This window comes from Paenibacillus sp. O199 (assembly GCF_001636635.1).
Taxonomy (GTDB): Bacteria; Bacillota; Bacilli; order Paenibacillales; family Paenibacillaceae; genus Paenibacillus; species Paenibacillus marchantiae.
Window position 1 is genome coordinate 117,781 of sequence record NZ_LGRP01000005.1, and the last position, 46,104, is coordinate 163,884.

The window sequence follows — 46,104 nt, forward strand, 5'->3', positions numbered from 1 at the left end:
ATCTTGAATAACCTAAATTTATCATGATTAATATTCCAAGTCAACATGCCTTCGGTGACTTTCTTTATAAGCTTCAGATACTCCCATAAATGCTCATCAGGGAGCATATTGCATATAGTCTTGTGGTCTTGTGGTCTTGTGGTAAGAAGTGTTGTTTCCAAAAAACGTTCACCTCAGATGGTATGAATCCCCAACTTGCCGGCACATCGACCACAGCGGTACCGCTTCGGATCAACTTTGCGTTTACGCAAATATTCCGTGCCACAGCTCTTGCACACCAGCTTATAGCGATACGGTAATGGCTTTCTGCCCTTTCCATCCGGAAGGGACTGGCAGAATCGCGAACCGCCCACCTTCTGCAACAAGGCTTTGAATTCAGGGTCCCGGTGTTGGTAGCCGCGTCCACGAATGTGCAGATGGTAATGACAAAGCTCATGCTTGATGATTTTTTCAACCTCTTCCCGCCCATAGGCTTCGAGCTGATGAGGATTAATCTCTATTCGGTGACTCTTGAGCATATAACGCCCACCTGTAGTCGTCAGACGACGGTTAAACAGCGCCTCGTGAGTGAACGGAACCCCGAAATGATCGAGTGACACCTGCTCAATCCATTGCTGCAATTCCTCATTTTCCATCGGTTTGTCCTCCTTTCACACCTCTTGGGCCATTTGTTTTTCCGCCATAATACTTGAATTTTAACCGTTTCGTAGGCTACACTGTCAAGTAGAATGTATGAGGGGAGATTATTACTCGTTATGCCTACAATGCGCTACGTCATCCTGCAGCAGGAACAGCAATTGCAGTTTGTGGAAATGCCTGCCGATTACGCTTATCAACTCAGTGCGCTCAACCTGCGCCTGCACAAAGAAATTGACAAACTTACCGCAGCAGATGTACCTGTTCTGCCTTGGGCAATCGCCGAATGTGACAGTCTTGATCTTCTGGACGAGCAACTCTCCATCATCGGAGGCCTTGATTATATCAATGCGCTTGAACAAAGCTTTGCAGCACTAAGAGAGAGTGAATATCCTTTGATTTCCCTGCTCACTGAGATCCGGGCGCTTCAGGCTCAATTAGAGCAATGGTATGAAGAAGAGATGGAATCACTCTAATCCACCTATGGACTTATTATTAATGCAGGATGGAACTAAAAGCGCATCTCCTAAAAACAGGGGCTGCGCTTTTTTTCATTTTCTTTCAACCCTACATTCATACGCCCCGCTCTTCAGTACATATCCGTATAGATATTGAATTTTCCGAGTTCATCAAGGGTTAATTCGCACAGTCCAGGCTATTGCCACATATGCTAACGTACAGATGAATTATGCAAGAGGAGGAGATACCCTTGCCTCAATGGCTTTGCAATCAACTGATGCGTGCATTTCACAAAAAAGACAGCAGACAGATCAAGCTGCTGAACGAATGCTGGTTCTTTTACCGAAATAAACCGACAAGTGGCACCCCGCGCAGCGCGGACAGCGAACTCTAAAAATCTGACGCCACTCTCTCCGTCCACTTCAAGCTCTCACTTCATTCATAAAATTCCTTCGAACAATACAGTACGGGCAACAGTACTATTATAACTGACAACAAACAGCCTTCCCATTACAGGGAAGGCTGTTCTCCAATCATTGTGTTGGATCAGGAAGACTGCTTAGAAGAAGCAGGCTTCTTCATCGTGAGGCCGACACGGCCTTTTTTGGTATCCACGTTCATCACCCAAACCGTTACATTATCCCCGACAGATACAACATCCATCGGATGTTTGACGTAACCGTTGCTCAGCTGTGAGATGTGGACAAGCCCGTCACTCTTGATGCCGATATCAACAAAGGCACCAAAGTCGATCACGTTACGAACCGTACCTTGCAGCTCCATGCCTTCCACCAAATCTTCAATTTTGAGCACATCCGTGCGGAAGATCGGTAGCGGCATTTCCTCACGCGGGTCACGACCCGGACGCTGCAAGCTGTCCAGAATGTCACGCAGTGTAGGTACACCCACATCCAGCTTCACAGCCAGCTGTTCCGGTTGTTGCTCAGACAGGAGAACAGACAGTTCCTTGCTGCCCAGCTTGTCCAGCGCAACCTGAAGCTCCTTAAAGAGCTGGTCTACGACTTTATACGATTCAGGGTGAATCGGTGTGCGATCCAGCGGGTTCTCGCCTTCACCAATCCGCATAAAGCCTACGCATTGCTCATAGGTTTTGGCACCCAGACGCGGCACTTTTTGCAACTGGCGACGATTCGTGAACCGGCCGTTCTCTTCGCGGTATTTCACGATATTTTTGGCAATCGTGGCATTTACACCCGCAACATAGGACAGCAGTGAAGGCGAAGCCGTGTTCACATCCACGCCCACATGGTTAACTGCGGATTCCACAACAGCCTTCAGGCTTTCTTCCAATATTTTTTGAGATACGTCATGTTGGTATTGGCCTACACCAATGGCTTTTGGATCAATCTTAACCAGCTCAGCCAGCGGGTCTTGCACCCGACGGGCAATCGAAGCAGCACTCCGCTCAGCAACGTCAAGATCCGGGAATTCTTCTTGCGCCAGCTTGGATGCAGAATATACACTCGCTCCAGCTTCATTGACGATCAGATACACGAGACTTTCGTCCCCGTTCTCCTGAATAATCTCGGCAACAAACTGTTCAGTTTCACGGGATCCGGTACCATTACCGATAACAATCAACCCGATATCATATTGCTTGATCATCCGATGGAAAACCTCGGCAGCTTCACGCTTCTTGTTGTGTGGTGGCGTTGGGTACGTAACAGCCACTTCCAACAGCTTGCCCGTATCGTCGACCACAGCCAGTTTACAACCGGTTCGATAGGCAGGATCGACACCAAGCACACGTTTGCCATGAATTGGCGGCTGAAGCAACAGATTACGAAGATTAGCCGAGAATACGGATATCGCTTGGTTTTCACCTTTTTCCGTCAGTTCTGCACGAACCTCACGCTCAATCGAAGGGGCAATCAATCGTTTGTAAGCATCTTCAATCACAGCACGCAAAACGTCTTGGACCGCAGATGCACCCTTGATGATTTGTCCTTCCATATGACGGTGAGCCGGTTCAGGCTGCACGTCCAGACCCACTTTCAAAATGTTTTCACGTTCACCGCGGTTAATGGCGAGAATACGGTGAGGAGGCATTTTTTTGGCTAATTCACGATAATCATAGTAGTTCTCATATACAGACTCCTGCTCAGCATCCTTCGCTTCCGAAGTCAGCATGCCATGATCGAGCGTATAACGACGAATCCATGCACGAATAGCAGCATCATCTGCAATATTCTCAGCCAAAATGTCTTTGGCTCCCTGAATTGCAACCTCTGCATCTTCTACCCCAAGTTCAGCATTGATATAACGCGCAGCTTCCTCCAGAGGGTTCCCTTGCTTTGGTTGACCCCAGATCCAGACAGCGAGTGGTTCGAGACCTTTTTCCTTCGCTACACTGGCACGGGTTTTCCGCTTCTGACGAAACGGACGGTACAAGTCCTCCACTTCCTGCAGCTTAACTGCCTGAGTGATAGACTGTTTCAGTTCTCCGGTCAGCTTGCCTTGTTCCTCTATAATACGGATGACTTCCACTTTGCGGTCTTCCAGATTACGCAAGTATACGATGCGTTCTTCAATGAGCCGCAGCTGGTTCTCATCCAGCTCTCCAGTCATTTCTTTACGGTAGCGGGCGATAAATGGAATCGTATTGCCTTCGTCCAGAAGCTCCGACGTTGTGCGGACCTGCTTCAAGGACAGTGACAGTTCCTTGGCTACCTGTTTGATGATTCGTTCATGGCGTTCTGCCTTTATTGTTTCTTCATTGGGTTCCAGAACCGTTTCCTGTTCAGACAAATAAATCCCTCTTTCCTTCCTGAATCGTTCAGTTGAAGCTTGTTCAGGGCAGCTTTGCTGCTGTAATCACAGTATCGAACCTGCATTCATGCAGATTCCTCTCCCCTATATTATCACAAAATCCCGTTCAGATTTCCAGCATTCGTCCTGGTTACAAGTTCTTACAATTGAGATTACGTATCAAACCTTCATCTCAACCATAAGAAAAGACCGAAAAACGTCTCCCCGACGTCTTCCGGTCTCCCCTGACAAACACTGCATTCACGCCAGTTTATTATACCCGTTCGAAGCGGAACATTTCACTCCAATAGTCTCCCGATGCACGGCCTACAGAGATCCCACCATACATCAGCGCATCCCCGGTAAACGTCTCGGAACCACCTTTCAGGCGGTAATCCGCATCAGGGTCGAGGCCCTTCAGCTTCAGACGTTGGAGCGGTGCATTTGGTTCAGACAGCACACGGAAGTAGAATACAACGGCTTCGCTGCCATCTGGGGCAATAAACATCCATGCCGTTTCATTTCCCTCAAACGGACTTAGCAGGCGCCGGAACGTTCCGTATTGGATGGTTCCCCGAATTTCTTTGTACAGTTCAACCTGCGCCTTTACAATAGTATTCTCTTCCTCTGTGAAACGAGTCAAATCCAACTCGTATCCAAAGTTACCCGACATCGCGACATGTCCACGAATCTCTAAAGAAGTAATTCGGTTGACCTGGTGATTTGGAACCGCTGAGATATGTGACCCCATTGAACTTACCGGATATACCAGGCTTGTACCATACTGAATACGCAGGCGGGATATCGCGTCCGTATTATCGCTGGTCCACGTTTGCGGCATGTAATACAGCATACCTGGATCAAAACGGCCGCCACCACCTGAACAGCTCTCGAACAGGATATTCGGGAACGCCGAAGTAATACGTTCCATGACTTCGTACAATCCAAGCATATAACGATGCGCAGTCTCACGCTGTCTATCTGCTGGAAGCAATGCAGAACCCACTTCCGTCATATTCCGGTTCATGTCCCATTTCACATAAGTGATCGGCGCAGATCCAAGCACATCGCTTAGCATGCGTACAATCTCATCACGCACATCCTGACGGGAGAAATCGAGTACCAATTGTTGACGCCCTTCCGTACGACGACGATCCGGCACATGCAAACACCAGTCCGGATGAGCACGGTACAATTCGCTGTCTGGCGAAATCATTTCAGGCTCGAACCATAGTCCGAACTGCATGTCCAAACTGGTTACCCGGTTGGCCAAATCATCCAGGCCTTGTGGCAATTTGTTCTTGTCCACAATCCAGTCACCAAGTGAGGAGTTATCGCTGTCCCGATGTCCGAACCATCCATCATCCAGTACGAACAGTTCAATGCCAAGCTTCTTCCCTGCCTGGGCGATCTGTTCAATCTTATCTGCGTTGAAGCCGAAATAGGTCGCTTCCCAGTTGTTGACCAGAACCGGACGCTCTGCATTACGGAACTTGCCACGTGCAAGGCGTTCGCGATACAGATTATGATACGACTGAGACATACCATCGAGACCTGCGTCCGAATAGACCATGACCGTCTCAGGCGTCTGGAATGACTCCTGCGAATCCAGCTTCCAGCTGAACTCAAATGGATTGATTCCAAGCGATACACGAGTGGTGTGGAACTGATCCACTTCTGCCTGTGCTGTAAAGCTGCCGCTATATACAAGACTGAACCCGTAGACTTCACCCTGATCTTCGTCTGTACCCGGTGTCATCAGTGCAATGAACGGGTTCTGCTGGTGACTGCTTGAGCCTCGACGACTCTCGATGCCTTGCAGGCCGGAAGCAAGCGGTCTGCGAACGATGTCCCGTTCACGCGTCCATGCTCCTGACAATTGCAGCAATTCGTAATCGGCATGCGGGAAATCAACGGAAGAGCTGAGCGCACGTGCAATATTCACCGAGGTAGCGCTCTCATTAATGATCCGCATGGAACGCGTAATCGCATTAAAGGCCGTAAAGGCCGTGTAGCTAAGTTCAATCTTGATCCCTGCAACACGGTCCTCCAGTTCAACGATGAGTGTCTCGGCTTCATCGTCGGACTCAACATAAGTTGCAGGCAGTCCGGTAAGCGCTGTCTTTCCTTTGATCAGTCGATGGCCTGTATACGTAAACTCCGAAACGGTTGAACCATTCTCAAGCTCCAATTGGATTGCCGGATTACGGAAATCACTTGTACCATACACCGGCAGTTCTACTGCCAACGTGTCGAAAGAGATCGTCCGATCTTCCGGCACCGGATTTGGGCTGAACGAAGCACGCTCTGTACGCACATGAAGCCAGCTCAGATCGGTATCACGCAGTTTTTTGCCATAATATAAATGTACCAAATATCCCGAAGGCAGGACCTGAAATACATAGCTTGCCTTTTGAGTCTGTAGATGAAATTGAAGCTTCTCCTGATCAATATAAATGCTCATATGTCTCCTCCACCTCTATATATGTCGATTAACGTAAACGGTTTCTCAGGTATCATTATAACGAAAAGCTTCACAATGTTCTACGCTTTCATGAAGCTTTAATCAAAAGAGCGTACCCCAGCCATTAGGCTGTTGTACGCTCTTTTGATTGCTGTCTGAAATTGTGTGTTCCTGCAAGGAACATCCATTGTCTACGGATGGCACGGCAGAACAAAGAAACAACTGCCTGGTGCCTTAAAAATCGATTAAACCCAGGCTGATCTGTAAGGCTTCGTTGACCAGTTTCATGGTCTCCTCGTCCAGATGGGTAATCTTGTCGGTCAGCCTCTGCTTATCAATCGTCCGTATTTGTTCGAGCAAAATAACCGAGTCCCGGTCAAAGCCGTGTGCCGCCGCATCAATCTCTACATGCGTCGGCAGCTTTGCCTTTTGGATTTGGGCGGTGATCGCCGCCACAATACAAGTAGGACTAAACCGGTTGCCGATGTCATTCTGGATGACCAGAACCGGCCTGACTCCACCTTGCTCGGAACCAACAACGGGAGAAAGATCCGCAAAAAAAACGTCACCGCGTTTTACGATCAATGTCTACACCCCGCTAACTAAGCGGTCCAGAGTGCTGTCCGCATCTTCCTCCGCGTGAAAGGCCTCGGATGCCATGGTGAGGTTAATCTTCGCCATCTCCATGTACCCTCGCTGCATCGATTCACGGATGTAACGTTTCTTACGCTCCGTCAAATACAGCTTCATGGCCTGCCTAATCAATTCGCTGCGGTTGGAATTCTCCAGCGCTACGATGCCATCCACTTCTTGCAAAAGATAATCAGGCAAACTGATCATGATCCGCTTGGTGTTCTGCAAGTTGGCCACCTTTCTTCCACCCCCACAAACCTTTCGCCATTGTGAACCAGTATTACGTTTTTCCAGAACTTTTATACAAAGGAATATATATGCCCCGAGTATATCAAGTATGCTGTACTCCATTATAAACACGGGGAACAATATTCGTACAGACCAAACATCTCTTTTCAGGATTTTTCATCCCAGTCATCATTCATAATTCGAGATGCTCCGACAGTTTTCCTTCTGTTCTGAAAAAAAGTTTATTGGTAATAGCGTCCAGTCGAGCTATCAGGATGTCAAAAGAGGGTTGATTCTGGCGACTACTGCTCCATTACGGGTATAAACCCGCGGGATTCGATGCGCCATCATGCAGATCACTTCGTAGGGAATCGTACCGAGCTGAGATGCCACTTCGTCTGCAGTTATGACTGCACCCGATTGGTGACCGATGAGAACAACCTCTTCGCCGACTTGAATTTCTTCTGCTTCTGCTGCAAAAGATTGTAGCGACACCATACACTGATCCATGCAGATCGTACCGACGACAGGAACGCGGCGGCCGCGCACAAGTACTTGTGCTTTACCTGACAGCATTCTTGAAAATCCGTCTGCATAGCCTATAGGCAGGGTCGCTATTCGTTCGTTCCCTTGTGTTACATAACGGGTTCCGTAGCTGACACCCCAATGAGGTGGCAGCGTTTTGACCAGAACCGCCTTCGTCTTCAGTGTCAATACCGGGGACAGCTTCACTACCTGATGATTCACCTCTCCCGAAGGATACAATCCGTACAGACTAATTCCCACACGTACCATATCGTAGGACAACTCCGGTGTATCAATGGTAGCGGCGCTGTTCGCCGTATGTATAATCGGGATGACACATCCCTGATCCCGCAGCGCATCAACCACGCCTCGGAACCGTCGATACTGCTCCAGTGTATAGGTCTTGTCTTTTTCATCCGCCTTGGCAAAATGAGTAAACATGCCTTCAAGCATCACCTGCTTCAGCTTGGCTGCTTCCTGAATAAAAGCAACTGCCTCTTCGCCAGGCAACAGGCCAAGTCTGCCCATGCCGCTGTCGATTTTGATGTGAACCTTGAGCTTACGAGAGGATGTGCCCGTCTCCAGATGTTGAATGGCTTCGAGTACTTCCTTACTGAACAGCGTAATGGTTACATCATGTTTCCATGCTTCAGCGATGCCTTCTGGCGGCGTGTAGCCCAATACCAGAATCGGAAGGGTAATTCCGTGTTGTCGCAATTCAAGCGCTTCGTCAAGAAAAGCTACACTTAAGTAATCCACGCCAACTCGTTCCAGTTCTCTGGCCATCTCCACTGCCCCATGTCCATAGGCATTAGCCTTCACACAAGCGAGCAGTTTCTTGCCTTGCGGCAATGTTTCACGGAAAGCGTCTACGTTGTTGCACAAATGATCCAAATTGATTTCCGCTTGGGTCGGCCGATATTGTTCTTGCACGTTAAGTCACCTTCTCTAATCATCTTAATCCGGCTCACGTCAGACTCCATCGTAATGCTCAAGCATGTGACTGTCAAATGAACGGAAGATCTGTAGTCCAAAACACATACAGGAGCGCTATCCTGAAGTCGGGAGCAAACGCGGAATAAGACCTATAAGCCAGACCATGAATGAGATATTTATCTCTCCATAACGTAACTCATCTGCTTATATCGTATTATTTACCCGGTTCCTCCCGCGTAGAAGCGTGTTTTGCATTATTGAGTACACTGGACCTAATTCTTGCTTATCTTACGCAGGATCATTGGCTGTTGATACACATAGCTTCAACTGAAAATCAAATCCTGCGAATCACTGATATAAAACAGGAACGAAGACCTGTATATGCAGCAAAGCACCGGAGAATTCATCTCCGATGCTTCTTAGCATTCCTTATGTTAGGACGACTATACTTTGCAAATCATTTCCCTGACTCTTCCTGCATCGATGTCGCAATCTGTACCATCTCATTCTGTGGAAGATCTGCACTTGTGATCCGGTACTCCACTCCATCTGTCATCCATGTAAGTGTCTGTAAGGCATCTCCACTCAACATACCCAGCGTGAATCCAAGATCCACGACACTGGATGGCGCAAGTGATACCGCTCTGTCCTGCGGCCGCGCTTCAAAAATCGTGTAATTATATGTTCCTTCGTAGCGAAGCATAACCGAATAGTCTCCTGATCCTTCCACGATCTGATCGTCTTTCAGCTTGACGCCTTCCGGTGCATAGGTCGGCTGAATAACCCCGAAGCTGCCTGTACCTTCCGGCTCGGCCGATGTCGGTTCTTCGCTTCCTTTCCCACTGGCTGGATCTTCTGAACCTTGCTGCTCGGCGTTATCACTCACACCCGTCTGTCCATCACTAACGGTTCCGCTTGGATTGGATGCAGAACCTTCCTCTGTTGCAGCTTGAGGATTGGTAGTCTCTTTACCCTCCCCAGCAGGAGCCGCGCCTGAGTCAGTACCAACCTTGCCACCATTTTCAGTAGCAGCAGTCATATTACGCTGCATATCAAAAGCGTCTTTCTCAAATTCGGTACCAAATTTGAAGCTATCGAACTTCACATCGACCACCACATTGGCATTCGAGTCGGATACTTCTACCTGTTTTGGAGCGTAATCGCTTTTGTTTAACCATATTTTCTGTCTGACCAATGCATGTGTATTGTAGTTGGCAGCTACATCGAATACATAGCTTTCCTTCTCATCGGCAAACTGGCGGGTCGAATCACCTGTTATGCTGCGGATCAGCGTCTCGTAGAGGTAAACCTGGCCTTGGTTATCCGGCCAGTTACTCTGGAAACGGAAGCTTTTGTTCTGACTCGGTGTCAGGACAAATACGCCCTCATCATTGCGCAGTACAATTTGTGTTACATCCTTTTTGGCATTCGTTAACGCGATACGATAATATGAAGGCTTTTGATGCCATACCTCGACCTTGTACTGCTGCGGCGTATCTCCGGTATGCAGCGTCATAACGCCTGCCCCCTGATAACTTTCCATTTCTCCTACGACTTCGTTCAGATCTTTGACCACGGCTGCCGCATCCTTCTTCCCGCAGGCGGCAAGTAAGGTCGATAAGACCAATACCATGGCAAGCATCCATGATATTCGGCGCATGACATCATCCCCTTTAGCACATGTTTTCACTTCAGGATTGTGCGTACAGCAGAACCCCTACTTGATTAGTACATGTTATGAGGGACTTGTTCGATATATGCGGACTAGTTTGACAAGCATTCCATCAATCAGTGCCGCAATACCCTATCTGGTAACAAAATCAGTCTCGGGTAGGATGTAAAATCCAACCAGATTCTTCATAGTAAATACAGATAACAACCCAACCCATGTAATTACATACCACGATTATGTAGCTTAATTGATGTACAACTCTATTTTAAATTGGAGGAAAATAATGAACACAACCTATCTTCACTCATTGCTGAATGGATTGGATGATTTTGTGGAAGAGCAGCTTCAACGTTGGAAAGGAGTAGGTGTGGCGGTAGCGGTTATTCACAAGGATGAAGTCATTTTGCAAAAAGGATACGGTTATCGCGATCTGGAGTCCCAGCTTGAAGTTACACCCCATACCCTATTCGCGATCGGTTCAAGTACCAAAGCCTTCACAGCATCAACCGCTGCCCTGCTGGTGGATCAGGACATTCTGAAGTGGGACACACCTGTTAGAACGTATTTGAAAGACTTCAAAATGTTCGATCCGGTAGCTACAGAACGCCTGACCATCCGCGATATGCTCTGTCACCGCTCCGGACTTCCAAGGCACGATATGGCATGGTATAACTCATCACGGAGCAGAGAAGAACTCGTAAACGCGCTTCAGTATCTGGAGCCTAATGAGGACTTTCGGAACAAATGGCAATACCAGAACCTGATGTATATGGCCGCTGGTTATCTGGTGGGTCAACTCAAAGGAACTTCATGGGAGAATGTTGTCCAGGAGTCCCTGTTTAACCCACTTGGTATGAATTCAAGTGTCTTCTCTGTCGATGAGATGCAGAATCAACCTGACTTCGCCTTCCCTTATATGGATCAAAATGGTGAGATTACGCGGATACCTTTTCGGAAAATTGATGCCGTAGGCCCTGCTGGCTCCATTAACAGCAATCTGGTCGATATGATCGCCTGGGTGCAATTTCAGTTGAATCAAGGGCAACAGGGTGGGAATCAACTGATTTCCAAAGAACAGTTGGCTGTTACACACAGCCCGCAAATGGCTTGTGATTCACCATTCCACAGCAAAGAGCTGCCTGTTAGCACGTACGGTCTGGGCTGGATGATCGATTCTTATCGCGGGAACGCCATGATTCATCACGGCGGGGCAATCGATGGATTCGCTTCACAGGTCGCCTTTTTACCAGAGGAACAGATCGGTGTTGTAGTCCTTTGCAATACGAATGGAAGCATTCTTCCCTACACGATTTCTTTTAACGTTATTGATCGTTTGCTTGAATTGGAACCTGTAGATTGGAGTGGGAGATTAGCCAAATTAGTGACTGGAGATTCAACTGATTCCGAAGCAGCAACAGACACCATAGAAACACCAACTACGCCAGAAACCTCGGTTGAGGAAAAACCAGTGGAAGCTCAGGTTCATCCCCATGATCGTCCTATCCATGCGTATGCGGGAAGTTATAATCATCCGGGTTACGGCGAGATCGTTATTCAACAGACGAACGATGGGTTACAGGCCACATTGAATGCCATTGAAATGCCTATGGAATACACTGGAAAAGATACGTTTTCCGTAGAGCTTGTCCTGTTTGGCTTGAAAATCACTTTTACGTTTAAGACGGATGAAGAGGACACCATAAGCTCTCTCTCCATTCCGCTACTGCTGGAACCAGGTACGAATCCAATTGAATTTATAAAGACACCTTCAGTATAAAAGTATCCCCCACCGGCCTATCCCATTGTAGTAATTACACTCTTTACCACAATGGGATATACGCCGGATAACTCGCAGTATCTTCTTCTGTATTTGGACTTCTCTTCACCCACAATCGACGCAGATCAGGCATACCGTATGCTACGACACGGTAATCCTGAAGCGAAACGTGGTGTGCATGTTCTTCCCTGAAGCTGTATGTAGGCAAGAGTAAGGCCTCTTGAATGAGTCGCCCCTCCAACGTCATTAGCGTACGCAACCGCTCAGCACTATCCTGAATCATAACGACGTGTCTGCATTCACGTTCTAGCTCGCTTTTTCGCTCGTCATCCAATGCCATAAGGAACAGCGTATTTTGGAAAGTATACATCGTTAATAGACTCAGCGTCACATGCTCATCGAACACTTCACCCGTGTAAATCAAATCATAAGAGGCGAATTCATCATGGTATACGGCATCTACCGGATTACCTGGCGTAACACTCACTTTCAGTCCAATAAGTGCACAACGCTGTGCGAACCAGGCCATGTCTGTCTCCATTTTCTCGCCTTCCTCTACCCACACATTCATGATCTGGCCTGCGTAGCAGCTGCGTTGTAACAGCTCTGAAGCTCTTACGAGAGATAAGTCAGCAGAAAGGGCTGTTGGCTTCGATTCTATTCGTTCAAGTATCTGCTTTTCCTTGGACTTGTCCCGAATCAGGCTATATGCAGCATGTACACCTGTGTGTGCCAACGCCCCCATCATCTCCTGTGGATCCATCAGTTGCTGAACAGCCTGACGAAAGTATAAATCCTGCTGTGGGCCTTCTTTTCGCATATTAAAAGTCATAAACACACCGCCCTGAACCTCATGTTGAATCAAGCGAGCCTGTCCGTCTGGAAACAAGTCCTGTTTGATCGCCGACTCCACTCGGCCCGTCTGGGGAAGCTGCCATATTTCAACCCGATCAATAAACGCCCGCCCCCTGAAATAGGAAGGGAACACCTCCAGCACAAGCAGCTTGGGATGATTGCGTGTCAATCGGTAAGGCCCCGTACCCATCGGATGCATCCGGTCAAGCTCCACATCACGGGGTAAGATGGATGCATTCATGCTGCTCATCAGATCCGGGAACATAAAGTTGGGAAACCGCAACACAAAGCGCACCGTTAGCTCGTCGAACGTTTCTATGTGATGAATGGAGCCAAACAGTGACTTGCAAGGGTTCTCTTGATCCGAAATAATCCGTTCAAACGTATATCTTACGTCCTCTGCATCAAGCATCCTGCCATGGTGAAAGAGTATGCCTTTGTGCAAATAAAAGGTCCACTCCGTTCCTTCAGGGTTGCTCTCCCATGCAACGGCAAGACTCGGTTCACAGACTTGGCGTTCAGCGTTGTACTGCACCAAGCGATCAAATACCTCCGCAACAATTCCAACTTCTCCCCACATGTAAGCCCGGGTCGGGTCCAATGTCTCAAAGGCAGTCTCCTGTGGAATTCGCAGCGTATCAACTCTACCTCGAGCGCCGTGATTGGAACGCAGACCGAACTGGCCTTGTAATCCTTGCATCAATATTTCTCGCATCGAAAACGGCATTGTTGAAGCCAGCATATAGGCCTCCTCCAACTTGTTTCCCTGCAACAGTCGATCAAATCGTTCCTGAACAGCCTGTAACAGAGGATGGCAAAAAACGAGCACCGATGTCTTACCTCTGCCGCGTTGTGGGCTCCATCTGATCCAGCCATGATCCATAAATTTGTTCATAATCAGATTCATATTGCGCATCGTACAACATAAATGATTCGCCAGCTCACCAATCGTTGTGTGTATTTCTTCCTCCTCGTCCACGTTCGAAAAGGCCACGCGAAGCTGAATATAATGATCCATAACCTCCACAACTATCCCTGCCTTTCCTTCCCCTGCGTAAAATACGAAATTGACTCGTACGCTTCTACAGTTTTTCTTCAGGTTTTCCTCCATTATACTCAGGTACATCGACAACACCAGCGGGAAGGAAGAGAACTGCACATGAAATATACTGATTTGCATCCCAACATCAAGATTCGTATCATTACTGATTTTTTTACGGATCTAACTCAGAAATCCATTATTCCTTTTATGGCGATTTATCTGAGTGTCCAGATTGGTGCAGGCTGGGCAGGTATACTGTTAACCGTTAATATTGTGGCCTCCATGATCGTTGGCTTGGGCGCAGGATACTGGTCTGACCGAGTCGGGCGCAAGAAACTGATGGTCATCGCCCAAATGTTGCAGGTATTCGCCCTGTTCTTGCTGGCTGCCGCCAACTCCCCATGGATGGACTCCGTTCCTTTAACTTGTGTCATGTTTCTGCTTAGTAGCATCAGTTCGGGTATCACCGGACCCATTGCCAATGCCATGATTGTAGACGTGAGCAGTGAACATGAACGTCAGTATGTCTATGGGCTGCAATATTGGACCACCAACGTTGCCGTTACGATTGGGGCGCTGATGGGCGGGTTATTATTCGAGTCCTTCCGCTTCATTTTGTTCAGTCTGGTATGCATGGAGAGCCTGGTTACACTATTTATTCTCTTGTTCTATATTCACGAAACAATGGATATTAAACACTCGAATCAGCTTGATACCCCGATTAATAGAAATATACTGAAAACGTATGGCGGTGTATTTAGGGACAAACGTTTTATGGTGTTTTTCACCGCAACAGTGCTGGCTGTCTCTCTGGAATTCCAAATGGATAAATACATCGCCGTTCGTCTGAAAAGTGAATTCAACGCCCAACTGTTCCGTTGGGACATCTCAGGTCTGCAGATGTTCAGTCTGATCATGGCGATTAACACTGTGCTCGTCGTAATCATGGCCATTCCTTTCTCCAAATGGCTGGGGCGTTTCCAGTCCAGATTTATTATGACTGTCGGCATGTGTCTGTACACTACTGGTTTTGCCGTGCTCGCTTTCAGCAATTGGGCCTGGCTGCTTATTACATCCGCTGTACTGCTAACCATCGGTGAGCTCATGTATGCGCCCGTCCGTCAGGTCATGCTTGCTGGCATGATTCCTGAATCCGACCGTGCTGCCTATATGGCTGCAGACGGCATGAGTTATAACGCGGCCGCTCTCCTTGGTAGTCTTGGCCTAACGATGGGGGCCTTTCTGCCTTCCTATGCAATGGCTGGCCTGTATGTATTGATGGGGATCGGTGCTCTCGTATTTTTCCGTCAGTCGCTCCGGCCGTCAACGGTTCAAAGTGAACCACGCCCCTGTGCAGATGCCTCATAAATTCCAAGCTCCTCTATGCTGGATTTTCTCCTGGTAGTTTTGAGTTCTATTGAAATGTATATCACAATCTACTATCTTGAAACCTATCGGGCCAGTAATCAGTAATAACAGGAGAGTCCTATTTACAAAATTTTCTTTTGAAGGAGTGTTTACATGCATTTATCCAATCGAAGCACCCGCTTCAGGCTCACCTCCATAACGGGGGCGTTCATGGCGTTTGTCCTGTCCCTCAGTCTATGGGCACCCGCCGTGCAGGCGGAGACCACACCTGCTGCGGTCAATGAAAAAGGAAAAGTGACAGCGCTGACAACAGAGTCTGCGACAGCCTTTATGGATACATTTTTTGATTCCGCCGAAGCGAAAGCCCAATATGTTGGTGCTTCCGTAGTCGTTGTCAAAGATGGAAAAGTCGTGGCAGAGAAAGGGTATGGATATTCCGATCTGGAGAGCAAAGAGCCCGTTGATCCGAAAAATACCACTTTTCGTATCGCTTCGGTCTCCAAAACATTCACATCAGCCGCTGTCATGCAGCTCGTAGAGCAAGGTAAGGTGGATTTAAAGGCTGATTTCCAGACCTATGTGAAAGGACTGGAATTCGATAATCCTTTTGACAAACCTGTAACGGTAGAGAATCTGCTCACACACACCACCGGATTCGAGATTCGCGACCCGCAGCAGGAAGACATCCATGATGACTTTGACAAAAGTGTATCGATGGAGGATTATGCCAAGTTACATATGCCACCTGTCGTTAGAGAACCTGGTAGCGCCTACATGTACGACAACTTCTCCTTCCTGCTGCTTGGCATGATTGTGGAGAATGTGAGCGGCGAGCCGTTTGAATCGTATATGCAGCAGCATATCTTCAAACCTCTCGGTATGGATAACAGCAGTTTCTTGCTGAACGGCAAGTTCAAAAACCAACTTGCAACAGCCTATGATGCGGCCCATAATCCACTCGACCTGTACACCCTTTCCCCAACACCTATGCCTCAAGGCGGCATGCTCTCAACGGCAGAGGATATTGGGAATTTCATGATTGCTTTCCTGAATGATGGCGTGAAGGATAACGAACGTATTTGGAAAGAATCTACGGTAAAAAGCATGGAACAATACCGTTCTTCCATTCATCCGCTGCTCCCCAATACCACTTATGGATTTGAAGCTGCTTTTCAGCTTCCGGGTGCAGGCAGCAGTTCCAAAATTATCACCAAGGCTGGTGACCTAATCGGATTCAGCTCTTATCTCTTCCTTATTCCCGAGCAAAACACAGGTGTCTTCCTTACTTACAACCAAACAGGAGCACTTCGTAATCTCTTCTATCCTGCCTTTATCCAAACGTTCTTCCCGCAATATGCGGAGCCCATCAAGTTCAAGGACTATACACCTCAAACTGCGGATGAGCTGCAACGCTTCGCTGGGCTATACGCGGATCTGCGACTGAGCACCATTGTTAGTTCCCTGAAAGATGACGGCAAAGAACCTGGACAATTGAGCATTTCCGACGTCTTCCTTGGCCCACGTACCCTGATTCAGGTTGAAGATCATCTCTTCAAGGACGAATTAACAGGCCAGTTCACGGCGTTCAAGGAAAATGCTGATGGAACCATCTATATGAAAGAACCTTATCTCAACCCAATGGGTTATGAGAAAAAAGGGCAGAAACCCCAAGGCTTCCGGGATGTCCAGGCGAATAGTCCTTATGCTGAAGCCATCTATGGTTTGCAATCCCTTGGATACTATACCAATGATGCAAGTGAAGCTTTTCAACCCAAAAATGCCGTTACACGGGCTGAATTCATTGAGGATGTCCTTAAAATGAGCGGGCTGAAAGCCAGCAAAACGACGCCACCTGCGGATACCGACTGGGCAACTCACCCTGCTGCCGGTTACATTCAGCTAGGTTATGAATCCGGCATGATCGCCGGTGCGGATGAGAAACAGTTCAAACCGGATCAGGTCATCACACGTCAGGAAGCTATGGTGATGATTTGGAGAACTCTCCAGCTGCAATATCCAAATGAACTGTTCGAGGATGTGAAGCTGGCCGGGCAGACAGATGCCTGGGCTGTGCCTGCGATCCAGATGATGGTTAAGCTAGGCATCCACGGTCCTGAAGTGAAGGTGCTGGAGGATGGATCAGTCGATTTCCTTGCGCGCAAACCACTGATTCGCCAGGAAGAAGCAGCAATTATGTACCAGCTGTTTACACAGCCAACCGACAAGATCGTAGCTGACCTGATGACAAAGCAGCCGCAATCGGAAACTTCCTCAGATGAGGAACCTGCGGAAGATACAACCGCGCCTGCAACCGTAACTCCTGAATAACCGGAGCACCAACCTTATATTCACGGTATAAAAAACGATAAACAGGCTTGTTCAAAGGAGGATAACCCTCCTTCTGAACAAGCCTGTTTTGGCTAGCGTGGTGACCTTCTGGTGTACCATTTAATGGTGCGATGATACTTAAGAGGTCTTCTCAAGTTATAAATTAAATACCTCGCTCAACATGGAAGAGACATGTTGATTGCCATTCCGCTGGTCATATTTGTCTGCGGCCGCTTTGGCATATGCCGCAAAATAGTCGACCAGTTTACGCAAATCTCCTGGATCTCCTTCATAAGGGAATGAAGCGGGAAGCCGCAATCGGTATCCTGGAGATTCATCAGCCCAGCGGCGCAACAGTTGTGCTGCTCTGGCATAAAACATCATTTTGGCAAACGGATCTTCATGGTCCATCGCAAGCACTATATTTTCTTCCAGAACATCGATGCCCTTCGCCGGGTTCGTGCGTGCAAGATAATCCATCTGCTCAGCAAAGCTCTGCACAAAATCATTATGTCCTTTGATCATGCGATAGCCTTTCGCCTGATGTTTGTCAGCTTCATCAATCTTGCCAAGTCGGTATAGTGGCATCAAAATCTCCGATAAGGTCAGGTGCGGAATTTCGGCACAACTCATTCTCCCTTTCAAAATGGGCTTCGCTGCTTCCAATACCTTCTCATCATCACCTGCCAATAACCAGTAGCGCATGATCTCGTCCTGCTCACAGGCTTCACAATCACTCATAAAGTCACGATCCATACTTCTGAACTTCGTATAACTGGTACCCGCCTCCTCCAGATCGCCAAGATCCATGGATATGCGGAATCGATAATACCAATACGAACGTTCACTGTACCCAAATGATTTGAAGCGACGTCCAAAGTCCTCCAGCAGTTCCATCATTTTATCGCGAGACACTTCCGGGAAGCTGGATAGTTCTCCCAAAATCCATTTATACGACCACATTAACGTTTCTTCGTCATAGCGTTCTGGCTCTTGATCAAACTTGCCCAGCTGCCAGGAAAAAGCAATCAGTGCTTTCATCGGATAACCGCAGAATGTCGCGGTCTCCACGATCTCTGAACGCGCTTCGTACGCTTCCTCCTCCATGCCATTCACATCGGCGACTCTTGCCGCTTCCTCTAGCATGCCAAGCTTCGCTGTTCCATTAGGCAGGCCATAGGCCTCATCCATCAAATCCTCAAAATCCATTTCGGTCTTCATCAGGCATCCCCCTTACGATCTGTATTCGCACGCAAACCCCAATCAATAAAACGAACGATGCCCTGATTCAGCACCTCAAGCTCCTGTCGATTCATCGCATAATGCCCCATCATTAATGCATTGACATACAACATCTCAATGGCAATCGGAGTCATTTGGGCATCCGGTGAAGTCAGGACCCGCTGAATAATTGGATTGCTGATGTTCAGGTACAGGGTCGAATAACCTGCGGAACTAATGCCGGATGACAATGATCCAAGGACGGAGGAGAATAATTCTGTACTCTCCTCACTTGCTTTTTCCAATGCACGCAGCGTGGAAGACTCCTGCGAGAGCGTGAACAGCACCGGCAAATCAGCTGGCTTGAAGCCCTTGACCTCTGCACGGCAGCGGAAACGTTGCAAAGCAGAGTCAGCAAGGCGCAAGGCATCATAATACTGATTCCGTTCAGCTGGTGGCACATCGGTAAAACTCATGGATACCTCATCCGGCTGCAACCGCTGCGTCTGTACATGCTGCACCACTAGTGGCAGCATTGCCATCAAATCGCTGTCGTAGATGTATCCACCGTTAATGACCAGCATCGATTGGGCTGACGCGACATGATGAATCTGGCGATACTCATCCACTGTGGTAGTGAAGTACAACGTCTCTCCCTCACTCATCAACTCGCCCAGTTCCCGATGACCACGGGTACTTTCAAACGGAAGCCAGCGGTGAATCATGGCATAGAACTCCTGATCCTGCACAGCCAGTGCCTTCATCGACAGCGCATGCAGGCGAATCAGCTTTTGCAGCCGTTCCGTCTGGCGCTCAGCCATGTCGGCCAATCCTTTACGAAGGGCATCGCCAAGTTCGGAGCGAACCTCTTCCAGCTTTTCATTTTCATAAAAATGTTCCCGTGAAGCTGTCGGTTGAAGCTCGTCTGTCCAGATAAGGCATTTCACGAAAAAGGCCCATTCCGGCAAAATATTCTCCGCCTTCTCCGAGATTAGCATTCGCTTCAGATACACCCGGTGAGAACGCTTGGCATTCAAATTAACTGCATGCGGAAGAACAAATGCGATGCCTCCTGTACGGCCTGAAACCGTCGTCAGTGGGATGAAATCCTGAAACTTCTCTCCCAGCAATCGTTCACCAAAAGCCAGCACTTCCGCTCTGCGTCCACGTGCAAGCTCAGGCTCCATCAACCAGATCGGTGACTCGCTATTGACGATATGTTGAACACCGTCACTATGCAGGATGACTGGATAAGGCAGCAGCGCTCCATAATAGAACAAGGCTTCTTTCACATATTCTGTTTCAAAATAATGGGCTGCGTCCGGCGTACAACGCAGATATACTTTCGTTCCAGGAGACAACTGTGTCTCCAATTGCCGAATCGTATACGTTCCATCGGGCTTACCCCGCCACTCCATCGAAGGTCCACCCTTAGTGGATTGCGTCAGCATGACGATTTCATGACTCACCATGAAACAGGACAATAATCCGATTCCGAATCGCCCGATAAACGAAGTCTCTCCATCCAGCAAGGCCTGCTGCCCGCGCTTCGAGGATTGACCTATCATCGCAAGAAACTCATGGATATCGGCTTCCGTCAAGCCAATGCCGTTGTCCTCCACCATCATGGTCAACTGCTCGCCTGTTCCGGTCAGTTCTACACGTACTTCACCCTGATATCCTGATTCCGCTTCTGTTCGAGCTGTAATGGCATCAGTCGCATTTTGCATTAATTCACGTAAAAATACTTTAGGGCTGCTGTATAGATGGTTCGATAGAATCTGGATCATACCGCTTAGATTTACCTGAAAGCGATACTCATTGGATGCTGTCATTTCGCTCACCTTCCTCTGGTCCAACCACATCTGATGTTTCCTACTTGGAAGTGTTCATATGATGTGTTAGATGAAATAGTTATGTAATCACAAGAAATGAGGCGTCCATTGGATGGATACGCCAAGTAACGACGTCAAACCGGCCTTGGCTAACCAAGACCGGCGTTAGATGAATATTCAGGCATTCATGATATGTAAGAGGCCTTAAGTCTAATTACCACGTTATGGATGGCAATGAAAAGAGATATTGCATCCTTTTAACTAGAATACATGGTATAGACCACAGTGAAAACAAACCTGAGACCCGATTTCGCCGGACTTTAGGGTGAAGTTGATGTTTGCGTTTGGGACTAAAGACGTATAATTTTTATTTTTCGGCCCTCCATTTGAACGATATATCTCATCTGGACGTATAATCTCCAAACTCAGATCGGACGGTGAATGTGCATGATTGAAGTTCGCAACATTTCTAAGCAATTTAAAGTGCATCAGGCACTGAACGATGTCAGCTTCACGGTTGAACAAGGCAGCGTTACCGGGTTGATCGGTCCTAACGGTTCGGGCAAAACCACCCTGATCCGCATCATGAACGGCGTTCTCGGCGCTTCGGGTGGGCAAGTGAGCATTAACGGCCTCGATCCCTTCCGTGAGACGGAGAACGTACTCGCCCTATGCGGCACATTAACCGAGCAGAGTGGATTGTATGAAAATATGAGTGGGCGTGACAACCTGATCTTTTTCGCTGAAGCTTTCGGTGTACAACATGCCAAAGCACGGATTGATGAGCTTGTGGATCTGTTCGAATTGCAGGAATATCAACATCGAAAAGTAGGTACCTACAGCACAGGCATGAAAAAACGCGTAGGTCTAGCACGGGTGCTGCTGCACCGTCCCTCCATTCTCTTTCTGGATGAGCCAACCAATGGGCTTGACCCGGATGGGATTCAGATGGTCCTCCGAATCATCCGTCGGCTAAATCAAGAGGAACATATGACGATTCTCGTATCGTCTCATGTGTTATCCCAACTATCGGCCGTGTGTGATCGGTATATTTTTATGGAAAAGGGGCGCAAGGTTGAGGAAGGTACGGAGCAGGAGATCGTCAACCGATACCTGACCTCACCCCGGATTGAGGTTGAAGCGACCATGCCGAATGGCTGGCAAACGGTAACAGGGTATACACCGGAGATGGTTTCCGCGAACAAAGCCGTTTTTCAGCTTCAAACCCGTGAAGATATTCCGTTGTTACTGCGACAATTGAGTGAGCGTGGACAAGTCTATCAGGCCCGGATTACGGGCAGCGATCTGGAGAGTATTTATTTTGCCATTAGGGAGGCACATCATCATGAATAACCGACAAGCCATACGTGCACTTGTTCGTAAAGATATTCGAGCTATCACAGCCAGCGTGCAGCTTTGGTTGCCCATGTTGATCGTTCCGCTAGTTATCGGGATCATCATGCCTGGGATACTCATTTGGGCAGCCTCAAGGATGGAACTTGCTTCCCTCGGCAATATGAGCTTCCTGCTTGATACACTGGATAACCTAACCCATGCCGGGCGAATTCCGCAGCTTGCTTCGATGCCTACGGATAACCATCGTATTGTCTATTACCTGGCCTTGTACATGTTCGCACCCCTGTTTCTCATCATTCCGGTGATGGCATCCAGCATTCTGACGGCCAACAGTTTTGCAGGCGAGAAGGAGCGCAAGACTCTGGAAAGTCTTCTGTTCACTCCGATGAGTATGGATACGTTGTTTAAAGGCAAGGTGTTAGCTGCCCTTATTCCTTCCCTGCTGTTATCCTGGATTACCTTCATTATCTACGGAATCATTGCCAATATCCTGTTGTATCCCATGTTCGGGGCATGGATGTTTCCCAATCTGAACTGGATCATTCTGGTTCTATGGGTTGTTCCAACGTGCAGTCTTGTGGTCATTCTGTTAAATGTACTGATCTCGGCGAAGGTACGTGGATTTCAGGAGGCCTATCAACTCGGAGGACTGGTCGTTCTTCCATTGCTTGCGCTGATTGCTGGTCAGGCGAGCGGCATGCTGCTTATCAGTCCTCTCATGTTAATCCTGGTCGGAGCAGTACTTCTGCTCATCAGTTTCATTTTGCTTCGTCTGGTTACTTTGTGGAACAGTCGTCAACAGCTGGCTGAAAGTCAGATTTAGGCTGAATATGGTTGAATATAACGGCAGAAGATCTGATCTTCTGTCGTTTTTATCTGACTGAGATGTGTAACATATTTTCCATAGTTTACCGATATAACGTAAGGTGATAATGTGTTACTTACATACATAAAAAGAAGGGTGACGATTGATTTATGAACAAATGGTCTACACGTATGCATCGCACGGTTTGCACCTTGCTGCTGTTCACACTGATCACGGCAGCAGTGCTTGGAGGCGGAGCCAATGCTCATGCAGCTTCCCTCAGCCAAACTACGGTATATTATGAGTCCGATGGTGTATTGTACAAAGTATCCGGTGACGGAAGCGGAACTACAGAGGTATTGCTTGATTTTGAAGGAGATGGTCTGTCTGCGGCTGGAACCTATCTCTATTACACTCGTTCCGAGTCTTCCACAACGCTGCTTCGCGTTCCCAATGACGGTTCTAGTGATTCCGCTGAAACGTATGCGACAGATGTATTGAGCTACTTTACGGATAACGGGTTCATCTATTATATGGATTCCAAAGGAACGATCTATCGTGGAAATGGCAATAGCGAAGCTTCCGCTGCCACCAAAATTGCAGACAAAGCAGATACAGATTTCCCGCTGCTCGCCGTAACGAAAGGCCGTGTATATTATAACGGGCTCGTTAATGGAAACCCATGGATCGTTTCTAAGGCATCCAATGGAAGCGGAGCAGTGCAACGAATTGCTGCTGGTGCAGTAGAGAGTCGTTATTTTATGAACGTGGCCAAAAACGAACTGCAATTGATGGTGAACACTGACCCATACGAGCAGTACTACTCTACCAACGCCATTATCATGTACAAGGTAAACTACAATACAGGCAAAGGTACAGCAGTTAATCCCAAAGCAAAGCTGGATGTGAACGCTGTTTACGCTGGCGGCTGGGGCAACAATCTGTATGTGTACAACAAAGGCATCAAGCTGGATAGCAACAAGGATTATGATTATTCAACAGGCAAAGCCTTTGCATTAACCACTTCTGGCAAAACACTTCAGATTCATAGTAAGAGCATCCGGGAGGTCAATCCACTGGGTACGGATAAGGTTGTCGTTGTGGATGCAGACAAAAAGGCGTATGCCAAAACCATCGCCGGGAACAAGGTATCCAAATCTGCCAACCTGAATTTGAACAGTGTCACTTTCGTAACTGCTCAGTTGACCAACGGAACACCAACTATTGCATATCTATCCGGTACAAATGGTCTTTATTCCGTGAGCACAGCTCTCAAAGTAACCAAGCTTGCTGGAGAGGAATGGTCAACGTTCCAGCTTCATGACGATGTTCCGGGCATGTTCTACATCAACGCAAATGATCTCTATCGGCTGTATCATGTGCAAGCCAATGGCACAGGCAAAAAGGTGCTAAGCGACGTTTTCCTGGATGATATCCTGTTGGTCGTGCCAAACTAACCCACGCATGTGGGTATAGACTTATAGAGACTTATAGCTATCTCAACATTCTAGTTTCAAATATAGAGGATAACTCTAAAGCCATCACGGCTCTGGGTATCCTCTTTTTTTCATGTCCAAAACTATTTTTCAAAAACATCTTCCATATGAGAATGATAATTGTTATCATTAAGAAAATAAGACAAAAGGATGGTCCGTATGACTGAACAGCTTTCCTTCATTTCTGAAACCTCATCTCTACCGCTCCTCTCTTCCATGTGCCGTGTACGGCGCGGGGAGCATTTCCGTGTGCAGGGCAAGACGGTGTCCCGGCCCATGCTCTGTCTTATTTTACAAGGAGACGGTGTTCTGGTCTTGAACGATACAGTCTATACCGCCGAAGCCAATCAACTGTATGTTCTTAAGCCAGGAACAACGATTGAGGCGGCTGCACGCTCGGCTGTTACGGAGTTTATAATACTTAGCATGGATACGGTATGTTTGCAGCAAGTGCGTGGCCAATGGAAAATGTCCTCCTCTTCTGGTTTCCCGCTGGATTGGGAGACAGGCAGACTGATGGTTCGTCATGACCAACAAGCCAGAGCGCGAGTTAAACAATTGTATGAAGCCTACCGCGGCGTTCACCCCGATCACTTTATCAGTATACATAGCCAGCTGCACGAGCTTTTGCAGTATCTCTCGGAGAACCGGCTTGAAGAAAATTATGAGAAGGTCGATCCGGCGCTTGAACGCAGCATTATGTATATGAAAAGGTTCATGAGTGAAGGTATCAGCATGGATCAACTGGCCAAAATTGCCGGATTGACGCCAAGCTCCTATTCTCGCAGTTTCAAGAAAGCCAAGGGCATGTCACCTACCGATTATCTGAATCGCTTACGGATTGACGAGGCCAAAAAACAGCTCAAGCAGGAAACATGTGTAATCAAAGACGTCGCCGTATCTGTTGGCTATGGCAATGAATATTATTTTAGCCGCAAATTCAAACAAACCTTGGGGATCGCACCCAGCCTATATATGAAAAAAGACCAAATTCGCGTGGCTACCGCGTCCAGAATGGGACTTCATGAGAACCTCTCTTCGCTCGGATTGTCTCCCGTAGCTGCAATGGACGGATTCCATGATCGGGAGCTTGATGAAGTCGAGCAACAGCAGCGGCTATCCACACAATTGGAGAAATTACGTCAGGCCAAGCCGGACCTGATTATCGGTGACTTTTATCATCAACCCTTTTACGATAAGCTCAAAAGTATTGCACCTACGGTTATCATGGATCAGGCCCATGAATGGAAAGAAAATCATGTACGCTTGGCTGAACTGGTCGGACGGGAGCAGCAGGCCTTACAGAATTTCAAACAGCTTGAGCTTCGCAACCTTGATATCGGACTCCGTTTGAAGCATCATTTCGGGCAAGAACGTATTATGCTTATGCAGGTTACGAATCAGTCTATCCGGCTCCAGGAAAATATCGAGCATCCATTAAATCGCCTTATCTACGGTGAACTTGGACTGAACCCTGCACAGATCATATGTACAGACTTAATGACAGATGAGTATGCGGCAGATAGCATCCCCATGCTGGATACGGATCATCTGTTCATGAACCGCGTCTCCAATACTCCTGCCAGTGAGAAACTGCTTCGGCGTATGAAACAAACTACAGCCTGGAATCGATCTCCAGCCGTGTTGAAAGGTAACGTACACGATATATCCGATTGGTCTGTACGATCCTGGACCCCCAGCGGACGCCATCAGATCATGGACGAACTGGAACAGATCGTTCAGCAGCTTGTGACCTTATCACGTGTGGGATTAATCGGCCAATTGTAAAGCATGTGTTTTTCTTCATTATAAATGTACAAGTGCGTAACCCCCAAGACAAAAGAGCCCTCTCCAATTCGGAAAGGGCTCTTTGCTTTTGCTGTTATTAATGTTCCTTAATCTCTTCCTTCGGAACCAGTTTGTATATTTCTTCATCTTCCATGGTATCAATCAAGCGATCCAGCCATTTGTAGTAGGCCTCTGCTTGAAGCACCTTATGCTTGTCTTCCTTAAGAATGTGAAGAAGTTCAGCATCTGCTTGTTCATCCAGATCAGCAATCAAACGATTCAGTTCATCAACGGATTTGCGCAGTACCTGAAGGTTACTCTCCACGGCTTTTCTCCATTTAATCACAAAATAATCCGTAAACGTCTGATGCCAGTCATACTCCACTTCATATAGGTCTTTCCGGGAGCCTTTGCTCCATACTTTATTCACCATTTTTAGATCCAGCAGTGTACGTACGCCGGTACTCATGCTCGTTTTGCTCATTTCCATTTCCCGGCCCATATCGTCAAGGGTCATAGGTTTGTCTGCAAAAAAAAGCAATCCATATAAGTGTCCCGTGGACAGCGTAACGCCGTAGAGATCCATATTACGCCCAATGGCTTCAATGACGCGTTTACGGATCCTAAGAACGGTTGCCTGCTGTTCCTCTTGTAAATGGTCCAAGCTCATGCTTGCAACCTCCATTCTCAACATTCCCAGTCTCGGCAAAATAATTGCAACTGTTTAAGATCCGGCTTACATGGGAAAGTATCCGGCAGGACATCCTATATGCCAACAGGCTTTAGGTTACCCCATGTATTTCATGGGAGCTTGACCAAGTTGCAAACGCCTACGACTATCTTTTAACCAAAAAAAACTGCTTAGATTCAGCACATTTTCTATATAAGAAAAAGCGATATCAAATGTAAAGGTGTCTTATTAGCCAGAATAAGGAGAATGACGGAGCATATGGACGGAAAACTTTGTACAGTTTTTACTGTACAAACATTATGTACTGTTTATTCGGTTGCTATACGGGTTAAGTATTGTTAGAATACAAAACGTTACCCAGAAAGACGGGAAGCGAAGCAACGATTACCGGATTTCGTGGCTGGGCGCACAAGTGTATGGGCTTGTGGATGCTGAAAGCCGTTCGAAGTGCACAACACATCAGAAGGGGTGAAAACATGACCATACTTGAAGTAAAAAATGTAAGTAAACTGTTTGGACCCCAAACCGAGCAAGGTCTACAATTACTGGAGCAAGGTTGGGGCAAAGAAAAGTTGGCCAAAGAAAAACAGATAACGGTTGGTGTCAACCGGGTCAACATGGAAATTCAGGAAGGTGAAATTTTCGTCATCATGGGACTGTCCGGAAGTGGTAAGTCTACACTTGTTCGAATGTTCAATCGTCTGATTGAACCGACATCGGGAGAGATTCTTGTCCATGGTAAAGATCTACGTAAGATGAACAAAGAACAATTGCGCGAAGTGCGTCGGAAAACGATCAGCATGGTATTCCAGAAGTTTGCGTTATTCCCGCACCGTACCGTTCTCGATAATGTGGAGTATGGTCTCGAAGTTCAAAAAGTAGATAAAGATGAACGTCGGGAAAAAGCAAAAACGTCGCTTGAACTGGTTGGCCTTAAAGGCTGGGAAGACAAAATGCCGGATGAGCTAAGTGGCGGGATGCAGCAACGTGTAGGTTTGGCCCGTGCGCTGGCGAATGACCCGGAAGTCCTGTTAATGGATGAAGCATTCAGTGCACTTGATCCACTGATCCGTCGGGATATGCAGGATGAGCTGATTGAGCTTCAGGATAAAATGAAAAAGACCATTATTTTCATTACCCATGACTTGGACGAAGCGCTGCGCATCGGCGATCGTATTGCCCTCATGAAAGACGGCGCAGTCGTGCAGATCGGTACTCCGGAAGAAATCATGATTCAACCGGCCAACTCATATGTGGCCCGCTTCGTCGAAGACGTGGACTTGTCCAAGGTCCTTACCGCATCTCATGTTATGCGACGTCCTGAAACGATTACGCTTGACCGTGGTCCTCGTGTTGCCCTCGAATTAATGCGCGAACGTGGTATTTCCAACCTGTTTGTCATTGACCGTTCGAAGAAGCTGCTTGGTGTTATTACAGCAGAGGATGCAACCCGCGCAATGCGCGAAAACAAAGTGTTGAACGATATTCTGATCACGGATGGGCCGACTGTAGCGCCCGAAACCCTGATTCATGAATTGTTCGAAATTGTAAGTTCAGCCCATGTGCCGCTCGCTGTTGTTGGCGAAACCGGCCGTCTGCAAGGTGTTATCGTCCGCGGTGCCCTGCTTGGAGCACTAAGCGGTGAAGTTGCAGTAAAGGAGGAACTTGTGAATGATTCCCAAAATACCACTAGCATCGTGGATTGAAGCGATTGTTGACTGGATGAGCACCTCGCTCTCCGGATTATTTAAAGTCATTTCTGTTGTTATTCAGGAGGTTGTCGGATTTTTCTCCGGGCTGTTCATGCTCCCCCATCCGCTCCTGTTTATTGTAATACTCGGTGTATTGGCATATCTTGTTGGCCGAATACCACTGACCCTGTTTACAGTTATCGGTTTCTTGCTCGTAGATAACCTCGGATATTGGTCCCAATCGATGGATACTTTGGGCCTCGTTATTACGTCAGGATTAGTCTCCATTCTGCTTGGTGTTCCCATCGGTATCTGGCTCGCATACAGCAAAACTGCAGCCCGGATTATTACACCATTGCTTGACTTTATGCAGACCATGCCTGCATTTGTCTACTTGCTGCCAGCGGTAACCTTCTTCAGCCTTGGTGTGGTTCCCGGTGTTATCGCGTCCGTTATATTCGCGATTCCACCTACGATTCGCCTGACTCACCTCGGAATTAAGCAGGTATCTGGCGAACTGGTCGAAGCAGCGGATGCTTTTGGTTCTACGTCCATGCAAAAGTTGTTCAAAGTACAGCTTCCACTCGCATTGCCTACCGTAATGTCAGGGATTAACCAAACCATCATGCTGTCGCTGTCCATGGTTGTTATTGCTTCCATGATCGGTGCACAGGGTATTGGTGCGGAAGTCTATCGTGCGGTAACACAGTTGCAGATTGGTAAAGGTTTTGAAGCAGGTCTGGCTGTCGTGGTTCTCGCGATCGTACTTGACCGTTTCACTCAAAATCTGTTTATGCCAGGCCGTAAGAAAAGCTCACGCTTCTCAGCGAAACAAAAAGCCTGGATTACTGCTGCAGCCACATTTGTTGTGCTCGTAGCTGGTTTCTCACAATACTTTGTTGGCGGCAACAGTACTTCTTCCGGCGGTAACAACACTCCAGCGAATGCTGTAGGTGAAGAAGTCAAATATCAGATCATTGGTATTGATCCGGGTGCAGGCATTATGAAATCCGCTGCCAAAGCCATTGAAGATTATCATCTGACGGACTGGACCCTGATTGAAGGATCTGGTGCAGCGATGACTGCCACACTGGACAAAGCCATTAAAGCGGAAGAACCGATCATTATTACAGGCTGGACTCCACACTGGATGTTCAACAAATATGATCTAAAATATCTGGATGATCCCGAAAAATCTTTCGGTGATGCTGAAGAAATTCACACCATCGCACGTAAAGGCTTGAAAGGAGATCACCCGGTTGCTTATGAATTCCTGTCCCGTTTCCAATGGACATCAGATGAAATGGGCGAAATGATGAGTGCCATCCAAAATGGTACATCTCCAGAAGAAGCCGCAAAAGACTACGCTGAGAAACATGCAGACCAGATTGACGAATGGACCAAAGGTCTGACGCCAGTTAACGGTGATGCATTTAAACTTAGCTATGTAGCCTGGGATTCCGAGATCGCTAGTACTAACCTGTTGAAATATGTCATGGAAAGCAAACTTGGCTATAAAGTTAACGCCCTGCAAGTTGAAGCTGGACCTATGTGGACGGGTGTCGCCTCAGGCGACGTAGATGCCTCTCCAGCAGCTTGGCTGCCATTGACTCACGCTGACTACTGGGAACGTTACAAAGACCAGGTGGATGATCTGGGAGCCAACATGACCGGTGTACGCACAGGGCTCGTTGTTCCTGCATACATGACAGACGTTAATTCGATTGCAGATTTGGAAACAGGTGCTTCTTCCTCCACTCCATCGGCGAATGCCAATGTGGGAAATGAAGTGAATCACCAAATTATCGGTATCGATCCAGGTGCCGGAATTATGAAATCCACAGCGAGTGCCATTGAGAAATACGGTTTGTCTGACTGGAAACTGGTTGAAGGTTCAGGAGCCGCAATGACAGCTACGCTGGATAAAGCGGTTAAGAATAAGGAACCGGTTATCGTTACCGGTTGGACACCGCATTGGATGTTCAATGCATATGACCTGAAATACCTGGACGATCCGGAAGGCGTCTACGGTGAAGCAGAACAAATTCATACCATTGCCCGTAAAGGGTTAAAGGAAGACACACCTGTCGCTTATGAATTCCTGGATCGCTTCTCCTGGACACCTGAGGATATGGGTGAAATCATGGTTGCCATTCAAAACGGAGAAGATCCCCAAAAAGCCGCAGCAGCTTTTGCAGAGAAGCATAGCGACAAAGTGGCTGAATGGACCAAAGGTCTGACTCCGGTGAATGGAGATTCCATTAAACTAAGTTACGTAGCTTGGGACTCCGAGATTGCAAGTACGAACTTGCTGGAGTACATCCTTAAAGAAAAACTGGGTTACAAAGTAACCTCTCTTCAAGTGGAGATCGGTCCAATGTGGACCGGCATTGCCAATGGTGATGTAGATGCAACTCCAGCTGCATGGTTGCCGCTCACCTCTGCAGATTATTTCAACAAATACAAGGATCAGATCGATGATCTCGGTCCAAATATGGACGGTGCCAAAACAGGTCTGGTTGTACCAACCTATATGGACATCAATTCCATTGAAGATTTAAAAGATAATTAAACCAGATTGAGATGGATAAACCTGAATTTGGCAAAAAGACCACCGGAATTTTTTCGGTGGTCTTTTTTAGTGTAACTTTTAATTGATTAGGTAAGCTAATGGGTTAAAGCTATCAGGTGTTTAAAGCTGTGAAACTGAATTATGTACTCAGACTCTACAAATTTCTTTTCTTTTTCTATGCTTACCCAATCAGCAACAATAATACGCCAATGGTAATCAGCACAATACCAAAAATCCCATACACCACTCTTGCACCCTGACGTCCAATGGGTTTCACAAAGAGACCTGCTCTAAAACTCTTCATAAACCAATCCCAATTATTGATTCCACCCAACAAACTGAAAATCCCTGCGGCAATAGCCAATAGTGCGATTAAAACCGGTTGATCTTGCATTTCAACACTCCTTCAATATAATCCTGTCTACTATACCTTCCTCTGGTAAAAATGAACAGTCATTAATTAGTAAAAAAACAGCTTGCAGATGAAGGTCTGCAAGCTGTTCTCATTAGAGTATTGGCTCCCTTTTCATAGGAAGATTGATTAGTCTTATTACTTCGCCTGAAACTCACTCGCTGACATCAACAGGGTTACAACTTCAGCACGAGTTGCTTCAGCGAGCGGGTTAAACATATTCTTGCCTGTACCTTTCACCAGTCCTGCATCATATGCAGCTGCGATATAAGGTACGGCCCATGCAGGTACTTTATTTGCATCTGCAAAGGTTAGTGTGGCATTCGATTTAACTGGAAGTCCGAGCGCTCTTACGAGCATAACCGTCATCTCTACACGGGATACTTTGCCGGATGCACGGAACGTCTCATCCGTATAGCCACTAATGATCCCTTGTTCTACAGCTTGAGCAATAAAGGATTGTGCCCATGCTGGAATTTTGGAAGCATCCTTAAACGTCAACGCCTTGCTGCTGGCTGGGAGTTCAAATGCTCTTGCCAGCATTACAATGAACTCGGCGCGTGTTGCCGGTCCATTTGGACGGAAATTACCGTCCTGATATCCATTCACAATTCCCCGGGAAATGGCCTGCTCAATGGCAACTGCTGCCCAGTGATTGCCGATATCTTTCAAAATCATACCCGGATTGGTTGGTGTAGTACCTCCTCCATTCCCATTCCCCGGAACGGAAGGTGTTGTAGGCGTGGTCGGAGTTGTTGGATCTGTTGGTGTTACAAGTGTGGTTGGTGTCGTTGTACCTCCACCACTATTACCACTGCCCGGATTGCTTCCGTTGCCATCCCCCGGAAGTGGAGCTCCCTTCAGATCGGTACTGCGTCCTTCCGTTGTCTGATTTACCGTACCTACACGGTCCAGATGTTCATGGAAGACTTCATAATCGACCAAGTTCAGTTCATAGTACCGGTTGTCATCCTTCGCCGCTCTCATGGACCGATAGAAGTCTCCACCGTTAGCCATAAACGAGTTCGTCGCTACGATGTAGTATGCGTTTGGATCGATGTCTGTGTACGTGCCATTGGCATTCTTAATCTGTACTTTGAGCACGCGTTGACCGACTTGGGTCACCGTATTGGTTATAGCGTCAACTTTCTCGCCCGGCTTCGTGGAATCATAGTAGAAACGCATGCCTGAAACTTGCGGGAAGCGCCCTTCGCCTGTTTCTACACCACTCACGCCATTTTCCAGCGCAGCCGTAATTTCCTTACCTGTCATTTTTAGCGCAGACAGGTTGTTTCCATTTGGCATCATTTTCAGCAATTGTTCCAGGGTGATGTCTCCCTCCTTGAACGATTCCCGAATGCCTCCACCATTTTGAATGGCTACATATCCTTTAACATTGTTTTCCTTTACAATAGATTTCACTTTCTCTAGCATGCCGTCTGCTACCAGGTTACCGAGATTGGTTTCCTGCTTACGCACACTGCCGCGTTCTCCATCAAGGAATACGTTCGTTTTACCGATTACTTCTTTTTTGAACTCAGCCAGAGGTTTCGCATAGCTTTCTAATTTCTTGGCTGCTTCCGGATCATTGGCGTAGACGTATGCACCAGAGGCATCCTTTGCATCCAGGTTCAGCAATTTGCCGTTCCATGTTGTCAGTACGCCTGCTTCGTTGAACGTTACATCCAGTTGACCCAGGGAAACGTCATATTCTCCCGTCTGTACGACCAGCGTCGGATCGGTGTGCGTATCTACAACCACCGGTTTGTTCAGAATGGTGTGTGAATGACCACCCACTACGATGTCGATGCCTTCTACCGCTTCTGCTAGTTTCAGGTCTTCCGAGTAACCCAGATGCGTCAGCGCGATGATTTTGTTAATACCTTCATCTTGCAGCATGTTCACTGTTGCCTGCGCACTTGCTTTGTAATCCTTAAACTTCAGATCATCTCCCGGTGATGACAGGGATACGGTATCCGGTGTCGTCAAACCAAAGATTCCGACTTTCTCGCCGTTTACTTCCGTGATAATGGCCGGATAGATTTGGGAATTCTCACCTGGATTTCCGATGGTACTGTTGTACAAGCCACCCAAACTCGCATCCTTCGTATAGTCAATATTGGCACTCACAAATGGGAATTCCGCTTTTTCAATAAATTTCTTGAGTACGCTTGGGCCTTTATCAAACTCATGGTTTCCGAAGGTCATCGCATCGTATCCGATCATGTTCATGAATTCGAGATCCGCCAGACCGTTAAAGAGGTTAAAGTACAATGTACCCGAGAATACGTCCCCTGCATCCAGCACCAGGGTGTTATCATTGCGTGTTTCTTTAATAGCTGTTACGCGGCGCGGGATGTTATCCAAATGCACGTGCGTATCATTGGTGTGCAACACACGCAGGTTGAAGTCACCCTCTTCTGCTGTGCTTCCAATGCTTAGCTGTGCAAGCAACGGATCATGGTCACTGACACGCCCATGTGAATCTTCGAAGTCAGCATTCACATGAACCGCTTCAATAGCTGCTGTTTCAGACAGATTTTTGCTCACCAGAATATGATCCAGTGTCTGAGAGTTTCCATCATAGATGTAGGAATAACGCTTGTTCTCTGGCAGTTTGTTTACCAAATTATCCAGTTCATTACCTTCGATAATATTCAATGTTTTGGAGAACTGGAAGTCATTGAAGTCGCCAAGAACAGCAACATTTACCTCTGGGTCTTTGTTTAGCAGTTCTTTAACAAAACGGTTTACAGCAGTTGCCTGTCGTGCACGTTGAATTTCACTACTTCTTGTCGCAGGCTGTATACTTCCGTAAGGCTTCAGATCGCCGCCTTTGGAATTCAGATGATTTGCAATCACAACAACACGTTCTCCGTTGAACTCGAATTCAGCAGCGAGCGGCTTGCGCGAGCTTGCAAAAGCATCGTTTGTTGGATCAATCCGTCCAGGATTCAGGGACAAGCTTCCGTCCGTTTCCACTTGGATACTCGTTACTGCGTCCCCTTTATTTCCTTGTTTCAGGGTTACACGTGACTCATTGTATAAGAATCCTACACGAATGTTCCCCCCCGGAGCTCCACCATCCTTATTGTTTTCTGGAGCAATATCCGTGTATTTATAGGTAGGACCACCTTTAGATGCAATAGCATCAATCAGAGTTTGGAAACTTGCATCAGCAGCAGTTGTTCCACTGTCTGTAGCTCCATCATTATCTTGTACTTCCATTATGCCAATAATATCTGGATTCTTTAGATTATTGACTACAATTCCACCGATTTTGATAGCTCTCGCTGCATCCTTCTTGCTGAAATTTTCCACATTAAAAGTTGCAATCGTCAACTTACCATCGGCCTGCTGAATCGTCGTTGTTGCTTGCTCAAGCCCGCCGGAAGTGATGACTGGAAGATTCCCCTCCGGATTAACCTTGAAATTGCCGTTGGAATACGTCATAACACCTTTGACGGACTCAGTAAACTTGTCACCAGTTTTGACCGCCTGAGACGGCTTTTTGTTAATGAACAATCGTTGCGGATTAAGCGCACTCTCGTAGGGTTCTGTACTATCCGCAGTCAGGATAACACCTCCTGCTGGTGTGCGTACCGGATTATTCAAACCATTGTCAACGACAACTGCCAGGCCCGGTTCACTGGAATATGGACCGATAATTGTCGCATTATCAAGTTGTACTCTCATTCCTTCCAAACTCTCATAAAAATCGATCGCATCCGTTTCCGGGTTAAACTCCCCAAACTGATCTGAATCAATTACATTAGGGATGATTCGATCGTTAGTTCCCAGAATCACAGGCTCAGGAAGTTGTTGGTTGTTGTCTTCAACCGTAATTGTTGTTGCAACGATCTCTGTCGTAGACAGCTCAGTCGTCGCTGTTGCATATTCTTTGACTTGACCCGACACCTTCACCTTGTTGCCTACTGTCATTCCATGAGAAGACTTATAGATGAGAATTCCTTCGGATGTTTTCAGATCTTCATCTTCCATTCCAGGAACCTCCTGTATATAGAAGGAGCTTGCATTTACAACATAAGTCACAATACCTTCGACATTCTGAACAGCTAAACCATCATACAAAGAGTTATGGGAAGCTCCTTGAATATCATGGATTCTAAGATTGTCCAGTTCATGAAGAACTTTGTAAGTAAAGGTATATACCTCACTTGTATTTCCACCCGATACAGCAATAGCTTTAACATTCGTGTCCTGGTCTACTGTAATCGGAGCACTATACTTTGTGGATGTTTGGGTTGGTTCAGTACCATCAACCGTATAATAGATTTCTGCTCCTGCCGTTGGCGATGACAATGTCACTGTTGATCCTTTGACAAGACCGCCTGATGGAGCACTGGCTGTAACAGAGAGCAGATTTTCGACAACATCCGATGCTGTACGTGGAATCAGTTCAAGACCATAACTTGTATGATAGGTCATAACCCCTGTCACTTTTTCGTATGTTTTGCCTGTTGCCAGTGCAGTAGGGCTATTTTTGGCATAGATCATGATCTCTCCACCATCGGCATCTGTCGCATAAAAGGTGGAACTGCTACTTCTTGTCACTGTAATAGCTTTGACTTCGACAAGCATCCCTTCATAAATGCCACCTGCACCCTTTCCTCCGCCTTCAGCAGGTGTGAAGTCTTTGGATGTCAGTGTAACGGGTTCAGGGATATCTTGTGTTTTATCCAAGACCTTAATATAACCGCCTGGAAATCCGGTCTTGTCCTTCTCTACCTGAAGCAAACCGTTATAGATCGTCAGCGGACCATAAGCTTCAATACGGTCACCTGGCTCCACGGTGGCATCTGTTCCACGAATGACGATTCCTGCATGATCATCCTGAATGTATAGATTCGCCAATCCTCCGGATTCTTCGCGATAAGTTACAATTCCTTGTACAGTAACCGGTGTATTCTCAGATTTATTTCGTGCTTCGGAGATTGAAATGGGGGTGTTGTCGACGAGGGTGTAATCGAAACTCTTAACATCACTATTTTCGATCCCCTCTTTGACTGCGTAGGTTTCAATGTGAATTGCATCATTTACTGTAATAGGCACGGTGTAGGGAAGATAATCAGTGTCCGTATTCTGCTTGTAGTATACAGTTGCACCGACTGTGGTTGTTTCTAAGGCCACCTTGGTCCCAGTTGGAACTGCGCCTGAAGCAGGATTGGCTGTGACGTTCGCCACTTTAGTTACTGGAGTCTCATCGATCAGTTGGAAGGTTGTTGAAGAGGAGTCAATGTATTTGAGGCCAGGAAGAGAAAGATAGGAAGCTAACGTTCCATTGGTTATCCTGACTTTTTTACCAAACAGCTCGGGATTTTTATTTAATCCAAATATGTCACGTACGGAGGTATCACTGGGAATTTGAACAGACATAATCTTGCTTAAATCCCTTTCCCCTGGAGTATCGGCAAGTCCGAAATTACTTCCTCCACTAAACGGAGCTTCGGTTTGAAGTTGGTTTTTAGAATTATTGTTAAAGTACCCGATAACGTATCCTTCTACTGTCCCCGGTAGTCCATCATTGTTGCGAGCTATCGCCTGAGCAACCGTTAACGGCTCATCCGCCGCGGCTGCCTTACTGCTGAACAATCCGGCTGGAATGGCACCCGTGATGAGCAGGACCATGGCCAGGAACAACCTGAGCCACCTCTTCATTTGCAGAACATGCATCTTTTACCTACCTCCATGTTTTAAATTCATAATCATTTGTTCATGAAGCTTGTACATTAGTTCAAATATAAGATAACTGAACTTCTATTACGTGTAAACAATATTCTTTTTAAATGATATAAAATAGAACACAAACATCACAAAATTGATGACAAAAAATAAAAATAGGTAAAAAAGTACTACTTCACAGCTTTTATATGTCAGATTTATTACTTTTATAGTGAATTTCTGTGTATAAAAACCTATATTGAGTAACTTAAACTGACATAATAAAGATGTGGATCTCTGTATTCGACATATATTGCTAGATATCCCTATAGCCAATTCGCCTTAAAGCAATTTTGTTCAAGATATTTTCACAGCAAAACGATGCGACAGTCAGGGTTGACCATCGCATACGTCTCACTCGTTATGAAATCCTAAGTTAAGCCATACATTTCAACTTTGCTATATCCAGCCTAAAGTTTGTCCTATTTCAAGAAATAAGTTACTTCTTCACCGTGCTGTTATACTGCCCAATCTTGTCTGTAATTTGCTTCGCTGCTGCATCCAATACGTCTTGCGGTGTACCTTGTCCATTCAGAACTGTCTCGATCGCTCCTTCGACAATTTGACGGGCTTCGGGGAATACACCCATTACAGCCCCGGATGTTGCTGTCGAATCCGCGGAAGCGTGCAATTGGTCGACTGCTGTCTGGAATTGCGGGTACTTCGCCATATTATCCTTTAATACTTGCTCATCGTAGGCTGCTGTCGTAATAGGGAAGTATCCTGTCGCAACACTCCAGTTGGCTTGTACCTTAGGTGTAGCCAGGTACTTGATAAACTCCCAAGCGGCTTGCTGTTGAGCTTCGGATTTGTTGTTCATGATATACAAGCTTGCGCCACCAACAACGACGCCGCCTTCTTTGGCATCTGCTGGACGTGGCAGGAAGCCTGTTCCCAGCTCAAACTTGCCACCAGCACCCTCTACAATTTTGCGCAATCCAGCGGTGGAATCCAGCGTCATACCGATTTGCTGTGCGGTAAACGCAGCGGTCGTATCGTCAGTGCTGCGTCCCAGATTAGAGACGGTTTTCTCGTCCATCATCTTTTTCCACCATGTCAAAGTCTTCACACCAGCTTCGGAGTTCAGCATGGATTCAGTCGCTGCACCGGTTCTTCCGTTACCATTGTTTACATAATCTGCATTCTGGTTCGCAAAGAACTGTTCCATAAACCAGCCATAGATGGCCATGGATGCACCTGGTTTACCGTCTTTCGCCAGTGCTTTAGCTGCTTGCTCAAACTCTTCATATGTCTTAGGCGGGTTCTCCGGGTCCAGACCAGCAGCTTTGAACATATCTTTGTTGTAATACAGAATCGGGTTCGATGTGTTGAACGGCATCGCATTTAATTTGCCATCGATGGTGTAATAACGGATGATATTGGGCTCCAATTGGGACAGATCGAACTTATCTTTATCGATAAATTGCTGTACCGGCGTAATCATGCCCGAATCGATCATAAACTTGCTGCCGATCTCGTACACTTGGATAATATCCGGACCACTGTCCGAACCCATGGAAGCTTTGAGTTTGTTCAGGCTCTCATCATATTTCCCTTGATAGATTGCCTTCACCTGAATGTCCGGGTGACTTGCGTTGAAATCGGAAGCGAGTTGATTAATGGCTTTCTCCCCTGCACCCGACATCGAATGCCACCACGTCAGTTGTACCGGTTCAGCAGCTGCAGCATCTGCCTGCGCTCCGCCCGTTGTGCTTGTTGTTTCGGTTTTTCCGCCACAAGCGGACAATACCAGCATAAGTGCAGCCAACATCAATGCAAATGTTCCTCTTTTTTTCAAACGAAACCCGATCATAATCGCTCTCCTTTTTTTGAGGCTCACTTCACAATAAGTGCTTTAATTTCTGCAAGGTGGCCGTTACGGGTCCGAATCGTTCTTTCGATCGCTGTTATCACCGGATTTTTTTCATCTCTCTCAAAGGGGAAAATCCGGTGATAAAGGCGAACGCTTCGCTTCTACAGAATCGATTTCGTCCCCTACACTACTTTTGCAGGCTTCAAAGAACATATTTCAAGAGTGAGGCCTTGTTTATTCGCTCCTGGGTATCCAAACGCCCACCTTCCAAATCCTTAAAACAAATCTTAGTACCTTACCCCTTCAGGGCGCCTGCGGCCATACCGCGGACAAGCTGTTTCAAGCCGAAGACCAGAAGCAGCAGCGACGGTAAAATAACAAGCGCTGTGCCGGCAAACACCAGATTCCATGCTGTGGATTCCTGGAACTCCAGCATCGAGATCCCGATCTGTACCGTCCTCATCTCTGGAGTATTTGTAACAAGCAGTGGCCACAGATAGGAGTTGTACATGCTCAGGAACGAATAGATTGCCAATGTTCCAAGTGCCGGGCGAGACAATGGCAGGACATGGGACACAAAATACCGGATATGCCCACAGCCATCGATCTTCGCTGCTTCAAACAGTTCCTTGGGCAGCTGCATGAAGAATTGTCTCAGCAGGAATGTACCGAACGCTGTTGCCAGGAACGGAATGGTCAGTCCCTGATACGTATCGAGCCAGCCCCAACTGCGCACCGTCAGATAGTTCGGGATCATGGTGACTTCCCAAGGAATCATCATCGTCGCCACAAACATGCTAAAGATGACGTTCTTGCCTTTAAACTCCATTTTCGCGAATGCATAGGCCGCCATACTCGCTGTAACAAGCTGACCAAGCATCGTCAGTCCTGCCACCAGGAATGTATTGCCGATAAACGAACCAATCGGAACGATATCGAATACTTCCGTGAAATTGGACAGGTCTATCGATTGCGGGATGATATGAGGCGGATACGCACTGGCATCCTCCGGCGTCATGACCGCCATGAAAAAGGTGTACAGCACCGGATACAGTACAAGTGCCGCACAGATTGTAAGCAACATATACAGCAATGTTTTGGTCCATGGTGTCCTCATTGGTAATGCACTTTCCTTTCCACCCATTTGAACTGAATCAGGGTCAGCAGCATAATGACCGCGAACAGGATAAGCGCCTGCGCACTGCCCGTCCCAAAGCGGAAATTAACAAACGCTTCCTGATAGATGGAATATACGAATACATTGGTGCTGTCCATCGGGCCACCACGGGTTAGAATGTTGATTTGACCAAATGATTGGAACGCACCAATGATCGATACAACTGTGACGAAAAACAGGGTTGGCGACAGCAGTGGCATCGAGATTTTGCGAAAAGTAAGTAAAGGACCTGCGCCATCAATCTTCGCGCTCTCATAAATTTCATCCGGGATGCCCTGTAATCCGCTGGATAGAATAATGTAATTGAATCCGAGATTCATCCAAATCGTCATAATGGAGATCGATATTAAGGCCCAATCCGGGCTGGTCAGCCAGGGAATTGGATCTATTCCAACTTTTCCCAATAAATAATTAAGCATGCCCAAGGTCGGATGGAACAGGAACTTCCAGATGACCGCCGATGAACCGACAGACAATACCACGGGCAGAGAGAATACAAACTGGAATATACGCATTCCCTTGAAACGGTTGTGTGTTAATGCCGCTAGAATCAGAGCTGCCAGCATGCCGGTTGGCACGGTAAACAGGACAAATAGCAACGTCACTTTCATGCCTTGCAGGAACAGTCCGGACTGGAATACCGCCTTGAAATTGTCCAGTCCCACATAAGCTGCAATCTGTCCGGTAGGGTCAGTGGAATGCAGACTCAGGTACACCGACTTGAACATCGGATAAAACAGAAACACTGCAAATAAAAGCAGCGATGGTGCCAGGAAACCATAGGCCAGCATATTCTCCCGCATTCGCTGCACACGCAGCGAAGCTGTCCGGCGCTGACTTGTACCCCATACGCGCCGTCTGGCAGCAGGCAAGCCGATCCGGTTGTCAAGCTCACTCATCGGATTTTCTTCCCCCTTGATCTACGCATTCGGTGTGTGAACTTCATCACCCACATTATCTAGTGTAAAAGCCAACTGTCACAGCAGCATCCGTTCTGAATCAACGCAGCGTTAATCGTGGACAAGCGACTTTACCAAACAAGGGATGTTAAATAGACTTCATAACAAGCTCAGCAAACAGCAAAAAAACCGCAAGAACTCCCTTGATTCGGGAACGTTCGTGCGGCTTTATGTGTTAAGGGAAGATGAACAACGATTCGATATCTACTCAATCAATTTAACAGAAAACTGGATATTTAATGTTAACGCAAAATTTTCGGTAGAGAATCCCAAAGAAAATGGATGGCATATAAGCATATGACATACTCTTTTCATGCCATTGGCCAGTGTAGACGAAGCCTTTTAACGATTGAGATGATACGGCACTGTTGTAACAATCACGTCTTTGTAATTGATCAAATAAGCGCGGATCATGAAGCTGGTCTGGTTGTGTAGTACATTTTGCCACCAATGCTTGGTGATGAACTGTGGAATTAGAATCGTGATATGGTCCGTCTCGGCCGTTTTCCATTCCACGGTATCAATGAACTTCTTGAGCGGTCCCATAATACTGCGGTATCTTGATTTAATGACAACCAGGCGAACGCCAGGGTTCCACTCTTCCCACTTCTGCTCCATCTTGCGAATGGCTTCATCATCGAACCCGATATACAAGGCAACCACGTGATCTGACATCGTCTGGGCGTAAGAGATTGTATTCATGACCACCCTTGTAATGCCAGCCACCGGAATGACGATCGTATTGCCCTTTCTCACCGGTTTCTCCAGCTTGATATCAATCCTCAATTCATCCGCGATGTTACAGTAATGACGGTGAATGCGCATGAACACATAAACGACGAGTGGCAGGAAAATAAAGATAACCCATGTTTGTGTGAACTTGGTGAATATAAAAATCAATGTAATCGACAGTGTGGTCAGCATACCAATCGTATTGACGAGCAGCTTCACACCCCATCCGGATGGTTTGACTTTGATCCAGCGAATCATCATGCCCAGCTGCGACAGGGTGAATGGAATGAACACGCCCACCGCGTAGAGCGGAATCAAGCTTTCCGTATTTCCTTTGAATCCAACAACCAGCAAGGCAGACATCACACTGAGAAAAATAATACCGTTCGAGAAGCCAAGGCGGTCTCCTCTAACCATAAACATATGTGGCATATATTTATCCTTTGCCATCATGAAGGACAGCAGCGGGAAAGCAGAATAGGCCGTATTCGCTGCCAGGAACAGAATCAAGGCCGTTACACCCTGAATAATAAAATACATCGTACCCCTGCCAAATGTCGCTTCGGCAATCTGGGAAATGACTGTGGCTTTCGGATCAGGCTTCACCCCGTAACCATAAGCAAGTAACGTAATCCCGATAAACATGGCTCCCAGAATACATCCCATAAGCATCAAGGTTCCTGCTGCATTTTTCTCCGCAGGCTGCTTGAAGTTCGGAATGGCGTTACTCACCGCCTCAACCCCGGTCAAGGCCGAACAACCCGAGCTGAATGCCTTCAGCAGCAGAAACAGACTCACATGAGACATACTCGTTCCGAATTCTGGGGCCGCAGCTTCCATGCCACCAGCCAGAAATTTGATACCTCCGGAGATAATCAGAATCGCAATCGAAAAGATAAACAGATATATGGGGATCGCCAATACGGAAGCTGATTCCGTCACCCCTCGCAAATTCATAATAGTCAGAAATACAATCATGATCAGTGCAATGACGATGCTGTAATCATGAAGCATTGGAAAGGCAGATGTAATCGCATCGGTCCCTGCGGACGAACTTACAGCAACAGTCAGAATATAATCGACCAGCAAAGATCCTCCGGCAATCAAGCTCGGAGCCGTGCCGAGATTATCCTTGGCTACGATATACGCGCCGCCTCCTGTTGGATAAGCAAAAATCGTCTGGCGGTAGGAAAAAATTAAAATGACGAGTAATCCCAACACGGCGATGGAGATTGGAACAGAGTACCACAAGGCGGCGAATCCGGCCGCAACGAGCACCAGTAAGATCTGCTCCGTACCGTAGGCAACGGACGATAGTGCATCGGAGGACAGGATGGCAAGTGCCTTCCATTTCCCCAATTTTTCTGCATCCAATTCAGCCGATTTCATAGGCTTGCCTATTAAGATTCTCTTCATTTTGCCAAGCATGATCATAACTTCCTTCCGTCTTTCATCTGTGAAGCATTGTTATTATGCAAAATCGCCGAGCCATTGACAATACGTCATTTCACCCGAATTTCGCCAGCGTGTGATAATGCATTCTACGATTCAATAATCGATAACAAAGCCGCGCTTTATCAGTTTTTTGAACGTTTTTGAACCAAAATGGCGTTTGTTCGCCGAAAAAAAGGAAATGGCCTTCGGTTTAATAAACCAAAGACCATTCATATTAGGCTGTGTTGTAGCTCTTTCTTTTATACGATTTCGATCCGTCAAACTTCTATGCCCAATATACCAGGACGTGGAGTGACACCGAAAGCTTGGGCCAATGTAGCTAGCTGCTCATCCGTAATTCTCTGTCTGATCTCATGACCTGCAACCAGCATATACACCTGAGCCGCTTTCTCAATAGTCTCAATGAGGCCAAAGGCTTCATCAATCGTTGTACCTGTTCCAAAAATCCCATGCTGCGGCCAAATGACCGCATGGTATTCCTTCATTTTCTCAGCCGTTTCCCGTCCAATTTCATTCGATCCAGGCACCATCCACGGAATAATACCAACACCGTCAGGAAATACGACAACGCATTCCGTACACATCTGCCACAGCGTCTTTGTAAATTTCATTTCATCCAACTCATGGATAAAGGTCATCGCCAGCACATTGGTCGCATGGTTGTGCATCACAACCCGGTGTTTCGAGTCGACTTTCAGACGTTCGATATGACTCATAAAATGCGTAGGCAATTCACTCGTTGGGTTCGCTCCCGACTTTAGCCCCCACAGCACTTCCAGCTCCTGTCCATCATTCGATACTCGTAGCAACCCCAGATTGCTCTCCGGATCAGCCAGTACATTTTTGAAATATTTGCCCGAAGCAGTCACAATAAAATACTTGCCTGCCAGCTCATGCATCGAAAATGCTGGTTTGATCTTGCGGATCACATGGTTGATATCGATATATTTGGCAACTTCCTCTTCCCCCAGCAGATAGCTGACATTGCCACCATTGCGTTCATCCCACCCGTTTTTCCACATATGTTGAGTAATCTCCGCCATCTCACGAACAAATGGGATATGGAAGCCCGCAGCCTGCGTTGTTTCATTGGTAAGGGTCACGTTCATCATCATTCTCTCCTCATGATAAAAAATAGAATGCCCATCACGTACATAGTAAGTTCCTTTTTTCACATTCATTATACCTTTGTTTATCTTTATAAGTCAATGATTCACAGATAAAAACACTTCATTTATTTTTGTTTATGTTTGTTTTGTGTATATTTATAAAAATAAGAAAAAAAATACCTCACCGGCGTCCGGCGAGGTCAGTCACACATCTATCTAACACGAGAAGGGGTTTACAAGAATTATCTTACCTCTGCTACCTTAATAGAAGCTGAAAATGAAATAAAAAAACGATGAAAACCCCTTTACCAAAAAATGACGGTCACCGCTGCTATCCATCCATTTATGCTATATATTTAAAGACGTTGTGCTGCATTTTGGAACATATTTATTCCTTTTTCAGCAAATAGGACGGGCGCATCAGTCCTGTCGGTTCATAACGCTCATCCCGTACATACTCAAAGCCCAGCTTGGACAGCATGTGACGTGACACTTCATTATCTGGATGATGCCCGGCAAACAACGCTTTAGCCTTCAGTTCGCCAAATGCATAGTCAATCACCGCCCGTGCCGCCTCCATGGCGTAGCCCTTGCCCCAATGATCCCGGGTTAGATGAAATCCCAGTTCATATATCTCTTCTTCCGGAGAATACGGGCGCAAGCCACAGCAACCAACAAACACTTCCGAATCTTTCTCAAAGAGTGGCCAGTATTGCACTCCCACATCTTCTTGCCTTTTTAATTCCTGAGTCAATCTCGCTTCCACTTCATCCTCGCTCAGAAATCCTTTGCTGCTAATCCACTTCGATACCTCATGATCTCCCCATAGAGCGGAAGCCAGAGCACGGTCTTCTTCATTCCATGTCGAGAAAACAAGCCGCTCGGTTTCAAGAAACGTTGGTCTTTTCATCGTCCAATAACCTCCTGTTTCACAACATTAGTCTTCACGATGTTCCTAATATAAATTACTCGAATAGTAACCTATGTAAACAAAAATTTGATCTAAACCTATTATATCACTGGGGTCGCACATACAATTTCTGAGGCTGTTTCTTGATTGAATCGATATGATGCATCCATAAAAAAAAAGAAAAACCTCTGCCGACAACATGTCCGACAGAGGTTCACAAAGCACGCTACATTCATTAGAAATCAGATGTTGCGATTTGAATTGTGCCTGTTGAAGCACCTGACGGAGTAGTCAACAAAGCAGCTACGAGCAGCAAATCAACAGACAACGTAAGGCTGTTGCCAGCTGGGATCATATACGTGATCACTGGAGCGTTAACACGAGTCACAACCAGATCTACCGGGGCAGTACCAAAATTGTTCACCGTGATGCTGGCATTCGTGCCTCCAGCGAGGTTTTCATAATACGATTTACCCACGCTTGCATCTAAGGCATAAAATTGTTGCGGTAAAAGGATGGCCATGGAAATCACCTCCTTTTGCTTTGATACAGTATTCTATGTTTGGAATCTATTAATGTAACGGTAAAATGACCGTGTGATAACGTCCATTTTAATAGAGACGCTAGAATACTAGACACAAAAAAAGC

31 protein-coding genes are annotated in these 46,104 nt (G+C 46.9%); 11 read left to right on the forward strand and 20 right to left on the reverse strand.

The features are described 5' to 3' along the window. Nucleotides 1-173 precede the first annotated feature (173 nt). Nucleotides 174-635: a SprT family protein gene (locus A6049_RS09685; RefSeq protein WP_063564440.1), complete on the reverse strand. Its 462-nt coding sequence runs from the start codon at nucleotides 633-635 to the stop codon at nucleotides 174-176. Between the two features lie 120 nt (nucleotides 636-755). Here A6049_RS09685 and A6049_RS09690 point away from each other — a divergent pair, with 120 nt between their 5' ends. Next, the gene (locus tag A6049_RS09690) at nucleotides 756-1,112 is read left to right on the forward strand and encodes a hypothetical protein (protein ID WP_063564441.1); all 357 of its coding nucleotides are present in this window, start codon (nucleotides 756-758) and stop codon (nucleotides 1,110-1,112) included. Between the two features lie 233 nt (nucleotides 1,113-1,345). Further along, nucleotides 1,346-1,489, forward strand: a complete 144-nt coding sequence (cmpA, locus tag A6049_RS32560; RefSeq protein WP_090808144.1) for a cortex morphogenetic protein CmpA — start codon at nucleotides 1,346-1,348, stop codon at nucleotides 1,487-1,489. A 152-nt stretch (nucleotides 1,490-1,641) separates the two neighbouring features. On the opposite strand, the gene A6049_RS09695 is transcribed toward cmpA, so the two are convergent. From A6049_RS09695 to A6049_RS09720, 6 genes are all read right to left on the reverse strand, one after another. Beyond that, nucleotides 1,642-3,864, reverse strand: a complete 2,223-nt coding sequence (locus tag A6049_RS09695; protein ID WP_063564442.1) for a Tex family protein — start codon at nucleotides 3,862-3,864, stop codon at nucleotides 1,642-1,644. Nucleotides 3,865-4,138: 274 nt separating this feature from the next. Beyond that, complete coding sequence (locus A6049_RS09700; RefSeq protein ID WP_063564443.1) at nucleotides 4,139-6,328, reverse strand: alpha-galactosidase; 2,190 nt, start codon at nucleotides 6,326-6,328, stop codon at nucleotides 4,139-4,141. Between the two features lie 234 nt (nucleotides 6,329-6,562). Next, entirely contained in the window at nucleotides 6,563-6,913 is a 351-nt protein-coding gene (locus A6049_RS09705; RefSeq protein ID WP_024630714.1) for a type II toxin-antitoxin system PemK/MazF family toxin, read from the reverse strand. A 3-nt stretch (nucleotides 6,914-6,916) separates the two neighbouring features. Further along, on the reverse strand, nucleotides 6,917-7,198 hold the full coding sequence (locus A6049_RS09710; protein WP_024630715.1) for a CopG family ribbon-helix-helix protein: 282 nt from the start codon (nucleotides 7,196-7,198) through the stop codon (nucleotides 6,917-6,919). Nucleotides 7,199-7,459: 261 nt separating this feature from the next. After that, entirely contained in the window at nucleotides 7,460-8,647 is a 1,188-nt protein-coding gene (gene alr / locus A6049_RS09715; protein WP_063564444.1) for an alanine racemase, read from the reverse strand. 460 nt (nucleotides 8,648-9,107) lie between these two features. Continuing rightward, entirely contained in the window at nucleotides 9,108-10,310 is a 1,203-nt protein-coding gene (locus tag A6049_RS09720; RefSeq protein WP_063564445.1) for an outer membrane lipoprotein-sorting protein, read from the reverse strand. 295 nt (nucleotides 10,311-10,605) lie between these two features. Here A6049_RS09720 and A6049_RS09725 point away from each other — a divergent pair, with 295 nt between their 5' ends. After that, nucleotides 10,606-12,099 carry a serine hydrolase gene (locus A6049_RS09725; protein ID WP_063564446.1) on the forward strand — a complete coding sequence of 498 codons (1,494 nt, stop codon included), beginning with the start codon at nucleotides 10,606-10,608 and terminating at the stop codon, nucleotides 12,097-12,099. A 43-nt stretch (nucleotides 12,100-12,142) separates the two neighbouring features. On the opposite strand, the gene A6049_RS09730 is transcribed toward A6049_RS09725, so the two are convergent. Then, nucleotides 12,143-13,972 carry an ABC transporter substrate-binding protein gene (locus A6049_RS09730; protein ID WP_161490573.1) on the reverse strand — a complete coding sequence of 610 codons (1,830 nt, stop codon included), beginning with the start codon at nucleotides 13,970-13,972 and terminating at the stop codon, nucleotides 12,143-12,145. Between the two features lie 141 nt (nucleotides 13,973-14,113). Here A6049_RS09730 and A6049_RS32930 point away from each other — a divergent pair, with 141 nt between their 5' ends. Together A6049_RS32930 and A6049_RS09740 are read left to right on the forward strand one after the other, a co-directional pair. Next, nucleotides 14,114-15,364 carry an MDR family MFS transporter gene (locus tag A6049_RS32930; RefSeq protein ID WP_063564448.1) on the forward strand — a complete coding sequence of 417 codons (1,251 nt, stop codon included), beginning with the start codon at nucleotides 14,114-14,116 and terminating at the stop codon, nucleotides 15,362-15,364. 153 nt (nucleotides 15,365-15,517) lie between these two features. After that, nucleotides 15,518-17,692, forward strand: coding sequence for a serine hydrolase domain-containing protein (locus A6049_RS09740; protein ID WP_063564449.1), 2,175 nt, complete (start codon nucleotides 15,518-15,520; stop codon nucleotides 17,690-17,692). Between the two features lie 156 nt (nucleotides 17,693-17,848). On the opposite strand, the gene A6049_RS09745 is transcribed toward A6049_RS09740, so the two are convergent. Together A6049_RS09745 and A6049_RS09750 are read right to left on the reverse strand one after the other, a co-directional pair. Continuing rightward, nucleotides 17,849-18,913, reverse strand: coding sequence for a hypothetical protein (locus A6049_RS09745; RefSeq protein WP_063564450.1), 1,065 nt, complete (start codon nucleotides 18,911-18,913; stop codon nucleotides 17,849-17,851). After that, entirely contained in the window at nucleotides 18,913-20,748 is a 1,836-nt protein-coding gene (locus tag A6049_RS09750; protein ID WP_063564451.1) for an HSP90 family protein, read from the reverse strand. The genes A6049_RS09745 and A6049_RS09750 overlap by 1 nt, the downstream gene beginning before the upstream one ends. 447 nt (nucleotides 20,749-21,195) lie before the next feature. Here A6049_RS09750 and A6049_RS09755 point away from each other — a divergent pair, with 447 nt between their 5' ends. From A6049_RS09755 to A6049_RS09770, 4 genes are all read left to right on the forward strand, one after another. Further along, nucleotides 21,196-22,101 (forward strand): ABC transporter ATP-binding protein, encoded by a 906-nt coding sequence (locus A6049_RS09755; protein WP_161490574.1) that lies wholly within the window; start codon nucleotides 21,196-21,198, stop codon nucleotides 22,099-22,101. Beyond that, nucleotides 22,094-22,927, forward strand: a complete 834-nt coding sequence (locus A6049_RS09760) for an ABC transporter permease subunit (protein ID WP_063564453.1) — start codon at nucleotides 22,094-22,096, stop codon at nucleotides 22,925-22,927. Before A6049_RS09755 ends, A6049_RS09760 begins: the two co-directional genes overlap by 8 nt. Nucleotides 22,928-23,079: 152 nt before the next feature. Then, nucleotides 23,080-24,366 (forward strand): hypothetical protein, encoded by a 1,287-nt coding sequence (locus A6049_RS09765; RefSeq protein WP_063564454.1) that lies wholly within the window; start codon nucleotides 23,080-23,082, stop codon nucleotides 24,364-24,366. A gap of 198 nt (nucleotides 24,367-24,564) precedes the next feature. Beyond that, entirely contained in the window at nucleotides 24,565-26,193 is a 1,629-nt protein-coding gene (locus tag A6049_RS09770) for a helix-turn-helix domain-containing protein (RefSeq protein ID WP_063564455.1), read from the forward strand. A gap of 97 nt (nucleotides 26,194-26,290) precedes the next feature. On the opposite strand, the gene A6049_RS09775 is transcribed toward A6049_RS09770, so the two are convergent. Next, the gene (locus A6049_RS09775) at nucleotides 26,291-26,863 is read right to left on the reverse strand and encodes a GbsR/MarR family transcriptional regulator (protein ID WP_063564456.1); all 573 of its coding nucleotides are present in this window, start codon (nucleotides 26,861-26,863) and stop codon (nucleotides 26,291-26,293) included. A 497-nt stretch (nucleotides 26,864-27,360) separates the two neighbouring features. Between A6049_RS09775 and A6049_RS09780 the strand changes: the two genes are divergently transcribed. Both A6049_RS09780 and A6049_RS09785 read left to right on the forward strand, forming a co-directional pair. Continuing rightward, a complete protein-coding gene (locus A6049_RS09780) occupies nucleotides 27,361-28,590 on the forward strand; it encodes a quaternary amine ABC transporter ATP-binding protein (protein WP_063564457.1) in 1,230 nt (409 codons plus the stop codon). Next, nucleotides 28,556-31,147 carry a glycine betaine ABC transporter substrate-binding protein gene (locus A6049_RS09785; protein WP_063564458.1) on the forward strand — a complete coding sequence of 864 codons (2,592 nt, stop codon included), beginning with the start codon at nucleotides 28,556-28,558 and terminating at the stop codon, nucleotides 31,145-31,147. Before A6049_RS09780 ends, A6049_RS09785 begins: the two co-directional genes overlap by 35 nt. Nucleotides 31,148-31,328: 181 nt before the next feature. On the opposite strand, the gene A6049_RS09790 is transcribed toward A6049_RS09785, so the two are convergent. From A6049_RS09790 to A6049_RS09830, 9 genes are all read right to left on the reverse strand, one after another. Then, entirely contained in the window at nucleotides 31,329-31,541 is a 213-nt protein-coding gene (locus A6049_RS09790; RefSeq protein ID WP_063564459.1) for an immunity 17 family protein, read from the reverse strand. 156 nt (nucleotides 31,542-31,697) lie between these two features. Beyond that, nucleotides 31,698-37,253, reverse strand: coding sequence for an S-layer homology domain-containing protein (locus A6049_RS09795; RefSeq protein WP_063564460.1), 5,556 nt, complete (start codon nucleotides 37,251-37,253; stop codon nucleotides 31,698-31,700). Nucleotides 37,254-37,740: 487 nt separating this feature from the next. Further along, a complete protein-coding gene (locus A6049_RS09800; RefSeq protein WP_063564461.1) occupies nucleotides 37,741-39,114 on the reverse strand; it encodes an ABC transporter substrate-binding protein in 1,374 nt (457 codons plus the stop codon). A gap of 295 nt (nucleotides 39,115-39,409) precedes the next feature. Beyond that, the gene (locus A6049_RS09805) at nucleotides 39,410-40,231 is read right to left on the reverse strand and encodes a carbohydrate ABC transporter permease (protein ID WP_063564462.1); all 822 of its coding nucleotides are present in this window, start codon (nucleotides 40,229-40,231) and stop codon (nucleotides 39,410-39,412) included. Beyond that, nucleotides 40,228-41,094 carry a carbohydrate ABC transporter permease gene (locus A6049_RS09810; RefSeq protein ID WP_371129256.1) on the reverse strand — a complete coding sequence of 289 codons (867 nt, stop codon included), beginning with the start codon at nucleotides 41,092-41,094 and terminating at the stop codon, nucleotides 40,228-40,230. Before A6049_RS09810 ends, A6049_RS09805 begins: the two co-directional genes overlap by 4 nt. Before the next feature lie 498 nt (nucleotides 41,095-41,592). Continuing rightward, nucleotides 41,593-43,410 carry an APC family permease gene (locus A6049_RS09815; protein WP_063564464.1) on the reverse strand — a complete coding sequence of 606 codons (1,818 nt, stop codon included), beginning with the start codon at nucleotides 43,408-43,410 and terminating at the stop codon, nucleotides 41,593-41,595. Nucleotides 43,411-43,694: 284 nt separating this feature from the next. Continuing rightward, complete coding sequence (gene rhaD, locus A6049_RS09820) at nucleotides 43,695-44,546, reverse strand: rhamnulose-1-phosphate aldolase (RefSeq protein ID WP_063564465.1); 852 nt, start codon at nucleotides 44,544-44,546, stop codon at nucleotides 43,695-43,697. 388 nt (nucleotides 44,547-44,934) lie between these two features. Next, nucleotides 44,935-45,456, reverse strand: a complete 522-nt coding sequence (locus A6049_RS09825) for a GNAT family N-acetyltransferase (protein ID WP_063564466.1) — start codon at nucleotides 45,454-45,456, stop codon at nucleotides 44,935-44,937. Between the two features lie 235 nt (nucleotides 45,457-45,691). Next, nucleotides 45,692-45,979, reverse strand: a complete 288-nt coding sequence (locus tag A6049_RS09830) for a hypothetical protein (RefSeq protein ID WP_063564467.1) — start codon at nucleotides 45,977-45,979, stop codon at nucleotides 45,692-45,694. Nucleotides 45,980-46,104 lie beyond the last annotated feature (125 nt).

Bases quoted from the DNA above. Each gene is read 5' to 3' on its own strand.
- A6049_RS09685 (WP_063564440.1), bottom strand. From the start codon at position 635: ATGGAAAATGAGGAATTGCAGCAATGGATTGAGCAGGTGTCACTCGAT.
- A6049_RS09690 (WP_063564441.1), top strand. From the start codon at position 756: ATGCCTACAATGCGCTACGTCATCCTGCAGCAGGAACAGCAATTGCAG.
- A6049_RS09700 (WP_063564443.1), bottom strand. From the start codon at position 6,328: ATGAGCATTTATATTGATCAGGAGAAGCTTCAATTTCATCTACAGACT.
- A6049_RS09720 (WP_063564445.1), bottom strand. From the start codon at position 10,310: ATGCGCCGAATATCATGGATGCTTGCCATGGTATTGGTCTTATCGACC.
- A6049_RS09725 (WP_063564446.1), top strand. From the start codon at position 10,606: ATGAACACAACCTATCTTCACTCATTGCTGAATGGATTGGATGATTTT.
- A6049_RS09730 (WP_161490573.1), bottom strand. From the start codon at position 13,972: ATGGATCATTATATTCAGCTTCGCGTGGCCTTTTCGAACGTGGACGAG.
- A6049_RS32930 (WP_063564448.1), top strand. From the start codon at position 14,114: ATGAAATATACTGATTTGCATCCCAACATCAAGATTCGTATCATTACT.
- A6049_RS09740 (WP_063564449.1), top strand. From the start codon at position 15,518: ATGCATTTATCCAATCGAAGCACCCGCTTCAGGCTCACCTCCATAACG.
- A6049_RS09745 (WP_063564450.1), bottom strand. From the start codon at position 18,913: ATGAAGACCGAAATGGATTTTGAGGATTTGATGGATGAGGCCTATGGC.
- A6049_RS09750 (WP_063564451.1), bottom strand. From the start codon at position 20,748: ATGACAGCATCCAATGAGTATCGCTTTCAGGTAAATCTAAGCGGTATG.
- A6049_RS09755 (WP_161490574.1), top strand. From the start codon at position 21,196: ATGATTGAAGTTCGCAACATTTCTAAGCAATTTAAAGTGCATCAGGCA.
- A6049_RS09760 (WP_063564453.1), top strand. From the start codon at position 22,094: ATGAATAACCGACAAGCCATACGTGCACTTGTTCGTAAAGATATTCGA.
- A6049_RS09765 (WP_063564454.1), top strand. From the start codon at position 23,080: ATGAACAAATGGTCTACACGTATGCATCGCACGGTTTGCACCTTGCTG.
- A6049_RS09770 (WP_063564455.1), top strand. From the start codon at position 24,565: ATGACTGAACAGCTTTCCTTCATTTCTGAAACCTCATCTCTACCGCTC.
- A6049_RS09775 (WP_063564456.1), bottom strand. From the start codon at position 26,863: ATGAGCTTGGACCATTTACAAGAGGAACAGCAGGCAACCGTTCTTAGG.
- A6049_RS09780 (WP_063564457.1), top strand. From the start codon at position 27,361: ATGACCATACTTGAAGTAAAAAATGTAAGTAAACTGTTTGGACCCCAA.
- A6049_RS09785 (WP_063564458.1), top strand. From the start codon at position 28,556: ATGATTCCCAAAATACCACTAGCATCGTGGATTGAAGCGATTGTTGAC.
- A6049_RS09790 (WP_063564459.1), bottom strand. From the start codon at position 31,541: ATGCAAGATCAACCGGTTTTAATCGCACTATTGGCTATTGCCGCAGGG.
- A6049_RS09795 (WP_063564460.1), bottom strand. From the start codon at position 37,253: ATGCATGTTCTGCAAATGAAGAGGTGGCTCAGGTTGTTCCTGGCCATG.
- A6049_RS09800 (WP_063564461.1), bottom strand. From the start codon at position 39,114: ATGATCGGGTTTCGTTTGAAAAAAAGAGGAACATTTGCATTGATGTTG.
- A6049_RS09805 (WP_063564462.1), bottom strand. From the start codon at position 40,231: ATGAGGACACCATGGACCAAAACATTGCTGTATATGTTGCTTACAATC.
- A6049_RS09810 (WP_371129256.1), bottom strand. From the start codon at position 41,094: ATGCGGGAGAATATGCTGGCCTATGGTTTCCTGGCACCATCGCTGCTT.
- A6049_RS09815 (WP_063564464.1), bottom strand. From the start codon at position 43,410: ATGCTTGGCAAAATGAAGAGAATCTTAATAGGCAAGCCTATGAAATCG.
- rhaD (WP_063564465.1), bottom strand. From the start codon at position 44,546: ATGAACGTGACCCTTACCAATGAAACAACGCAGGCTGCGGGCTTCCAT.
- A6049_RS09825 (WP_063564466.1), bottom strand. From the start codon at position 45,456: ATGAAAAGACCAACGTTTCTTGAAACCGAGCGGCTTGTTTTCTCGACA.
- A6049_RS09830 (WP_063564467.1), bottom strand. From the start codon at position 45,979: ATGGCCATCCTTTTACCGCAACAATTTTATGCCTTAGATGCAAGCGTG.